Origin of the sequence: Paracoccus cavernae (assembly GCF_042430175.1) — a bacterium.
Classification (GTDB): Bacteria; Pseudomonadota; Alphaproteobacteria; order Rhodobacterales; family Rhodobacteraceae; genus Paracoccus; species Paracoccus cavernae.
In genome coordinates, this window is sequence record NZ_JBHMDZ010000003.1 from 1 (window position 1) to 56077 (window position 56077).

Genomic DNA, 56077 nt, shown 5'->3' on the forward strand with positions numbered 1-56077 from the left:
ATATCCATCAATGTCAAAAAGCACAGGTAACAAAACAACCTGAACCGCGCCAATCACTCAGCGCCGTCAAGCCGCATCGTCCCCAAAATTCCGTCCCGTTCAAGCCCGTCCGGACCATCCCGTCCCGTTCAGCGTCTCCCGCCGTTCGGTAGAGCGGTATTTACGGATAGCAGATCAGACCCGCAAGAGCCTATTTTCACAAAAAGTCAGAAAACCTTTCATAGCATTGTTTTCAAACGAAAACATTGCGAGGCTGGAATGCACAAGCACCGACCGAGATCCTGCCGCGCCATGCTTTCTCCCCATATTCGGCCGGAATCACGACAGAATCGCGACGACTCGGGAAGAAAATCGGCGAGTCGGGAAGAGGATCGGGTCAGATTCACCCGACTCGCGGCCCAGAGGCAGCCCCCGCAACGGCCCCTGCCCTGCTTTGTGCTTCAGGAAGGGAGCAATCCTGCTTTCGATTGAAGCAGGGGCGGCATTGGCGCCCTGTTGCTGAACCGAGATCCGGCGAAGGCATTCACGGATCAGGACACAAGGACGGGTTCGAGAAGTCTTGCCCGCAACCGGCCCTGGCTTGACCGCCACTCTAGCCTTTGCCCCCCTACAGCGAAGGCCACAGCTCGGGCGAATGACGACTTCGGATGCAGAGGATGCAGAGGATGCAGAGGATGCAGAGGATGCAGAGGATGCAGAGGATGCAGAGGATGCAGAGGATGCAGAGGATGCAGAGGATGCAGAGGATGCAGAGGATGCAGAGGATGCAGAGGATGCAGAGGCATCCGGTCGCGGCACCGCCACGTCAAGGCACGAGATCCGCAGCACGCGGGACACCAACCCAAGAAGCCCCCGGAGGAAGTCTGCACCCCCGCTCGCACCTGCCCCAAATGAAAAGCGCGCCCCGAGGGGCGCGCTTTCCGTAATTCCGGATCGAAACGATTAGCGCTTCGAGAACTGGAACGAACGGCGAGCTTTGGCTTTACCGTATTTCTTACGCTCGACGACGCGCGAGTCGCGGGTCAGGAAGCCTGCTGCTTTCAGAGCGGCGCGGAGGCCCGGCTCGTGCAGCTGCAGCGCTTTCGAGATGCCGTGCTTGACAGCACCGGCCTGGCCCGAGAGACCACCACCAGCAACGGTCGCATAGACATCGTACTGGCCGACAACGCCTGCAACTTCGAACGGCTGGCGCAGGATCATCTGCAAAACCGGACGTGCGAAATACTGTGCAATGTCTTTGCCGTTGACGACGACTTTGCCCGAGCCCGGTTTAACCCAGACGCGTGCAACCGCGTCTTTACGCTTGCCGGTTGCATAGCTGCGGCCAAGCGAGTCGCGCTGTGCTTCGCGCGGTGCGCTTGCAACAGCAGCCGGGGTCGCGGCGACGGCCGATTTCAGTTCGTCCAAGGACTTGAGTTCTTCAGCCATTCTTACGCGCTCCGGGTATTCTTGGCGTTCAGGACTTTGACGTCCAGAACTTCGGGCTGCTGAGCTTCATGCGGATGCTCGGCGCCGGCGTAGACGCGCAGATTGGTCATCTGCAGCTTGCCCAGCTTGTTGCGCGAGATCATGCGCTCGACCGCTTTGGTCACGACGCGCTCGGGGTGAGCACCTTCCAGCACCTGACGCGCGGTGCGGAACTTGATGCCGCCCGGGTGGCCGGTGTGCCAGTAGTAGCGCTTCTGGTCGCGCTTGTCGCCGGTCATCTGCACCTTGTCGGCGTTGATGATGATCACGTTGTCGCCCATATCCATGTGCGGCGTGAAGGTCGGCTTGTGCTTGCCGCGCAGGCGGCTGGCGACGATCGTAGCAAGACGGCCCAGAACAACGCCCTCGGCGTCGATCAGGATCCACTTCTTCTCGATCTCCGCCGGTTTTGCGGTATAGGTTTTCATAAGACTGCCCTTTGAGGCTGTGTGAATTCGAGATGACGGTATATCGACTGCCGCCGCTTTTCGGTCAAGGGGGCGATAGGCCAAATTCGTAAACAAATTCAATGCTTTACAAAATAGGTATATAGATACCGTATCTTTTACCCCGATTTGCCGCCGGAATCGCCGGTTTGGAGCCGCCGGCTCAGCGCCGGGCCGCTCCGGGCGGAATCGCATAGGTCATCGAGCAGCGCGCGACCGCATCATCGCTCCCCTCGCTATAGAGCAGCGCATCCGCAACCGCGAGCTGGCGCCCGAGTTTGAGCAGACGGCATCGCGCGATCATGTCGCGGCCGGCCTCGGGTTTGCGCATGAAATCAATCGAGGCATTGGTCGTCACCGCCAGTGCCACCGGCCCGATCCGCGACAGGATCGCCAGATAGATGCCGACATCCGCCAGTCCGAACATCGTCGGCCCCGAGACGGTGCCCCCCGGCCGCAAATGGCTTTCCTTGACCATCAGGCGCAGATCCACCCCCTCGGCATGGACCTGATCGACCCGCAGATCTTCGGCGACTTGCGGAAACTCCGCCTCGAGAAACGCGTTCAGCGCCGCCTGGTCCATTTCGATCTTCATCATCGCCGTCATCTTTACCCCCGCTCTGCTCGAGGCATAGACTGGCCGCAGTTGAGGCAGAGAGGCAAGGCAATGAATGTGATCTTACGCGACGACAGCGGCCATATCGCGCGGCTGGTGCTGAACAGCCCGACAAATTTCAACGCTCTGTCCTTCGAGGTCATTGCCGCCCTTTCCGCCGAATTGACCGCGATCGCGCAGGATGACGGGATCCGCGTCGTGGTGCTGGCCGCCGAGGGCAAAGCCTTTTGCGCCGGTCACGATATCCGCGAGATGCAAAGCGCTCGCAGCGACAGCGACGGCGGGCGCGGCGCTTACGAACGCCTCTTTGCCGCATGCAGCGCGATGATGCAGCAAATTGTCACCCTCCCCCAGCCGGTGATAGCCGAGGTGCAGGGGATCGCCACAGCCGCAGGCTGCCAGCTGGTCGCGAGCTGTGATCTCGCCCTTGCGGCCGAGGGCGTCAAATTCGGGGTGAACGGCGTGAATATCGGGCTCTACTGCTCGACGCCGATGGTCGCGCTGACGCGGGCGGTGCCGCCGAAAGTGGCCTTCGAGATGCTGACGACGGGCGAATTCATCGATGCCGCACGCGCGCGCGAGATCGGCCTGATCAACCATGTCACGACGCCCGATGCCCTGCGCGAAAGCACCATGGCGATGGCCGCGACGATTGCCGCCAAACTGCCCGCTGCCGTGCGTCTTGGCAAACGCGCCTTTCACGACCAGCAGGGCCTGCCGCTTACCACCGCCTATCCGCTGATGGGCAAGGTGATCTGCGACAACCTCATGCTGCCCGACACGGCAGAGGGTCTTCAGGCCTTTTTGGAAAAGCGCGCGCCCGATTGGGACTAGCCTGCTGCCTCGGGACGGCTCCGCCAATGAAAAAGGCAGGGGTTTCCCCCTGCCCGCCTCATCCGGTTTTTGCCGCGCGGCGCGGCTGATCAGCCGAGATTGGCCAAAGCGGGGAAGGTTTCCAGCAGCCAATAGGCGAAGGTCGTGAATGCGCCCGTCAGAAGCGCCAGACCGACCGCGACCAAAAGCACGCCCATGATGCGCTCGATCAGCTTCAGATGCGGCTTGATGCGGTTCATCAACCCGATCGCGCGGTTGATGAAGATCGCCGAGAGCAGGAAGGGAATGCCCAGCCCCAAAGCATAGATCGCCAAAAGCGAGACGCCGCGACCGGCCTCGGCACCCGAGGCGGCGAGCGACAGGATCATCCCGAGCTGCGGCCCGATGCAGGGCGTCCAGCCGAATGCAAAGGCCAGACCCAGCACATAGGCCCCGAAAGAGCTGCCGCCCTTGTCGCCCACATCCATCCGCGCATCGCTGTCGAGAATCGGAATGCGGATGATATGGAGGAAATGCAGGCCGAGGACGATGATCACCGCCCCCGAGGCGCGCGACAGGATGTCCTGATATTGCAGCAGCATCCGCCCGAAGGTCGAGGCCGCGATCCCCATCATGATGAAGACCGTCGAGAGGCCCATGACAAAGAAAAGCGCGGGCACGACCGCACTGCGTTCGCCCGATTTCAGGCCTCCGACCCCGATCCCCGTCATATAGGCCAGATAGGGCGGCACGATCGGCAGAACGCAGGGCGAAAGAAACGACAACACGCCCGCAAGCAGCGCGACGGCTGCGGCGGGCAGGAAAGCGGCATCAATGAGTTCAATTCCAAACATGGCCGCACCATGGCCCATGAAAAAGGCGCGGGGAAGCCCCGCGCCTCTCAATCTTCCGTGGGGTGGCCGATTAGGCCGACCACCACCCGCGACGTTTCGGCTGCGCAGGCGCGGCTTCGGCCTCGGCAACAGCAGGGGCGGTCACGGGAGCCGGAGTATTTGCGGCTTCGGTTGCGGCTTCGGCTACCGGCTCGGCCGCTGCTTCAGGCGCGGCCACCTCTTCAGGCGCGCCGGCCTCAGGGGCTGCATCGGCAACCGCTTCGGCAACAGGCTCTGCGGCAGCAGGTTCCGCGGCAGTTTCCGGCTCGGGCGCGCGTTCTGCTGCGACCTCGACCACCGCGACCGCAGGGGCCTCGGGTGCGGGAGCCTCGACAACAGCGGTCTCGGCAGGCGCAGTTCCGTCGGGTGCCGCCTCGGCGGCAGCCTCTTGCGGGGCGGCCTCGACAGCGACCGGCCCGCTCGCGGATTCGGTCACGGCAACGGTCTCTTCACCCGTCGCGGCACTTTCGCCATCGGCGGCCTCGTTGCCCTTCCGGCGCGAGCGCGAGCTGCGGCGCGAACGGCGGGCAGGCTTGTCCTCGGTGCTTTCGGGCGCTGCTGACGCTTCCGGGGCGGAACCGGCTTCCTCGGCGGAATCGGCTTCGGCGCAATCTTCGCCGGCATCATCGCTCGTGGCGCAGTCTTCCGAACCCTCGCCATTGCGGCCACCGCGACGGCGGCGACGGCGGCGGCGCTTGCCTTTGCCGTCGGCGTCATCGCCATTGGCCTCGGCTTCGCCCTCGATGCTTGCGGCGTCATCCTCGATCTCGTCCTCGGCGTCGAGGTCCTCTTCGCCGTCGATCTGCGCCATCAGGCGCGCATCGACCGAAACGACAGAGCTGACGACTTCGGGGACGAAGCGCGTGGCGGTCTTGAATTTCTCGAGCGTGAAATCGGGCGAGATCAGCGACGGATCGGCTTCGACGCGAACGGCCATGCCGTAACGTGCCTCGATTCCCGCGATATGTTCGCGTTTCGCGTTCATCAGGAAGTTCGCCACCGCGATCGGTGCCTTGACCAGAACCTCGCGCGAGCGTTTGCGCGTGCCCTCTTCCTCGATCGCGCGCAGGATCGTCAGCGCGAGGCTGTCGTCCGAGCGGATCAGGCCGGTGCCGTGGCAATGCGCGCAGGGCTGGGTCGTGGATTCGAGCATGCCGGGACGCAGACGCTGGCGCGACATCTCCAGCAGGCCGAAGCCCGAGATGCGGCCGACCTGAATGCGGGCACGGTCGGTTTTCAGACGATCCTTGAAGCGCTTCTCGACCGAGGCGTTGTTCTTGCGCTCTTCCATGTCGATGAAGTCGACGACGATCAGACCGGCAAGGTCGCGCAGACGCAGCTGGCGCGCGATCTCGTCGGCGGCCTCGCAGTTGGTCTTGTAGGCGGTATCCTCGATCGAGCCTTCTTTCGTCGCGCGACCCGAGTTCACGTCGATCGCGACAAGGGCTTCGGTCACACCGATGACGATATAGCCGCCCGATTTCAGCTGGACGACCGGATTGAACATGCCCGTCAGATAGCTTTCCACCTGGAAGCGCGCGTAAAGCGGCATCGCATCGGTGTAATGCTTCACGTTCTTGCTGTGGGTCGGCATGATCATGCGCATGAAGTCTTTGGCGGTGCGGTAGCCGCGCTCGCCTTCAACCAGCACTTCGTCGATCTCTTTGGAATAGATGTCGCGGATGGTGCGCTTGATCAGATCGCCTTCCTCATAGACCGGCGCGGGCGCACTGGAGCGGAAGGTCAATTCGCGGATCTGTTCCCACAAACGCATCAGATATTCGTAATCGCGGTGGATCTCGCTGCGGGTGCGCTGGCTGCCGGCGGTGCGGATGATGAGACCCGCGCCCTGCGGCACCGACAGTTCCGAGGCGATTTCCTTGAGTTTCTTGCGGTCGACCACATTGGTGATCTTGCGGCTGATGCCGCCGCCGCGTGCCGTGTTCGGCATCAGGACGCAGTAACGGCCTGCCAGCGACAGATAGGTGGTCAGCGCCGCGCCTTTGTTGCCGCGCTCTTCTTTCACGACCTGCACCAGAAGGATCTGGCGGACCTTGATCACTTCCTGGATCTTGTAGCGGCGCTGGCGCGGCTTTTTGTACTGGTGACGGATTTCTTCCGAGACATCCTCTTCGGCGATCGATTCAATCGCGTCGTCGTCGGAGCTCTCTTCGCCGTCATTGGCGTTTTGCGCATCGTCGCCGTCGCTGTCGACAGCCACATCCTGTGCCGCATCGGTTTCGGCGGAGGTTTCGACCGCCTCGCGCGCTGCCTGTTCGACGACATCGACGACATGGTTCGCGTCATCGGCGCTTTCGCCCACGACCTCCATGCCGGGGATGGCATCGGACACGACGATCTCGGATTTCACCACCTCGTCGCCCGCAGCCTTTTCGGCACGCGGCGAACGGCGGCGGCGCGAGCGGCGCTCGTTGTTTTCTTCGGCTTCGGCGGCTGCGGCGGCAGCGCGCTCTTCCTCGATCAGGGCCTGACGGTCCGCGACGGGAATCTGGTAGTAATCGGGGTGGATTTCCGCGAAGGCCAGAAAGCCGTGACGGTTTCCGCCGTAATCCACAAAGGCCGCCTGAAGGGAAGGCTCGACCCGCGTCACCTTCGCGAGATAAATGTTCCCGGCGAGTTGGCGCTTGTTTATCGTTTCGAAATCAAATTCTTCGACCCGTGTTCCGTCGACCACGACCACCCGAGTTTCCTCGGGATGCGTGGCGTCGATCAGCATTTTCTTTGACATGTATCCGGTTTCCGCGCAGTCCCACGCGCCGGCCCAAAGGCATGGCGGTCACGGGATTGCGGCATGATTGGAGCACGATTGGCGCGCGGCAAACGGCAAAAACAGGGGCCGCGCCATCGCGCGTCCTCTGGTTCGATGCTCGTTCCGATGCGCGATCCATCGCGGCTGTTACCTTTATAGGCCCGTATCGCACTGGCGATGCTGGGCTGCGAAGTCCAAGCTCAGAGGCCCGTTCCGGGCGTGAGCGCTTATTTTCCGCGCGACGCATCGTCTGTCCGCTTCGGCCAAGGGCCAATGCTCGCGCTGAGAAACTGTTGTGGGGCCGGCTATGCCTGAAAAGGGGCCCCCGCATTTCCAAATGTAACGGGGAAAGCACCACCGACACAATGGGTTTTTGACCGTAACGCCTTACCTTCACGCAACTTGGTCAAGGCTTGCGCCCCGCCCTGCTCCGATGCGCACATGCTGCTCGTTCCACATGATGGGCGGATTTTGCGCGAAACCAGCGGAGAATCTGCGGACCCGGCCGCCCTTTTCAGATGCCTCGCAAGATGAGGTTTGCGCCGGTTACCGCCAATCGAGCACGACCCGCGGCAAAGAAACCGCCTTGTGGAATTCGACGCGGCGCTGCGGATATGGCGCGATCCTTGCGGAAACCCGCCAGAACCCTGCAGGAACGCACCCCGCCCGAAGGGCGGAATGCGCAATGCAAATCAATCGCTTAGAGGTAATCGGCGCGGCTCAGGCCGTATTTAGCCATTTTTTCGTTGAGCGTACGGCGCGGCAGGCAAAGCTCGTCCATCACCGCCGAGATGCTGCCCTTGTGGCGGCGCATCGTATTGTCGATCAACATTTTTTCGAAGCTCTCGACATATTCCTTGAGCGGCTTGCCCTCGGTGGTCGTGGCTTCCTGGTTGTCGTCGCCATCCGCAAGCAGAAGCGAGGTGATCGAGCCGGTGCCGCGACGGTTTTGCAAGACCGCACGCTCGGCGACATTGATCAGCTGGCGGACGTTGCCCGGCCAGGGCGCCTGCAGAAGCTGGGCCGCTTCCTGCGCGGTAACCTGCGGCGGCTCGCAACCATATTCGTCCGAGAATTGCTCGGACATGCGGGCGAAAAGCGCGAGGATGTCCTCGCCGCGCGAGCGCAGCGGCGGCAGGGTGATTTTCAGTGCGGAGAGGCGATAGAACAGGTCGGGGCGCAAAGCCTCTTCCAGCTTGCGGCCCTCGGCGCGGGCGTTCGAGATCGCGATGATGCGGGTCTCTGCCGGAATGCCCTGTTCGGCGATGAAAGCCAGCAAGCGCGCCTGAAGCGGCTCGGACAGCATCTCGATATCTTCCAGGCAAAGCGTGCCGCCGCGGGCCTCCTCGACTGCCGGAAGACCGGCCTCGACAGGGCCGAAAAGCTTGGCCGACAGCAGTTCATCCGTATAGGCCGCGCAGGAGATCGGCACGAACTTCTTGGAGGCGCGCGGCCCCACGGCATGAAGCGCATGGGCGACCAGCGTCTTGCCGGTGCCGGTCTCGCCGTCGATCAGGACGTGACCGTCTGCTTGCCCGAGATCAAGAATATCCTCGCGCAGCCGCTCCATCACGGGGCTCACGCCGACGAGTTTCGACATGACCTGCTGGCCCTCGGACAGATCGCGGCGCAGGGCGCGGTTGTCCAAAGTCATGCGGCGGGCCTGCGTCGCGCGCTTGGCAAGCTCGGTCAGACGGTCGGGGTTGAAGGGCTTCTCCATGAAGTCCATCGCGCCAAGACGCATCGCCTCGACCGCCATCGGCACATCGCCGTGGCCGGTGATCATGATGACCGGCAGACCGGAATCGACCCCCATCAGCTTCTTCAGAAGCGTCATCCCGTCCATGCCGGGCATGCGCATATCCGAGATCACCGCGCCGGGCCAATCGGCCCCGATGGTCTTCAGCGCCTCTTCGGCACTCGCGAAAGTCTCGGTCTCGAAGCCGGACAGAACCAACCACTGACTGATCGATTCGCGCATATCCGGTTCGTCATCGACGACCGCTATTTTCATCGTGCGCCTCATCGTCGTCACCTCTCATCTCTCTTTCAAGCCGCAGCCTGCGGCTTGCGTGCTTCGTTTCCGGGCTGATGCAGCGGCAGTTCGACTTCGAACACGGCGCCGGTGCCATCATCTCCGGACAGGTTATGGGCAGTCAGCCTGCCGCCAAAATCCGATACGATCCCAGAAGAAATCGCCAAACCCAAACCGGTTCCCTCGCCCGGCTTCTTTGTCGTGAAGAAAGGCTCGAAAAGCTTCTCCATATCCGACACCCCCGGCCCGTTGTCGCGGACCGACAAATAGGCATGCGCACCCGCGCTGATCCTGATCTCGATCAACGGTTCCTTGACGGATTTGGTGGCGTCGATCGCATTGCGCAAGAGGTTGATGATGACCTGCTCGAGCCGGATGCGGTCGCAATAGACCATCACCGGATAGCGCGGCACGTTGCGGGTGAGCCGGATCGTGCGGTTGCGCAACTGCGGCTCCATCATGCCCAAGGCGCTCGAAAAGGCTGCGCGCAGGTCGACCGCCTCGAAGGCTTCGCCGCCCTTGCGGGCATAGGATTTCAACTGCCGCGTGATCACGCCCATGCGGTCGAGCAGGTCGTCAATGCGCTGGAACGAGGACAAAGCCTCTTCCGAGCGGCCGCGCTGCAAAAGCACACGCGCGCCCGCCAGATAGGTCTTCATCGCGGCAAGCGGCTGGTTCAACTCGTGGCTGACCCCCGCCGACATCTCGCCCAAAGCCGCCAGTTTGGAGCTTTGCTGCACCGATTGCTCGGCAACGCGCAGCTCTTTCTGCATACGCTCGCGCTCGGCGATTTCCATCGTCAGCCGCTGGTTGAGCGCGCGCAGATCCGCGGATTCGCGCATATAGGCGCGGCTTTCGACGCGGGCGCGGCGCGAGAGCAGAAAGAACAGCGCGGCCAAAAGGATCGCGAAGCCCATGATTTCCAGCGCAAGCACGGCATTCACCCGCTCGCGCACGGAATCATAGGTCGAGAAGGAAATCATCCGCCAGCCGCGGAAGGGGATGCGCGTCTCGGACTGCATCACCGCTTTGCCCTGCACATAGGCATCGGGCGGCACCGCCGTCCAATCGGCCGTGACCTGAAAGGCCCGCGCGATCGCCGAGGGAGCCGAGCGCACCGCCAAAGCCTCGGGCAGCGTCAACCCGCGCCAGCGCGGCTCGGTTGCAAGAATGATCGCGCCGCTGCTGTCGGTCACCGCGACCGCATCGGAAATCCCCGCCCAGGACCGCACGATCCGCGACAGATCCGCGCCGACGACGATCACGCCCACCGTGCGCCCGTCCGCGATCATCGCGCGGGAATAGGCGAATTCGTAGCCGCCGCGCTTGGAGGGAGAGACCGTAAAAACCGTATCGCGCGAGCGGAGCGGTTCGACATAGAACGGCTCCTGCACATAATTCGCGCCCAGAAGATTGCGGTCGGTCGCGCCGACCGTGCGCCCCGAGGCGTCCAGAAGCGTGATCGAGGCCGCGCCGATTTCCTTCTGCGCCGTGATCAGCCGCGCAGAGGTCGTGGAGAAATCACCGCTTTGCAGCGCCGAAATCAGCGCCGGATCGCGGGCGAGCAGCAAAGGCACGACTGCGGTGCGCTGCAGTTCCGACAGAAGGTTGCCGGTATAAAGCGCGGAACGCAGCTCGGTCCGGACCTTGGTATTTTCCGAGAAACGCGCGCTGAGCCAGGCATTGGTGAACCAGATGGTACCTGCCGCGACGATCAGCAAAAGGACGATCGCGCCGCGCAGGCTCCAACGGCTGGACAGCAAGGGGCCGGCCGTGCGCACGGAGCCATAGCCGGCCTGCCGCGCGCGCGCGCGGGCACGCGCACCCGACGCGGGGCGTTGGCCCGCCGCGCCCGATGCAGTCTGTGCCTTGTCAGGCAGCGACAAGCCCTCCGACCAGCGCGGCAAAGAGCGTCGCGCCATCGGTATTGCCGTGGACCGGCTCTGCGGCGCGTTCGGGGTGGGGCATCATGCCCAGAACGCGGCGATTCTCGGAGAGGACGCCGGCGATATCGGCGACAGAGCCGTTGATCGCGGGGGTATAGGTAAAGGCGATGCGGCCCTGATCCTTGATTGCGGCAAGGCCCTCGGCGTCGATCTGGTAATTGCCGTCGTGATGCGCGACCGGCAGGCGGATCGACTGGCCCGCGCTGTAACCGGCGGTGAAAGCGCTCTCGGTCGAGGCGACATTCAGCGCGACATCACGGCACAGAAACTTGAGGCCCGCATTGCGCATCAACGCGCCCGGCAGCAGGTTAAGCTCGGTCAAGACTTGGAAACCATTGCAAATTCCCAGAACATAACCGCCGCGGGCCGCATGTTCGCGCACTGCTTTGGCGATCGGCGAATGGGCGGCAATCGCGCCGCAGCGCAGATAGTCCCCGAAGCTGAAGCCGCCCGGCACGGCGACCAGATCGGTCCCTGCGGGCAGGCTGTCGTCCTTGTGCCAGATCTTGACCACGTCGGCTCCGGCCTGATCCAGAGCAACCGCAAGGTCGCGGTCGCAGTTCGAGCCTGGGAAGGTGATGACGGCAGCTTTCATGTCGGGACTCCGCTGAAGTTCGGCTTCGTTTAGCGCCGTTTGCCCTAAACTGCAAAGGTGAAAGCCGCGCGCAAGCCCAAGGCAGCCTTGCACGGGCGGAAGTCCACCGCTCCGCGTCGCGCCTATGATGCAAGGCGCACCAAAGGAAAACGGCCGGACAAGCGTCCGGCCGTTTCCTGTCGTCACAAGGCGGCTTGCGCCAAAAACGCTTAGCCGAGCGCCTTGCCGAGATATTCGTCGACCTTCTCGAGATAGCCCATCGTGCTGAGCCATTTCTGGTCGGGGCCGACCAGCAGCGCGAGGTCTTTGGTCATGAAACCGTCCTCGACCGCCTGCACGGTGACTTTTTCCAGCGTCTGGGCAAAGTTCAGCAGCGCCGCATTGTCGTCCAGTTTCGCGCGGTGCTTGAGGCCGCCGGTCCAGGCAAAGATCGACGCGATCGAGTTGGTCGAGGTCTGGTTGCCCTTCTGGTGCTCGCGGTAGTGGCGCGTCACGGTGCCGTGTGCGGCTTCCGCTTCGACGGTTTTCCCGTCGGGCGTCATCAGAACCGAGGTCATCAGACCCAGCGAGCCGAAGCCCTGCGCAACCGTATCCGACTGCACGTCGCCGTCATAGTTTTTGCACGCCCAGACATAGCCGCCCGACCATTTCAGGTTCGAGGCCACCATGTCGTCGATCAGACGGTGCTCGTAATGGATGCCGGCTTTCTTGAACTTGTCCTCGAACTCGGCCTCGTAGACCTCCTGGAACAGATCCTTGAAGCGGCCGTCATAGGCTTTCAGGATGGTGTTCTTGGTCGAGAGGTAAACCGGATAGCCGCGGTTCAGGCCATAGTTCATCGAAGCACGGGCGAAATCGCGGATCGAATCGTCGAGGTTGTACATCGCCATCGCCACGCCCGAGGACGGCGCGTCAAAGACTTCGTGCTCGATCGTCTCACCGTCTTCGCCGACGAATTTGATCGTCAGCTTGCCCTTGCCGGGGAAGCGGAAATCGGTGGCTTTGTACTGGTCGCCGAAGGCGTGACGGCCGACGATGACCGGCTGGGTCCAATGCGGGACCAGACGCGGCACGTTGCGCGCGATGATCGGCTCGCGGAAGATCACACCGCCAAGGATGTTGCGGATGGTGCCGTTGGGCGATTTCCACATCTTCTTGAGGCCGAATTCCTCGACGCGCTGCTCGTCGGGGGTGATGGTCGCACATTTGACGCCGACGCCGTATTGCTTGATCGCATTGGCCGCATCGATGGTGATCTGGTCGTTGGTGCGGTCACGCTCTTCGATGCCGAGATCGTAATATTTCAGGTCGACATCGAGATAGGGCAGGATCAGCTTTTGCTTGATGAAATCCCAGATGATCCGGGTCATTTCGTCGCCGTCGAGCTCGACGACGGGATTGGCTACCTTGATCTTCGACATCGGTGGTCCCTTCGGTTGGAATTCGCTGACCGCCTCATAAACTGGATCTGTTCAAAAGAAAAGGGTTGTATGCAATCGCATACCGAGGTTTGGCGGTTATTTTAACATTCGCCGCTTTCGGGCGCGGCGGCAAGCCGCCCTGCCCCACCGGCAATCCCCCTCAGCCCGCCAGAAGCGGACGGGCATTTTCGCTCAGATAGACCCAAAGCGCCGGTGCGCCTCGCGAGATCTTGACGCCGACGCGGGAGACGAGCTGGTCGTAGGTCACGCCATATTCCGCCCATGTCCCGCCACCGCAAGCGATATTGAGCGCGACAGGCTGGGCGCGGTCCAGCGCCTTGGCAAAGACCGCATCGGGGCTTTCCGCCGCCTCGAATTCGTCCCAAAGCGCGCGCAGGGTCGCGCCCTGCACCGCCGGAAGCAAACCGTAGATGCGGTCGGCCGCGGCGCGTTCTGCGGCAATCTGGGCCGCGGAATCATGGGCTTTGCCGCCCTGCGCGTGGATCGGAACATCGCCGGTATCGGTCTCGATGATGTCGTGGAGGATCAGCATCCTGATCACCCGCCCGATATCGACCCCTTCCGCCGCGATCCCCGCCTGCCCGAGAACCAACGCATAAAGCGCCAGATGCCAGCTGTGCTCGGCGGAATTCTCGCGACGCGAGCCGTCGCAGAGCAGGCTGGCACGCAGCACGCCCTTCAGGCGGTCGGCATTGGCGAGAAAGGCCAGACGTTTGGCGAAATCGCCCTCGAGCAAGGCCCCGCCCGCGAGAAGCGCTTGGGTCTGGGCGATGGCCTCGGGCCATTCCTGTGCGAAACGGGCAGCCCGGCCGGTGGTGATGTTGTCGCGCACGATTGCCACGTGATCGGGGCGCGGCCGGCCGGACAGCATGACCTGAAACAGCGGCTGGACGTGATCCATGCGCTTGGCGAAGCGCGCCTCGGGGGTCGCGGCCGCCTCGAATTCACGCCATAGCGCGAGGAAGGGCGCACCGTCGGGCAGCAGACCGAAGAGACGCAGGGCCGCAGCCTCTTCGGCGCGGGCCACCGCATCAAGATCGTGGTCAAGGTGGATCGGGTGGTCGCCGCTGTCGATCTCGACTAGATCATGCAGCAGGATCATCGCCAGAACGCGCCCGAGATCGAGCTCCTCCGGCGCGAAGACCAGCGCGAAAAGCGCGACATGCCAGCTGTGTTCGGCAGAGTTTTCCGCGCGGCTGTCATCCATCAACACGCTCGCCCTCTCCACCCTTTTCAGCCGGTCGGCTTCGTCGAGAAAGGCGAAATAAGGGCGGAAATCGGTCATTGTCGGGCGGTCCTTGCGCGTTTGCGCCGAATTTCATCGGTGGAATTGAGCCGCGAGACCACCATCGCCAACAAAAGCGCGGGCCAGATGTAAAAGAGCAAGGGCTCCTGGCTCGTCCCTTCTGCGGCGGGCGGACATGCGGCGGGGATCTGGAGGCCGAGGTGGAACAGCACGCCGCCGATCCACACAATCCCGAGCGCCATCGCCAGCCATTGCTTGCGCCCTGTCGTGATCAGCGCCAGCACCATCACCGGCAGAAAGATCGCGGCGCCGGTCAGATGGTCGGCCATCGACATGCCCGGCACCAGATGGCGGAACTGGTTGAGGTCGGCGGGAATGGCGGCACCGTCCGAAACCGAACAGAACAAAAGCCGCAGCCGTGCCATTTCATGGAGCACGGCTGCAACAAATCCCGGTACGAGCGCGCTGATCAGCCAGAGCGCCCGCGAAAGGGTCAGGATCACCGCGAGGTCTCGGTCAAACGGCGGCGGACATAGCCCTGAACGGTCGAGATCAGCGGCTTCATATGCTCTTCGTCATCACGGAAGAAGTGGTCTGCGCCCTCGACTTCCTCATGGGTGATGGTGATGCCCTTCTGCTCGCGCAGCTTGCCCACCAGCGTGCCGGTGTCTTTGGGCGGCGCGACGCGGTCGGCGGTGCCGTTGATGATCAGCCCCGAGGCCGGACACGGCGCGAGGAAGCTGAAGTCGTACATGTTCGCCGGCGGCGCGACCGAAACAAAGCCGGTGATTTCCGGACGGCGCATCAAAAGCTGCATACCGATCCAGGCGCCGAAGCTGAAGCCCGCGACCCAGCAATGTTTCGAGTTGGGGTTCATCGCCTGCAGGTAATCGAGCGCGGATGCCGCATCCGACAGCTCGCCGATGCCCTGATCGAACTCGCCCTGGCTGCGGCCGACGCCGCGGAAGTTAAAGCGCAGGACGGTGAAGCCCATCTTATGGAAGGCATAGTGCAGGTTGTAGACGACCCGGTTGTTCATCGTCCCGCCAAACTGCGGATGCGGATGAAGGACGATCGCGATCGGTGCGTCCCGCTGCGGCTGCGGATGGTAACGCGCCTCGAGACGACCTTCGGGACCGGGGAAAATGAGTTCAGGCATGGGCATCCTTCAAAATTCGGGTTTCTTGACGCTCTCGCGGCACGGCTTTAGACCTGTATGTGGAAAGCCTGCGCAGAAATGACAAGAATGAGCGAGGTCGGCATCGGTGGGATTAGCCCGAAGCCGGTCGTCGCGTCAATGCGCTCAGCCATCAGCAGTGAGGAAGCACGATGAAACTGTCTACGAAGGGGCGCTACGCGATGGTCGCGCTTGTCGATCTCGCCATTGCGAAGTCGGATGACCTGACCTCGCTGGCCGAGATCTCGGAGCGGCAGGACATCTCGCTTCCCTATCTCGAGCAATTGTTCGTGCGTCTTCGCCGTGCTGGTCTGGTCGAATCGGTGCGCGGTCCGGGCGGCGGCTACCGCCTCGCGCGCGCCCCCGAGACGATCCGCGTCGCCGAAGTCCTTGAAGCGGTGGATGAAACCGTAAGCGCGCTCCATGTCGGCGCGGGCGCGACCGGCGCGATTTCGGGATCGCGGGCGCAGACTTTGTCGAACCGGCTCTGGGAGAGCCTTTCTGCGCATGTCTATGTCTTCCTGCACAATGCCACTCTGGCCGATGTCGCCAAGAACGGCCTGCTGCCCTGCCCTGCCTTGCCCAAGCTTTTCTCGGTTGTGGACGAATAAGACGCGGCTTTCGGCCCGACAAAGGATGTGCGAGGCGGCCTCAAACCGCCTCGTTTCTTTTTTTCACGTGAATCTTCCGGATTCACGTGAAGCGTTCACGCCAGCTCCAAAGCCAGCCGCAAAGCGCCGTCCAGAGGGTTGCCGCGTGCGGGCCGCTGGCTCCAGCGGTCGAACAGGCGGTCGGCAAAGATCGGGCCGAGCCCGCCGGTGAAGGTCACGGGCAAAGGCTCTGCGGGCTGGAGCCGCGCGATCCCTGCCGCGATATGGCTGGTCGCTTGCGCCAGAACCGCCTCGGCCGCAGAGTCGGAGGCATGTTCCAGAAGCTGGCGCGCCTCGCGGGCGAAATCGGCGCCGGTCGCGGTGCGGGCGAAGGCCACGATCGCCTGCGGCCCCTCGAAACGGGCCAAGGTCAGATCGGTCAGCGCCGTTGCCGGTGCCAGCCCGTCGACCGAGCGCAGGACCTCGGACAAAAACAGCCGCCCCATCCAGGCCCCGCTGCCCTCGTCGCCCAGAATGGGCCCCCAACCGCCGATCGTTGCAACCTCCGCGCCGATCTGGCGTGAGAAAACCGAGCCGGTGCCGATGGCCGCAACGATCCCGTCGGCGGCCCCCAAGGCCCCCGCAACCGCCGTCACCGCATCATGCACGACCTTGACGCGCCCGAAGGGCAGCATCGGCCCCAGCCAGTTGCGCGCCCCCGAGATATTCGCCCCCGCCAGACCGAGGCAGGCCGCGACCTCTGCCGGAGCGCGGCCGTCAAGCGCCTGCCCCGCCGTATCCATGATCGCGGCCAAAGCCCCCTCGCGGTCGGACATGACATTGGCGGGACCGCCTTCGCCGCGGCCCAGCACGCGGCCGTCGGCATCGGTCAGAACCGCTCGGCATCCGGTGCCGCCGCCATCAAGTCCCAGAAAAAACTGCATTCTCTTCTCTCCCAAGGGGTCGATCCCCATGCCTTCCCCTCCGGCAGCAATCCGCAAGCGTGACGAAGGCAAACCGGTCGACATATTACCCTTTTAACCAGTGATCATTCTCTTGACGGCATGCCGAAGCGGCTGCAACCTGACATTCGCTAACAGAAGCGGCAGACAAGCCGCAACAGGGAGAGAGAATATGACAGTCCGCAACCTGACGGCTGCCCTTTTTGCGGTCAGCGCACTGACCGCCCCCGCATTTGCGCAAGATGTCACGCTCAACATCGAATCGTGGCGCAATGACGACCTGCCGATCTGGCAGGAGAAAATCATTCCGGCTTTCGAGGCCGCCAATCCCGGCATCAAGCTGAATTTCGCCCCCTCGGCTCCGGCCGAATACAACGCCGTCCTGAACTCGAAACTCGAGGGCGGCTCGGCCGGCGACATCATCACCTGTCGCCCCTTTGACGCCTCGCTGCAACTGTTCGAAAAGGGCCAGCTCGCCGATCTGACCGATCTGTCTGGTATGGCGAATTTCAGCGATGTCGCGAAATCGGGCTGGTCGACGGATGACGGGGCAAAGACCTTCTGCGTGCCGATGGCTTCGGTCATCCACGGCTTCATCTACAACAAAACCGCCTTTGAAGAGCTGGGCCTGACTCCGCCGAAAACCGAAGCGGAATTCTACGCCGCACTCGACAAGATCAAGGAAGGCGGCAACTACATCCCGATGGCGATGGGCACCGCCGACCAGTGGGAAGCCGCGACGATGGGCTACCAGAACATCGGCCCGAACTACTGGCAGGGCGAGGAAGGCCGCAAGGCGCTGATCGCGGGCACCGCCAAGCTGACCGATCCGCAATTCGTGGCCCCGCTGGAACAGCTCGCGAAATGGAAGCCCTATCTCGGCGACGGTTTCGAGGCGCAGACCTATCCCGACAGCCAGAACCTCTTCACGCTGGGTCGCGCGGCGGTCTATCCGGCCGGCTCGTGGGAAATCGGCCCCTTCACGCCCCAGATCGGCGGCGCTTTCGAGATGGGAGCCTTCCCGCCCCCCGTCGCGAAAGAGGGCGACAAATGCTATATCTCGGATCACACCGATATCGGCATCGGCATGAATGCCGCGACCAAGAACCCCGAGCAGGTGAAGGTCTTCCTCGACTGGGTGGCCTCGCCGGAATTCGCGACGCTTTACGCCAATGCCCTGCCGGGCTTCTTCCCGCTCTCGAACGGCGAAATCACGCTTGAGAACCCGCTGGCGCAGGAGTTCATCGGCTGGCGCAAGGATTGCGCTTCGACCATCCGCTCGTCCTACCAGATCCTCTCGCGCGGCACGCCCAACCTCGAAAACGAGATGTGGACGGTTTCGGCTGCGGTCGTGAACGGGACGCTTTCGCCTGCGGACGGCGCCAAACAGCTGCAGGATGGTCTGGACAGCTGGTACAAGCCCGCTAACTAATGACAAGGCCCCCGGGAAACCGGGGGCTGCCTTAACATGTTCAAACGCCCCCATATCCTCGTTTTCCTTGCCCCGGCGGTCATCGTCTATACGCTGATCATGATCCTGCCGCTGTTCGGAACCCTGCAATTGTCGCTGTTTCGCGGCGAAGCCTTCAGCGGCCTCGACAACTTCCGCACGCTTCTGGGAGACCCGCGCTGGAGCGCCTCTTTCTGGAACGCGCTCGGCAACAACCTGTGGTTCTTCATCGTCCATATGCTCGTGCAAAACCCCGTGGGCATCGCTTTGGCCGCGCTTTTGTCGTCGAACCGCCTGCGTGGCGCGGCCTTTTACCGGACGGCGATTTTCGTTCCCACCGTGCTGTCTTTCGTGATCGTGGGCTTCGTCTGGAAGCTGATCCTGTCGCCGCTTTGGGGGATCGCACCCAATATGCTCGATGCGGTCGGGCTGAAGGCTCTGTTCCAGCCCTGGCTCGGCAAAGAGGCCTATGCGCTCACCACTCTGGCGCTGGTCTCGGTCTGGCAATTCGTCGGCATTCCGATGATGCTGATCTATGCCGCGATGATTTCGATCCCCAACGAGGTGATCGAGGCCGCCGAAATGGACGGCATCACCGGCTGGTCGCAATTCTGGAAGGTGAAACTGCCGCTGATCCTTCCGGCGATCGGGATCATCTCGGTCCTGACATTCGTCGGCAACTTCAACGCGTTCGACCTGATCTACGTCAGTCAGGGCGCGCTGGCGGGGCCGAATTTCGCGACCGATATTCTGGGCACGTTCATGTTCCGCACCTTCTTCGGCTTCCAGCTTCAGCTGGGTGATCCCAATATGGGCGCGACCATCGCGAGCGTGATGTTCCTCATCATCCTGATCGGGGTGAGCGGCTATCTGTTCGTCGTCCACCGCCGTCTGCGGAGGTATCAGTTCTGATGCGCGCGAGAACCTTTGGCGCGCATCTCGCGCTGATCATCTATACGCTGATCGCCCTGTTTCCGGTCTGGGTGATCATCATCAACAGCTTCAAGAACCGGCAGGCGATCTTTCGCGACCCGCTGGCTCTGCCCGACAAGGAAAGCTTCAGCCTGATCGGCTATCAGACGGTGATGCAGCAGGGCGATTTCCTGCTCTATTTCCAGAACTCGCTGGTCGTGACGGTGGTCTCGCTCAGCTGCGTCCTGCTCTTCGGCGCCATGGCCGCCTTTGCTTTGTCCGAGTACAAATTCCGCGGCAATACGCTGATGGGGCTTTATCTCGCGCTGGGGATCATGATCCCGATCCGGCTGGGGACGGTCGCGATTTTGCAGGGCATGGTCGCGGCAGGGCTGAACAATACGCTGTTCGCGCTGATCCTCGTCTATACCGCGCAGGGCCTGCCGCTGGCGATCTTCATCCTGTCCGAATTCATGCAAGGGATCTCGGACGACCTGAAATCGGCCGGACGCATGGACGGGCTGTCGGAATATTCGATCTTCTTCCGCCTGATCCTGCCGCTGATCCGTCCGGCTTTGGCGACCGTCGCGGTCTTTACCATGATCCCGATCTGGAACGACCTGTGGTTCCCGCTGATCCTCGCACCGGCGGAATCGGTCAAAACCATCACTCTCGGCACGCAGGTCTTCCTTGGTCAATTCGTGACCAACTGGAACGCGGTGCTGGCGGCACTGACCATGGCGATCCTGCCGGTTCTGGTGCTTTACCTCATCTTCTCGCGGCAATTGATCCGCGGCATTACCTCTGGAGCAGTGAAATGAAGGTTCTGGTCGCAGGGCTCGGCAATATGGGGCGCAGCCATGCGCTTGCATGGGCCAAACAGGAGGGCGCGGAGATCGTGGCCCTCGTGAACCGCTCCGAAGTGCCGCTTCCCGCCGAATTGCAGGGAATCAAACGCTACAGCGATTACGCTCAGGCATTGGCCGAGACCAAGCCCGATCTCGTGGTGGTCGCGACCTATTCGGACAGCCATGCCGAATATGCGATCGCCGCGATGCGGGCGGGGGCGCATGTCTTTGTCGAAAAGCCGCTGGCCACCACGGTCGAGGATGCCGAGCGCGTCGTCGCGGTTTCCCGTGAAACCGGCCGCAAGCTGGTCGTGGGCTATATCCTGCGCCATCACCCCAGCTGGCAGCGCCTGATTAGCGAGGCGCGCGGTCTGGGCGGGCCTTACGTCTTCCGCCTCAACCTCAACCAGCAGTCGTCGGGCCCGACATGGGAGGTCCACAAGGCCCTCATGCAGACCATGTCCCCGATCGTCGATTGCGGCGTCCATTACGTCGATGTGATGTGCCAGATCACCGATGCCGCCCCCGTCGAGGTGCGCGGCATGGGGTTGCGCCTGTCGCAGGAGATCGCCCCCGACATGTATAACTACGGCCACTTCCAGGTCCTTTTCGAGGACGGCTCGGTCGGCTGGTACGAGGCTGGCTGGGGCCCGATGATGTCGGACACCGCCTTCTTCGTGAAGGATGTGGTCAGCCCCAATGGCGCGGTTTCGATCCGGATGCCCGACGACGCGCGTTCGGACGATATCGACACCCATACCCAGACCGCGAAGATCCGCCTGCACAAAGTCGGCCAGCCCGATCAGGACCTGTCGATGCAGGGAGAGCCCGACCATCAGGCGCTCTGCGATGCCGAGGCCGCCTTTATGGCGCTGGTCATTGCCGAGGATCACGACCTGACCCGTCACGGAGCCGATGCCGTCGCCTCGCTCGCGGTCTGCCTTGCGGCCGACCAATCCATCCGCACGGGCCAGCCCGTCCGTCTGAAAGACTAAGATGCACACGCTCGAACTGAAAAACCTGCGCAAGACTTTCGGCAATGTCGAGGTCATCCATGGCGCGAGCCTCTCGGTCGAACCGGGGGAGTTTTGTGTCTTCGTCGGCCCCTCGGGCTGCGGGAAATCCACGCTTTTGCGCATGATCGCGGGGCTGGAGAGTACCGATTCCGGCGATATCCTGATCGGCGACAAACGGGTCAACGATCTCGAACCCTCCAAGCGCGAGATCGCGATGGTCTTCCAAAGCTACGCGCTTTACCCGCATCTGACGGTGGCGGGGAATATGGGACTGGCGCTGAAACAGGCGGGTATGCCCAAGGCCGAGATCGAGGCCGCGGTCAATCGCGCCGCCGACATGCTCTCGCTCGGCCCGCTTTTGCAGCGCCGCCCGTCCGAGCTGTCGGGCGGCCAGCGCCAGCGCGTCGCGATCGGCCGCGCCATCGTGCGCACGCCGAAGCTGTTTTTGTTCGACGAGCCGCTCTCGAACCTCGATGCCGCCTTGCGCGGCCAGACGCGGATCGAACTGGCGAAACTGCACCGCGAATTGGGCGCGACCATGGTCTATGTCACCCATGATCAGGTCGAGGCGATGACTTTGGCCGACCGGATCGTCGTTTTGAACGCCGGCCGGATCGAACAGGTCGGCGCGCCCATGGATCTTTACAACCGTCCGGCCAACCGCTTCGTCGCGGGCTTCATCGGCTCGCCCAAGATGAACTTTCTCGCGGTGGACAAAATCGCCTGCAATGCCCCCGAAGGCGCGACCGAACTGGGCATCCGCCCCGAACATGTCGTGATTGCCGATGCCGGCATTCCCGCCAAGGTCAGCCATGTCGAGCGTCTGGGCCATGAAACCGTGGTCTATGCCGAAACCGCCGCCGGTCTGGTCTCGGTCCGCCTGAGCGGCGAGCATGATCTGCCGGTCGATCAGGCGATCCACCTGCAGCCGGATCCCGCGCGCAGCCATTGGTTCAATTCTGCGGGCGAGCGCCTGTAACACCCGTTCCGACGCGGATATTTCGACATGAAAGATGGGGCGGTGGCGCGACTGGGCGTCATCGCCCTGTCGCAGTTTCTTGCGATTTCCCTTTGCGGGCCCTATATGCGGCTTTTCCGTTCAGTTTCCAAAGGGTTCTCCAGATGTCGGCCTTGCAGACGCCCTACTACCTCATTGACCAGGCGCTTCTGCGCCGGAACATGGAGAAGATTGCCCAGCTTCGCGAGGCATCGGGGGCGAAATGCCTGCTGGCGCTGAAATGCTTTGCGACCTGGTCTGCCTTCGATTTCATGCGCCCCTTCATGGACGGCACGACCTCGTCCTCGCTCTACGAGCTGCGGCTGGGCCGCGAGGAATTCGGCAAGGAAACCCATGCCTATTCCGTGGGTTGGGCCGATCACGAGATCGACGAGGCGGTGTCTTACGCCGACAAGATCATCTTCAACTCGCTGGGTCAGCTTGACCGTTTCGGCGGGAAAGCCGCGGGAATCGCGACCGGTCTGCGCCTGAACCCGCGCTTCTCGACCAGCGGTTTCGATCTCGCCGATCCCGCCCGCCCCTTCTCGCGTCTGGGCGAATGGGATCCGGGCAAACTGAACGCCGCGCTCGACCGCATTTCGGGCGTGATGATCCATTACAACTGCGAGAATCGCGATTTCGCGCTCTTCGACCAGCAGCTGACGCGAATCGAGACGGAGTTCGGCTCCTTCCTCGAAAAGCTTGACTGGGTCAGCCTTGGCGGCGGCATCCATTTCACCGGCGAAGATTACCCGCTGGAAGAGCTGGCGGCGCGTTTGCGGGCCTTCCAGAACCGTTTCGGGGTGCAGGTCTTTCTGGAACCGGGCGAGGCGAGCATCACCGGTTCGACCACGCTCGAGGTCTCGGTTCTCGATATCATCAACAACGGCAAGGATGTCGCCATCGTCGACAGCTCGATCGAGGCCCATATGCTGGACCTGCTGATCTATCGCGAGACCGCGAAACTGCCGCAGGAAGGGGATCACCCCTATCAGATCGCTGGCAAAACCTGCCTTGCCGGTGATATTTTCGGTGATGCCAGCTTTACCAGCCCGCTTTCCATCGGCGACCGCATCAGCATCAAGGATGCGGCCGGTTACACGATGGTCAAGAAAAACTGGTTCAACGGCGTGGCAATGCCGTCCATCGCGATCAAGGAGGAAGACGGAACCATCCGTCTCGTCCGTGATTTTTCTTACGACGACTACAAGAGCAGCCTGTCCTGAGCTGCTTGAAAGGAGACTGAATTGGCCAAAAACGTTCTCATCATCGGCGCCGGCGGCGTCGCACAGGTGACAGCGCATAAGATCGCTCAAAACGCGTCCGAGTTTGGCGCTTTGCATATCGCCAGCCGGACCCAGTCCAAGGCGGATGATATTATCGCCAGCCTTCGGGCCAAGGGCCATCAGGCCGAATTTACGTCTCATCCGCTCGACGCGATGGATACGGCCGCCGTGGCCGCGCTCATCCGCAAGCTGGGCATCGATATCGTCATCAACGTGGGCTCCGCCTTCGTGAACATGACCGTTCTGGAGGGCTGTATCGAAACCGGTGCGGCCTATATCGACACGGCCATCCACGAGGATCCCGCCAAGGTTTGCGAGACCCCGCCGTGGTACGGCAACTATGAATGGAAGCGTCGCGAGGCCGCCGAAAAGGCCGGCGTCACCGCCATTCTGGGCGCGGGTTTCGATCCGGGCGTAGTGAACGCCTATGCGCGTCTGGCCGAGGACGAGTATTTCGATACCGTCGAATCGATCGATATCGTCGATATCAACGCAGGCTCGCATGGCCGCTATTTCGCGACCAACTTCGACCCCGAGATCAACTTCCGCGAATTCACCGGCACGGTCTATTCGTGGCAGAAAGGCGCCTGGCAAGAGAACAAGATGTTCGAGGTCGGCCGCGAATGGGATCTGCCGGTCGTCGGCAAACAGACCGCCTATCTCTCGGGCCATGACGAGGTTCACAGCCTTTCGGCGCGCTATCCGCAAGCCGATGTGCGCTTCTGGATGGGTTTTGGCGCGCATTACATCAACGTCTTCACGGTGCTGCAAAGCCTCGGGCTTTTGTCCGAGCAGCCGGTCAAAACCGCCGAGGGCCTCGAGGTCGTACCGCTGAAAGTCGTCAAGGCGGTGCTGCCCGATCCGGCAAGCCTTGCGCCCGATTACACCGGCAAGACCTGCATCGGCGATGTCGTGAAAGGGACCAAGGACGGCAAGCCCGGCGAGGTCTTCATCTATAACGTCGCCGACCACAAAGAGGCTTTCGAGGAAGTCGGAAGTCAGGGGATCAGCTATACGGCCGGCGTTCCTCCGGTTGCGGCGGCGATTTTGGTCGCGCGCGGGACGTGGGACGTCAAGAAAATGGCCAATGTCGAAGAGCTGCCCGCGCGGCCCTTCCTCGAGCTTCTGGGCGAGCTGGGCCTGCCGACCCGCGTCATCGACGCAACCGGCGACCACCCGATCTGAGGCCCCGCGCCTTTACAAAAGACCAAACCGGACGCCCACTCGGGTGTCCGGTTTTTTTTGCCCTGCCACCTTAGTCGCGCCGCAGCGGTGACGATGCGCAAAGTTCTGGAACAGGGCGAAAGTCATGGCATGATTGCGTCACCCTCGACCAGAGAATCGCGTCATGAACCTAGCGACCACCCCGCGCCTGCGTATCGGCTTCCTGCTGGCACCGCGCTTTACCCTTTCGGCCTTCGCGACTTTCGTCGACGTACTGCGTTTGGCCGCCGATGATGGCGACGGCTCGCGACCGATCCGTTGCCGCTGGACGGTTCTGTCGCGCGACATGACGCCGATCCAATCGTCCTGCGGCATCAAGATCCAGCCCGAGGAGCCCTTGGGCGATCCCTCGCGCTTCGACTATATCGTGACCGTGGGCGGGCTCATCGATCCCGCGACGACGCTCAGCCCCGAGGCCGCCGCCTTTCTCAAACGCGCGGCCGAGGCCCGTGTGTCGCTGGCGGGCATTTGCACGGGGGTTTTCGCTTTGGCCCGCTGCGGCCTGATGGACGGCTACCGCAGCTGTGTGAGCTGGTTTCACCACGAGGATTTTCTGTCGGAATTCGAGAAAATGCGTCCGGTCTCCGACCAGATTTTCGTCGTCGACCGCGACCGGCTGTCTTGCTCGGGCGGGGTCAGCGCGGCCCATCTCGCGGCCTTTCTCGTCGATCGCCATATCGGTCGCGCGGCGGCACGCAAAGCGCTGTCGATCCTGATGATCGACGAGGCTTTGACCGGCGACCGTCCGCAGCCGGGCCTGCCGCTGGAGCTGACGGCGCGCGATCCTTTGGTGCGCCGTGCGCTGCTCGCAATGCAGCAAAACCTCCATGCGCCGCTGTCCATTGCGCGAATTGCCCGCGATCTCGGCGTCGGACGGCGCAAACTGGAGCGGCATTTCAGCGCTGATCTCGGCGTACCGCCTGCCGATGCCTCGATCCGCATCCGGCTGGCGCAGGCGCGGCTTTTGCTGCGCCAAAGCAGCCATACGATCACCCGAATTGCCGAGGAAACCGGTTTTTGCGATGCCTCGCATCTCATCCGTGTCTTCCGCGAGGCGACGGGCGTCACCCCCGACCAATGGCGTCAAAGCGAGCAGGGAATGACCACAGAAGGGTGAGCAGGGCCAGACCGGCTAACCTCGTGTTAAGATCTTGCTGCTATGGAGGTCGCACCGCAGGCCCCCATAGCAGGAGATCTCCTTTGAAACATCTGTTCCCCGCCCTCGCCCTGATCCTCACCTTTGGAGCCGGTCAGGCCATGGCCGAGAACCGCGTCGTCACCTTCCAGAACCTCTCGGGACAGGCGATCGAGGCCCTTTTCGGCTCGAATACCGGCACAAATGACTGGGAAGAAGACCTCTTGGGCGACGGCACGCTTGGCATCGACGAGGAAATCGACGTGAACTTCGATGACGGCACCGGCTCTTGCGCCTTCGACTTCAAGGCGGTCTATGCCGACGGCTCCGAAGGAGTTCTCCCGAATGTCGATGTCTGCTCCATCGCAAGCGTGACCATAGAATAATGCGCCCGAAGGGCCGGAACTTGGAGCTGTGGGTACAAGCTCCGTGGTTCGGTCTGATATTTCGCACGGCACAGCAGATCCGCCATGCAATGCGTGAACTGCGCAAATTGGCGCCAAGCGCCTTTTCAGGGAAGGGCCGGATGTAACCTGCCCTGCCAATCCGAAAGGGCCCGAACACGGCAGAAACTCCGAAGCACTTTGGTGCGTCGGGGCTGTCGCTGATCTGAGGTATCAGGCCAAAGGCTCCCTTGGACTGCAGCCTTCGTGATGATCGAGGGCCGAGCAGCGCAATGCGCCGTTCAAAGCAGAAGATCGCTCTGCGGCGCGGCACCCCGCAGAGCGTGAACAGTTGGCAGACAAGTCGCCCCAGCAACAGGGCGGGCGTCGGGTCATGGGCCGGCGTCTGGCAAAACGAGCTGCGCAAAGGCAGCGCGATAATCGCACTATGAAAGAAATTCACCTGACATTGGCAATTTTTTATTCGTTTTTAACGCCTTACAGACCATTATTAACAGCAATCAACCTATCGATTTAGACAGGAAACCGGGGAGACAACTCGCGCGTTATTTCCCGTAACCAGTACGAAACATGTTCTTAATGGGTGCTGTGTTAGGTGACCGAGCAAACCATGCTTTGCCGGTCACTTGGCAGTTGAAAGCGTTACCACCACCAATCATGCCCCCCTCCCTGCGACGGGGGCATGATTGATTTTCGCGGTGGAGTTTGTTGCCGCCCGTGTTCTTCAGCGCAGACCGTATGTCGCGGGTACAAGCCGCGCGTTCAGGGCAAAAACGCCACCGCGCGGCGCTGATCACCCAATCGACACGCCAAAGCTCCGCTTGCCCTGAAGTCGGCCCTTCCTACCCTGGCGCAGTTTTGCTCGCAGGCCAAAGCTCCCCGTCAAGCCCCGTTCGGCCAAGCGTAACGCGCGTGCTATCCTCGCCGCCGCAATCGGGTTCGCGATAAATGAACAGACGGTGGATTTTGAAACCCCTGATCTCGATGAAATCGCACCAATAGCCCGCATGGGTAACGCCCGCACGCCATTCGCTGCCGCTTGTTTTTCTACCGTCGCTCGTGCGCTCCAGAACCATGTTATCGCCCTAGGTGCTCGCGTTGACATAGGCGTCGTCATGGCTGATCTGCGCAAAAATGCCGGTGTCGGCATCAAGGAGGCGCATATAGTCCGCCCGCCCCGCCCGATTCCCCATCTCGGGAAACAGGCCCGAGCATGATCGTCGAGGAGCGCAAGGAAATCGCCGCCGCGATCACGGCGCAACGGATATTCCGAGGCGACCGCCTTGCGTTGTTCGGATGTCATCGGGACCACCGGATAGCCGCCGTCTTCCGTGATCGTCATGCCTCTTTCGTCACTGGAGCCGTTGCCGCCTCACCCCTGCCGGGGGACTTGACCTTGGTTCGCGCCCGAGTCGAAAGATATTATCACATAAATAATATATTTTAATTGACACATCCCCGCCTTTCCCGCCAACCTGATTCCATGCGGCCCGACCGTATGGACGCCCGGCGAAGGAGGAGCTCACCGATGTCCGCAGATTACACGACCGATGTGCTGATTGTCGGCAGCGGCCCCGCCGGCTCGACCTGTGCGGCGCTGCTGGGTACCTACGGCATCGCGAACATGGTGGTGTCGCGCTTCGGCTGGCTGGCCGATACGCCGCGCGCCCATATCACCAACCAGCGCACGATGGAGGTCCTGCGCGATCTCGGCCTCGAGGAGGAAGCCGTCTCGGTCTCCTCGCATCAGGATCTCATGGCCAACAACGTCTTTTGCCATTCGCTCGCCGGCGAGGAGTTCGGGCGGCTTTTGTCCTGGGGCAACCATCCGGCGCGCAAGGCCGATTAAACGCTCGCGAGCCCGACCGAGATGTGCGACATTCCCCAGACCTATCTCGAGCCGATCCTGTACAAAGCGGCGGCCAAACGCGGTAGCAAGATCCGCATGAATGCCGAATTCGTCGGGCTGGAGCAGGACGACGACGGCGTCACCGCCACGATCCGCGACCGGCTGAACGACACCACCTTCACCGTGCGGGCGAAATATCTGGTCGGCGCGGATGGCGCGCGCTCGGTCGTGGCCGAGGCCGTCAAACTGCCGATGGAGGGCAAGACAGGACTGTCGGCATCGACCAATGTCATCTTCGAGGCAGATCTGTCGCGCTATGTCCTCCACCGCCCGAGCGTCCTCTACTGGGTGCTTCAGCCCGGCTCGAACATCGGCGGCATCGGCGCAGGCGTGATCCGCATGGTCCGGCCATGGACGGTTTGGCAGGCGATCTGGGGCGTCGACATGGAAAAGGCCGAAACCAATATCACCAAAGCCGAGGCCGAAATCGCCCTGCGCCAGATGATCGGCGACACCGAAATCCCGCTCGAGGTGAAATCGACCGCCGTCTGGACCGTCAACAACATGTATGCGGGGCGCTATTCGGCGGGGCGGGTTTTCTGCATGGGCGATGCGGTCCATCGCCATCCGCCGCTCAACGGGCTCGGCTCGAATACCTCGGTGCAGGATGCGTTCAATCTGGGCTGGAAGCTGGCCGCCGTCATCAAGGGTCAGGCCGCGCCCGCGCTGCTCGACAGCTATTCGGCCGAGCGTCAGCCGGTCGGCAAGCAGATCGTGACCCGCGCCAACAACAGCATCGCCGATTACCCGCCGATTTTCGAGGCGATCGGGCTGTTGTCCTCGCCCGATCCCGAGGAGGCCAACCGCCGGATCGCGGCGCGCAAGGAGGCGACTCCCGAAGGCGCGGCGCGGCGCAAGCGCATCAACGAGGCGATCCAGAAGAAGAATTACGAATTCAACACCCATGGCGTCGAGATGGGGCAGCGCTACCGCGACAGCACGGCCGTCGTGCCCGACGGCACGCCCGAGCCCGCCTATCTGCGCGACCCCGAGCTTTACTATCAGGCTACGACATGGCCCGGCGCGCGTCTGCCGCATGTCTGGCTCGAGCATCGGGGCGCGCGCAAATCGACGCTGGATCTATGCGGTCACGGCCGCTTCACCCTGCTGACCGGCATCGGCGGAGAGGCGTGGATCGAGGCCGCCCGCACCGTCGCGCAGCATTACGGCATCGCGCTTGAGGGGCTGAGCATCGGGCCGGACGGCTCGGATGCGATGGATATTTACGCCGATTGGTTCCGCATCAGCGAGATTGCCGAAGAGGGCTGCATTCTCGTGCGCCCCGACCACCATATCGCATGGCGCTCGGCGGGGATGGTGGGTGATGCCACGGCGGCGCTTTCGGGGGTGATGGGCAAGATCCTCGGGCGCGGCTGAGAATGGCGCGGGAGGGCGCGGTCAGGCCGCCTCGCCCTCGTGACGTTTGACCACGCCCGAGGCGATGATGATGCGCGTGGTATGGGCGAGATGCTCGCGCATCAGCGCCAAGGCGCGCGGATTGTCGCGGGCGATCACCGCATCGGCCAGCGCCTGATGTTCGCCGCAAAGATCGCGGTTCTTTTCGAGATCGAGAGGGACGGAAATGCGGCGGTAGCGCTCCGATTGCTGGTAAAGCGTCCCGCGCAGCTTCAAGAGCCAAGGGCTGGTGCAACTGGCGACCAGCGCCTCGTGAAAGCGCTTGTGGGTCTCGGCCCATGTGGGGTCGAGGCTGTCGGGATCGGCCGGATCGTGCAGCGGCAGGCGGTTCAGCTCGAACAGGGTCGCGACAATCGCCGCTTCCCATTTGAGATCGCCATGCGCCATCGCATCGGCAAGGCAGAGCCCCTCGATCGTGGCGCGCACGGCGGTGATGTCTTCAAGTTCGGCCTCGGCAATCGCGGCGACGCGAAAGCCTTTGCGCGGCTCGGCGGCGACCAGACCCTCGGCGGTCAGCCGCGACAGAGCCTCGCGCACCGCGCCGAGGCTGAAGCCGAAGCCCGCGCAAAGATCGGCGATGATCAGCTTTTGGCCCGGCAAAAGGCGGCAGGCCATGATCTCGGCCTGAATGCGGTGATAAGCTTCGGCGGTCAGGCTCCCGCTTTGGGGTTTGGGCATGCGTCGCTCCGAAGCATCTGGGGAATTGCAACCTTCAGGTTGAACGCTTTTTACCGCTCAATTCAAGGTTATCCGCATAATAAAGCACGAAACCATTAAAAATATATTATTTCTTGACAGGCCGGAGCAGCCGATTCTAGCCTTGAGCAACCAAGAGGGGGATCTGCGATGCGGTTTGTTTCCTACGAGGATGGCGGGCGGAACGGCATTGCCGTGGCCACGGACGGCGCGGCAAACGGCCCGTGGAAGGGCCTGCGCGAGGGCAATGTCGGCTGGCCCGGAACGCTGCAATCGCTGATCGAAACCGGCGGCGATGCCTTGGCGAAGGCCGGCAAGGCGCTCGCCTCCGCGCCCGAAATCGATCTGGCACGCATGCGGCTGTTGCCGCCGCTGTCCCATCCCGAAAAAATTATCTGCATCGGGCTGAACTATCACGACCACTCCGCCGAAAGCGGCTTTCAGCAGCCCGATTACCCGACCGTCTTCGGCCGCTTCAACTCGAGCCTGATCGCCCACGGCGCGCCGATCTTGCGACCCGCCTTCTCCGAGCAGCTCGATTACGAGGGCGAGTTGGCGGCCGTCATCGGCAAGCCCGCCTTCGAGGTGTCGGAAGCCGAGGCGCTCGAGCATGTCGCGGGCTATTCGATCTTCAACGATGCCTCGATCCGCGACTACCAGTTCAAATCGCCGCAATGGACGCCGGGCAAGAATTTCGATGATACCGGCGCTTTCGGGCCGCATTTCATCACCGCAGATGCCCTGCCCGCCGGCTGCGATGGGCTGATGCTGCGCACGCGGCTGAACGGGGCGGTCGTGCAGGAGGCCTCGATCAGCGACATGGTTTTTTCCGTCGCGCAGCTGGTCTCGATCCTGTCGTCCTTCATGACGCTCAAGCCCGGCGATGTTGTGGTGACTGGCACGCCGGCTGGCGTGGGTCTGGCCCGCAAGCCGCCGCTCTGGATGCGTGACGGCGATACGGTCGAGGTCGAAATCGACAAGATCGGCCTGTTGTCCAACCCCGTCCGCGACCGCTGACCAGCTCAATCAGCGAGGGGCGGCCCGCCCCCGTTTCGCCCCATGTCCGCAGGAGGAGCCCGACATGACCGCGATTACCGGCAAAGTCGAGATTGTGAAGCGCCCGGGCGAGCTCGGCATCCATTCGATGGATACGTTCAACATGGTGGTGCCGGACCTGCAGCAGGCCGAAACCTTCTACAAGACCTTCGGACTGGATGTGCGCGAAGAGGGCAACAACCTCGGCCTTTACACCTTCGGTAGCGGGCACCGCTGGGGCTCGATCGGCGAGGGGCTGCGCAAAAAGCTGAACTATCTGACATTCGCGGTTTTCGAGGAGGATTTCGAACCGATCAAGCGTCGCGTCGAAGCCGAGGGCATCCGTTTGCTCGATGCGCCGCGCGGATTGGAATCGGAGGGGATCTGGTTTTACGACCACAACGGCGTGCTGATCGAGCTGAAGATCTCCGAGAAAACCTCGCCCAATGTGAAATCCGCCTTCGACATGACAAGCGTGCCGGGCGGGGTGGCGGGCGCTCCGCAAAGATCGCAAGCCGGCAAGGTCCGGCCCCTGCGTCTGGCTCATGTGCTGGTCTTCACAGCCGATGTGCCGCAAGCGATCGCCTTTTACAGCCGCGTTCTGGGGCCGCGGCTGTCGGACCGTTCGGGTGACGGGATCTGCTTCATGCACGGCATCCACGGCTCGGACCACCATCTGATCGCATTTGCAAAATCATCGGCTCCGGGGCTGCATCATTGCAGCTGGGATGTCGGTTCGATCAACGAGATCGGCAAAGGCGCGATGCAAATGGCCGAAAAGGGCTTCCAGAAAGGCTGGGGGCTCGGACGCCATGTGCTCGGTTCGAACTACTTCCACTATGTGCGCGATCCCTGGGGCAGCTATTCGGAATACTCGGCCGATATCGACTACATCCCCGCGACCTGCGACTGGGAATCGGGCGATTACCCGCCCGAGGATTCGCTTTATCTCTGGGGACCCGATCTGCCCGAGGATTTCGTGGTCAATCACGAAGCCCAAAACTGAAGGCCGTTAGTCTTTCGGCAAGATCGCCTCTATACGGCGGGCAAGCAGGGCCGCAAGTTCCGACGCATTCGCACCCGCACCGAAGATCGGCGTGCCGATGCCGAAACAACGGCTGGCCCGCAAATCCCCCGCCACGACCGGATCGAAACCGATGCGCGAGACCAGCTCCGCCACGACCGCATTGGCTGCATCGTCATTGCCCGCCAAAGCCATCGCCCGACGCCCGACATCGCCTGCAGGGCGGGCGTCCTGTTCGAATTCGTGATAGCCCATATGGTTGAAGCCGCGCACGACGCGCGCCTGCGGCAGATAGGCCTGAATGATCTCGCTGCTCGATAGCGGGCTGTCGAATTCGGGCAGATTACCCTCGGTCTGGGGCCAGTAATTCATCGCATCGACGGTGATCTTGCCCGCGAATGCCGCTGGATCGAGCATGCGGTATTTGCCGAGCGGCAGCGCGAGGATCACCATGTCGCTGCCCGCCACGAGATCGGCTGCGGTTTCGGCCCGTGCGCCGGGGGCGGTGAATTCGAGCAGCAGCGCGATCTCGGCAGGCGGTTTGGCGGTCGCCACGCCGACATCATAGCCCGCCTTGACCGCGAGCCGCGCAAGAGCGGTTCCGATCCGCCCCGCGCCGAGAATGCCGATGACCGGATCAGCCATCGGTCGCCGCGGCCTTGCCGCCCTTCAGCGCCGCATCGACCAGCGGTTTGACCTTGGTGCCCAAAAGCTCGATCGAGCGCAGGAAGTCTTTGTGCGGCATCTGTCCGACATCCATCTGGATGAAATGGCGCATATGACCCAGCACCTTCTGCTGCATCACGATCCGCTCCGCGACCTCTTCGGGCGCACCGACCATCAGCGCGCCCATCCCCTCGGTCTCGCGGTCGAAATTCGAGCGCGGCGGCGGCGCGAAACCGCGGATCTTGCCCAACTGCTCCATCGTCGCATGCCAGTGCTTCCAGAAGAAATCTTTGGCCGTCTTGCTGTCCTCGCCGATATAACCCGGACAGGCGACCGAGACTTTGAGCACCTCGGCGGGAATGCCGCTATGCGCGCCCGCCTTGCGGTAGAGATCGGCCAGAGGCGCGAAACGGTCGGCCATACCGCCGATGATCGCATAGGAAATCGGCAGGGCCGACATGCCCGCGCGGATCGAGGATTGCGGATTGCCTCCGGTCGCCAGCCAGATCGTCAAGCGGCCGCTGTCGGGGCGCGGCACGACAAGAGCCTCGTTGAGCGCGGCGCGGAATTTGCCCTCCCAAGTGATGCGGGGCGCGTCGTTGATCTGCAGCAGCAAGTCGAGCTTTTCGGCATAAAGCTCGTCGTAATCGCGCAGGCTATGGCCGAAAAGCGGAAAAGATTCCGTCGAGGAGCCGCGCCCTGCCGTAATCTCGGCGCGCCCGTTGGACAGAGCATCGAGCGTGGCGAATTGCTGGTAGACGCGCACGGGATCATCGGTGCTCAGGACCGTCACCGCACTGCCGAGTTTGATCCGCTTGGTGGTCGAGGCCGCCGCCCCCAGAATGACCGTCGCGGCCGAGGCGGGCATCTCGTGGGTGTGGTGCTCTCCGATGCCGAAATAATCCAGACCCACCTCGTCGGCGAGCTGGATCGCCTCGAGCAGGTTGCGCGTCGCCTGCGCGGTCGAGCCAAGCCCGCCCGTCGCCGGATCGATTTGCACATCGCCAAAGCTGTAAACGCCGAGTTCCATCCTGATCTCCTTGATCAACCATCGACCGGAGATCCGGCAGGTCGTCTTTGTGTTTCGCAACCAACCCCCGCCCCTGCACGGGGTTCCTTGGGGAGTCGGGGCCCCGCGATCCTATTGCGCGGCCGCGGCACTGCTTTCTGCGGGATCCTTCATGCTGGGCGCGATCCCCAAAGTCGCCAACAGCTCGGCCGCCGCCGCCCGCCCTGCGCGATTGGCCCCGATGGTCGAGGCCGAGGGCCCGTAACCCACCAGATGCACGCGCGGCTCTTTTGCCACTTCGGTCGCGAGCCGCCCGCCCATGATGATGCCGCCGTTCGGCTCGCGCAGATCGAGCGGCGCAAGATGGTCGAGCGCGCTGCGAAACCCCGTCGCCCACAGAATGACGTCGACCGCCTGCTCGCGGCCATCCGCCCATTTGACGCCGGTCTCGGTGATTTCGTCGAACATCGGCAGCCGGTCCAGCACCCCCCGCCCTTCGGCTTCGCGCAGAGCAGGCGTCCAGGGCAGACCCGTCACCGAGACGACCGAACCGGGGACCAGCCCTTCCCGGACGCGCTTTTCCACCATGGCCACGGCCTCGCGGCCTGCATCGGCGGTGAATTTGTCCTCGCGGAACACCGGCGGACGGCGGGTGATCCAGAAAGTCTGGGCCAGCCGCGAGATCTCGGTGAGATGCTGCACCGCCGAGATACCCGCCCCGATGATCGCAACCCGCAGGCCCGCAAATTCCTCGGGGCCGCGATAGTCATGGCTGTGCATGATGCGCCCCCCAAAGCGGTCCGCACCGGGAATCTCGGGGATATTGGGGTTCTCCCATGTGCCGGTCGCATTGATGATGCCGCGCGCCGAAAAGGCCGGACCATCGGTCTCCACCCGAAAACGCTCGCCACGCGGACAGACCACGCGCACGCGCTGCGGGCGCAGCACCGGCAAGGCGTAAAGCGCCTCGTAGCGGGCGAAATAGCGCGGCACCGCTTCGGCGGCTTTGACCTCGCGCTGGCCCTGATCGACCACATCGGCAAAGGCCAGACCGGGCAGGTCGTGGACCGCATTCACGGTGCTGAGCGTGAGCGTCGGCCAGCGGTGCTGCCACGCGCCGCCCGCCTGGGGATTGGCATCGAGAACGGCGAAGCCCGTCCCCGCCTCCAGCCCCAGCCGCTTGAGCCAATAGGCCGAAGACAGCCCCGCCTGCCCCGCCCCGATCACGACGATCTCGGTCTTCCGAATGATCCTTGCCCGCGCCGGAGCGGCACTCTCGTTGGTCTGCATCGGTCTTGCTTTCTTCCCTCGCGGCCCGCGCGACAGGCCCCCCCGCGATGATATATGAGACATATGCCGAGGCAAACCCGAAGCCGCCGACGGGCAAAGCCGCCGCGCAGCAAATCAACCCTAACCCCGAAGATAATGCTGCATATTGATGATTTTATCACGCATCACGCCAATTTGTTTGCGGCATGCGAATTGGCACAAGTATAAGTTGATTAAAGAGCCAGGCTCGGTTTTATGCGCGCCAAGCTGATACATTCGTCAATTGCGCCGCCCGCCCTTTCGGGGCCGCGGCGCGCTTTGCGCGCTTGTGCGAAAACTCTGATGGAGACTCCCGATGCCCACCACCCCGACCTGGATTTACCTCGGAAACGACAGCACCCAGATCAATCCGAGCGGCGGGGTCACAGGTACGACATTGGCGCAAGCGCAAGGCGTCGTCGGTAAAAGTTTTTCGGGCAGTGATATGCAGGGCGTGATGGTCTCGGGCAATCCGACCAACAGCAATGAAACGAACTTCGCACGCGGCATTGATGAGCTCACCTATTCGCTGGCCGACGAAAACGGCACGGGCACGAGCAGCTATACCAGCGTCTATACCAGCCATGTCGTGGTCAATACCGCGGTCTCTGTCGCGCGTGCCGATGCAAACAACCCCGGGGCGGTCATCCGCGATACGATCAATCTGCGCGGCGTCATCATCCAGATGGAGAATGGCGATTTCTTCATGCGGCCCTTTTATACCGATACTGCGCAGTGGAACGACACTCTGCGCAATTGGGGCGTGACGGGGATCACAATCGGCGCAATCGACACAAGCAGCGGGTCGACTGCGACCGATGCCGCAACCGGCGGGTTGAACGCCGCGGCCAGTTTCAACCCGATTTTCTTCAATCAAGGCACCTTTGTTCCGTGTTTCGTGGCCGGCACGCTGATCGCGACCGAATTCGGTTCTCGTCCGGTCGAAACCCTGGTTGCGGGCGATTGCGTCTGGACGCGCGACAACGGATTGCAGCCCATCCGCTGGATCGGCGCGCGCCATCTTGACGCGATGGCCCTGAACCGCGCGGCCAAGCTCAAGCCGATCCGCATCCGCGCCCATGCCTTGGCGCCGCAAACGCCCTCGACCGACCTGTTGGTCTCGCCCCAGCACCGCGTCCTTTTGCACTCGCGCACCGCACAAAAGCTTTTCGGGACCGATCAGGTTCTTGTCGCCGCCAAGCAATTGCTGGCGCTGGACGGGGTCGAAATTGCCGAGGACCTCGCAGAGGTCACCTATGTCCACATCCTCTTCGACCAGCACGAGATCGTGCGGTCGAATGATGTCGAGACGGAATCGCTCTATACCGGCCCCGAGGCCTTGCGTTCGGTCGGCCCCGCCGCGCGCGAGGAGATCCTCACGCTCTTCCCCGAGCTCGAAGACCCCGCATTCCTGCCGCAACCGGCGCGGCGTCTTCTGACCGGTCGCGAGGCGCGCGCGCTGGTGCGTCGCCACATCAACAACAACCGCAATCTGGTCCCGAACGAGCCACGACCGTCCTGAGCGACGGGCAACTGCCGCGCCCACTTCATAACACCAGAGTTATGTTTTGACGACTCTAGGGGTGGAAAAAGGAAAGTTTCAGTTTCCACCACTAACCGCATGGATTCACGATAAAATCAGATCCGCATAGGACTATTCGGGACGGCTCCGGCCGAGTGGATAAGGCTCCAGCGCAACCAGATCATGGCCGGCATCCGCCCAGGCCTCGACCCCGCCGGAAAACCAGTAGATTTCGGAATATCCGGCCGCGTCGAGGCGTTTGACGGTGTTCCAGCTCAGCCAGCAATCCATCAAGCAAAAGACCACCACCGACTTCGACATGTCGGTGCCGGTCAGCTGCGCGAGGCTTTCGTCCAGATAATCCTGCTGCCACCCTTCGAGCTGGCCCCAGCCGACTACGGGCAGCCAGACCGCACCCGGAAGGCTCAGATGCGGCTCGGGGACAAGCCAGCCGCCGTCATCCGTGATCCGGAAATGGCGCAGCCCCACCACGTCAAGCAAAAGCGCCCCGCGTCCGTGCAGGGCCTCGACCTCCTCCGCACCGACGATCCTTCCCGCGGGCGCTTGGTCGGGAACCGGCGCGCGGTAATCCGCGATGCGGTAACCGGTGGTGTCGAACCGCAGGGCCTCGGCATGAGAAAGCGGGACGAAAAGCGGCGCACCGGCCAGAGCCAGCGCCGTGCAGATCGCCGGAATAGGACCTTTGGACAATTTATCACCTCGTCTTTTCCAAGAAACCTGAGCGCGGGGCCTTTCGTCGCATGGTCACGCTAACCGACCCGCGCCCGCCCGCCAATTCGACTGAAGTTCACCTACCGGGAAACGCCATGGCCGCCTTGATTGCCGATCTTCTGCCGGGCGGAGACGCCGCGCTCATCCGCCCGCGTCTGGGGCGCGACGCGGTGGGCGGCGACGATTTCGCGGAGGGAATGTGGCCGATCCATCTCGCCGAGATTCTGCGCGATCCGCTCGACTGGATCAACGATCCCGCGATGGTGGTGCTCGCGCCACGCGCGGCAGAGGATTCGGGCCATGTCCCCTTTGTGATCGATGCGACCGGCCTTGCCGCTCCGCCAGAGACCATCATCGTGACCATCGATTACAGCCCCTTTCCCCATGCCATGACCTTCCGTCCCGTCCGCGCCCTTCCCTTTCTGGGCTTCGGCGTGAAATACGAGGTCGCGGGAGCCTTGCGGGCCTCGGCGCGTGTCGGGCCGCGCTGGCATGTCGGCGCGGCATGGGTCAGCGCGCTTGGCGGCGGTTGCAGCGCGCCCGCGACCGTCCATGCCAAGCCCGACTGGCAGGCCGGTTTCGGCGAGATGCGCGCGCGGCTTTGGCCCCACAGCGGCAGGCTTCAGGTCAATATCCGCCACCCGCAGGATACCGGCCTCGCGCTGGACATTCCCGCCCATCACCTGACCGAGCTGGAGCTTTTCGACAGCGAAGGCGGGATGATCGCCGCGCTCGAGCTGTTCGAGCCGCTCGAGGAAAACCCGACCCTGACCTTCATCCTGCCGTCCGATCTCGCGGCGCGGCCGGTCACGATCCGCGCACGCGACAATCTCGCCGACCGCTTCACCGCCACCGTCCAGCCCGATCGCTGAAGGCGCAACGCTCAGGAGGCTCCGATGGAGAAAAGCCCCAAAATCACCCGCAGGGCAGCACTCGGCGGCGCGGCGGCGGCGGCGGGGCTTTTGCCGCTGGCGATGCGCCCGCGCCCCGCCCGCGCGCAATCGCGCAGCTATGCGCTCGATCCGCGCGAGGTCGCCTCGGGCGTCTGGATGATCGAAGGTCTGCGCGAGGTCTTTTCGCGCGAAAACGGCGGGGCAATCGTCAATATCGCGCTGCTCGAGACAGAGGCCGGAGCGGTGGTGATCGACACCGGTTCGACCGGCGCGATGGGGGCCGCGATCCGCAGCTTTGCCGACGATCGCCTTGGCGGCACGGCACTGGTGATCAACACCCACCACCACCCCGACCATTGGTTCGGCAATGCCGCATTCGCGGATATTCCCCAGATCGCCCCCGCCGCGACCATCGCCGCCTGCACGCAATTCGGCAGCGATTTCGCGGCGGCGCTTTACGCGATTCTCGGGCCGTGGATGTCGGGGACCAAGCCCCATCCGGCCGGTACGGCGACACAAAACGGCCCGCTCGAGATCGGAGGGCGGGAGCTCCACCTGACCGAACTCGCGGGCCATACCGCGGCCGATCTCGTGATTGCGGATAGCCGGACCGGCACGCTCATTGCGGGGGACATGCTTTTCCTCGAACGTGCGCCCAGCCTGCCGGATGCAGATTTTTCGCTTTGGCTCCAATCACTTGACCGGATAGCGGGCGCGGTCAGGCCCTCGGGCACCATCCCCGGTCACGGCCCCTATCACCGCGATGATGCCGCGCTGCTGATGACCCGCGCCTATCTGGAGAAAACCCGCGCCAGACTCGCGCTGGCAGCAGATCTTGGCCTGACGCGAATCGAGGCAATGTCCGCCGGACCCGTGCCCGAATTCGCCCGTCTCGGCGCCAATCCCGAGGAGTATATGCGCTCGGTCGTGCGCCGTTGGCCCGATCAGGAAGCTGCCGCCTTGCCGCTGGTTTCGCAGGGCTAAACGGCCCCGAAACCGGCAAAATCCCCCCTGCCCGAATCCCCCGCGTGTTTCCGCAGCGCGCCCTTCGCGGCGCGCCTTGCGACATGTCCGGCTGCCTTGCCCAGGGGATGGATTCAGGCGGGGAAATTTCCCCTGTCGGGCGCGGGAAAACATCCCGCCCGAAGACCTCACCTCCGATCATGCAGGGTGAAATCACGCTTTTCGCGAGCCTTCGGGACGTGCCGGTCCTCAACCCAACCACCTGTTTCAAAGAGATAATTTTTGGACATGCCGATTGCATGGCGATTGCCTATTCGACCAATGGACAATTTATCGCGAGAAACTTTGTGCCGAAATGAAGGCCAATTCCGCATCACTTCCAAAGCCCAGCAACCAAGGACGAAACAATGCTTCGCAAGCCCGCAGCGCTCGCCGCACCTGTGATTTTTGCCGCGGCCATGGCTTTTGCGCATGGCGATACCGCGCCCCGCTCGGTCGATACCACCGGCCTGCCCGATCTGCCCGACGAGGTCGGCACCGTGAACCCCTGGCGCGAGGCCGAGGGCGAGGTGCTGTTCAAAGCCGTCGATATCGGCGGCAAGGGCTTCAACAGCAACTGTGCCCGCTGCCACGGCCTGGAGGCCATCTCGGGCGGTCTGGCCCCAGATCTGCGCTATCTCGAGGCCAACGACTTCGGCGACGAATGGTATCTCGACCGTGTGATGCACGGTTACGAGCAGAACGGCGCGGTCAAGATGCCGCCCTTCGCCGACATCCTCACCCCCGAGGCGATCTGGGCGATCCGCACCTATATCGAGACCCGCCCCGACGCCGACGAGCTGACCGCGCGCGGCACCGACATCAGCGCTTTGCGCGACAAGGTGCAGGCTCTGCCCGCCACCGCCACGCCCGAAGAGGTCGAAACCATTGCCGCCGAGCTCGACGCGACCGGCGCGGAATTCGAGGCGCTCTCGGGTGCGCCGCGCTCGGTCAGCGCGCTGCAGCAGGCGGCTTTCCTTTTGCGTAGCGGCGCCAATCACGCGCCGATGGCAAGCGAACTGATCTCGGGTCTGCTGCGCCAGTAAACGGGTGCAGCCCCCGCGACCGTCGGCGGAGGAGCGGACGGTCGCGGGGCAAGGCCGCGCGATCCAACAAGGGCCCGTCCCGATACGGGGCAGGTCCACTACCGGTCAAAAGCATGGGCATGGCACAGCGCCGGCCGCAACGGAGGAGACTGCAAGATGAACGCCTTTCTCAAGCTGACGGCGGCAAGCGCCATCGCTTTTGCCTGTGCCGGCGCGTTGACCGCACCGGCGATGGCCAAAGATGTCACCTGGGAAGACATCATGGCCGACAGCGAGACGACCAATGACGTCTTGATGTACGGCATGGGCAACAACGCCCAGCGCTACTCGACCCTGACCCAGATCAACGCGCAAAACGTCGCCCATATGCGACCGGCATGGGCCTTTTCCTTCGGCGACGAAAAGCAGCGCGGTCAGGAAACACAGGCGCTGGTTCATGACGGCGTGATCTATGTCACCGGATCCTATTCGCGGATGTGGGCGCTCGATGCCAAGACCGGCAAGCGGTTGTGGAAATTCGAAGCCCGTCTGCCCGAAGACATCCGCCCCTGCTGCGACGTGGTGAACCGCGGCGCCGCAATCTACGGCAACAAGGTCTTCTTCGGCGCGCTGGATGCCTCGATCTATGCGCTCAACAAAGATACCGGCAAAGTCGAATGGCGCGTGAAGTTCGAGGATCACAAGATCGGCTATACGATGACCGGCGCGCCGACCATCGTGAAGGACAAGGACACCGGCCGCGTCATGCTGATCCACGGCAGCTCGGGTGACGAATTCGGCGTCGTCGGCAAGCTCTATGCCCGCGATGTGGAAACCGGAGAAGAGATCTGGATGCGCCCCTTCGTCGAAGGCCACAAAGGCAATCTCGCAGGTGCGGAAGGCACGATCACCGGCGATCCGGCCGCGCCGAGCTGGCCCAACAACGCGGACGGCACCAAGGTCGAAGCCTGGAGCCACGGCGGCGGTGCCCCTTGGCAATCGGCCAGCTATGATCCGCAAACCAACACGATTGTTGTCGGCACCGGCAACCCCGCGCCGTGGAACACCTGGGCACGCACGCCGGGCGACAGCCTTTACACCTCGGGTCAGGCCTATGTGAATCCGACGGATGGCGAGGTCGTGGGCTTCTACCAGCACACGCCGAACGATGCTTGGGACTTCTCGGGCAACAACGAGATCATCCTGTTCGACTACACCGACAAGGACGGAAACAAGCACCGCGCCGGTGCCCACGCCGACCGCAACGGCTTCTTCTATGTGACCGATACCGATGCGCTTTCGCAGCGCGGGACCGAAATCAACAAACCGACCGCGCTTCTGAACGCCTTCCCCTTCGTGGACGGCATCACTTGGGCCAAGGGCATTGATCTGGAAACGGGCCGCCCGATCGAGAACGAAGGCCAGCGCCCGCCGCTTCCGGCCGAGGGCGAGGACAAAGGACCGACCATTCAGGTCTCGCCCCCGTTCCTCGGCGGCAAGAACTGGAACCCGATGGCCTATAGCCAGAAGACCGGCCTGTTCTATGTCCCCGCCAACCACTGGAGCGAGGATTACTGGACCGAGAACGTCACCTATCAGGCAGGCGCCGCCTATCTGGGCCAAGGCTTCCGCATCAAGAAGCTGTTTGATGACCATATCGGCGTCCTGCGCGCCTTCGATCCGGCCACCGGCGAGAAGAAGTGGGAGCACAAGGAGGAATTCCCGCTGTGGGCAGGCGCGCTTGCCACTGCAGGCGATCTGGTCTTCACCGGCACTTCGGACGGTTTCGTGAAAGCCTTCCATGCCGAGACCGGCGAGCAGCTTTGGACCTTCAACACCGGCTCGGGCATCGTCTCGCAGCCCGTGACATGGGAGCTGGACGGCAAGCAATATCTCGGCATCGCCTCGGGCTACGGCGGCGCGGTTCCGCTTTGGGGCGGCGATATGGCGACGCTGACCACGCAGGTCAGCCAGGGCGGCTCCTTCTGGGTCTTCGAGATCCCCGACGAGCTCCTGACCGCCAGCAACTAAGCATCGCAGATGGCTGCGGGGCCGGTTTCCGGCCCCGCTTTTCCCAACGGAGCATATCATGATCAAATTCGTCTCTATCGTCGCCGCGCTGGTGGTGACGACAGGCTTGGCAGCCGCCAACGAGCCGCTGTCGCAGGCCGGCTTTCCGGTGATCGTGGACGAGCCCACTCCGCGAGAAGGGCCTCTGGTCATCGGCGGCTGCGAAATCGGCCCCGGCGCGGCCTGCCCCGGCGCGGATCTGCGCCATGCCGATCTGCGCGGCATGAAGCTGAACGGCATCGACCTCAAAGGGGCGAACCTGATGCGCGCCAATCTGTTCGGCGTCGACATGAAGGGCGCGGATCTGAGCGGCGCCAACCTGACCGGCGCCATTCTCGAGGTCGGCCAGCTGCAGGGCGCGAGCTTTCGCGACGCAGATCTGACCGGCGCAAATCTCGATTACACGCGCCTATCGGGTGCGGATTTCTCGGGGGCCAATCTGACCGCGGCCTCGCTTGAGGCCGCAATGGCACCCAAGTCGAAATTCGTGGGCGCGACGCTGGTCGCGACCAATCTGATGGAAACCAAGTTCTACAATGCCGATTTCGCCAATGCGAAGATGGAGGGCAACCGCATCCCCTATGCGATCTGGGAGGGCGTCCACATGGAGAACTGCACCGGATGCCCCGTCGACTGGTAAATCCCCTTGCGGCGGACGGTCCGAGCCCGCCCGCCGCTTTCCCTTCCGTGCGGCATTGGCGCGCCACGCTGGCCCTTTCGGTACTGCTGCTGGCCACCCTGCCCGCCACCGCCCGCGATCTTGCCGAAGGCATGGCCCTTTGTCAGGCTATCGCGCAAGATCAGGTCCGGCTTGCCTGCTTTGACAGCCTCGCCGCTCCCGATGCGATAGCGCGCTTTTCCGGCAAAGGCGGCAGCATTACCCCGCGCTTCGAGATCGCCGCCCCGAGCAGGCTGAATTTCACCAGCAAAGATGTCGTCATGGTGATCTATCTGCTCGACGAAGCAGGCTCGGTCGTCCAGAATCTCCACCGCGCCGGAGCCGGAGACGGCACCTTCCTGATCGAGCGCGCCGGCACCTATAGCGTGCAGGTCAATGCGACAGGCGCATGGGAGATCGAAATCCTTCCCGAAGCGGGCGGCTAGTCTCCGGCCCGACCACGGCACTCCGCACGACCTGCCGCGCGCCGCTTTATGGCCAAGGCTGGCGTAACGACGGAGGAAGTGGCGCAGTATTTCAGTCACTGCAATTCGAAGGTTTCCCGCTCGACTTATGCCCGATTCTCCCCCGATCACCTGAAGAGGGTCGCGGGCGCGCTGGAGTTCCGTCGTCTCGCTCCGGTTCAACGAAACAAAGTGAAAACCCCTAAATGAGACGCAAATGCTTGATTTCATGGTGATCCCGACAGAACGGGCCTTTAAGATTTAAAACAACAACTTGCCCGCACAACCGACAGGGAAGGCATGCATGAAAAAACAAAGGCTTACAGGATGACCTAGAAACCCTCCCTGCCCCTGCCCACAGGAGAGCACCAACTCTTCCGCAACCTTAGCCAGCCACGGGGCTGCAATCCTGGCAAACGCATTCGGTCGTAACCAAGGTGCTGGGGCCGCCCCCCAACACCCATTCGCCAACGGCTCGTGAAAACGTGATAGTCGACGAATTACGGCACGGCCTCGAACCGGAAAGGCTCTGACTTAACAAATTCGGCCGAGACCTCCCCCGAATGCAGGTTAACCATGTCCTCGCCGAGATCGAGCTTGCGCACACCGCTCGCCTCGGAGAAATCCAGCTTTTCAAGATCAATCCAAAACACGTTTGGCGAGATCGCGGATTCCACGTAGAAGATGCGGTCCTTCTGATCGGCCACTGTGCGCCAACGCGTGGTGGAAAGGTTAGGCGCATCCTCAGTACTGATGCCATAAGGAACAGAGGCATTGCGGATCACGCTAAAGGCTGCGGCGGCCGCAATGCGGCGGTCGTCCGATTGCACCACCATATCGATATAAGTCTTAGCCCGCACGAAACGGTCGGCCGCTCGTGTCGTGCCGGGCAGCATCTCGCGCGGATTGACCCCGCTCCAATAGGACGAGAGCGCCAGCATGTCGGGATAGGGCGGGTCATTGGTCATGACGTTGTATTCGGCACCGTGGTGGACCTGCAACTCGCCATCGATCCATTCAAGGATCGCGCTATCGCCGCTGGCATCGGACAACGACAGATGAACGGTCGTCAGCCTTCCGGGCTGCATCGGCACATCGGCACTGACGACATTGAAGGGATTTGTCTTCATATCGGCAACCGCCTCGGCGACGCTGGCGTAGTTGTCCATGAAATACTGCGCCCAGAGCGACAGCGAGAGCTGCGGCGTCTTGTCCTCAGGCTCGGGGTAAACCGAACTGGTCAGCCAGAGCATATTCGCGACTAGACCTTTCTCGTTCATGCCGTCCACTGTCGCGATATCATAGCCCGAGACGATGAGGCTGCCGTATTTCGACGTCCATTCGAGCGAACCCTCGCCGGCCTCGCCGCTTCGGGCCATACCGCGCGGAAAGACCCAAAGGTTGGAAACCATCGGCAGGCTCCAATCCATCGAGCGCGCGGTCAAATTGCGGCCGTCGGGGCCGTGATAAATGACGCGGGTGCAGGCTTCGGCAACAGGGGCTGCTGCCGTCAGGGCCACGGAAAACGCGAAAGCGAGCTTACGGATCATGTCTCTATCCTCAAAAGCGCCAGGTCGCACCCAGCAACGGGCCAGCCATGCTCACGTCGAACTTGGTACCGCCGCTGCGGTAATCGACATTGAGCTGGCGATAGCCAGCCGAAAGCCAAAGGTTGTCGTTCGCCTGATAATTCACCGTAGCGAGGATCTGGCTAGTGCTGTCCGAACCCGAACCGAACCCGCCATAGTCGACATAGAAAATCGACGACCATTTATCAGCCAATTTAAAATTTGCCCGAATTGCGACGAGAGGATCGACGAAATCCTTGTTGGGCGAGGCCGAAAGCATGCCTCCGGCGATATCGACACTGCCCTTGATCTTCCACGCCCGAAGACCGGCCAGAAGGTCAAGCGACATCTCTTCATTGGTGACCGCGCGCCAACCGGCAAGCAAGGTCAGCGACCGCTGCTTTAGCTTGGCCTCGGCGGGCAAACCGGGCGGGATCGCTCCGGCTTTCGAGCTGGATGACCAGCTCAGATCCCCCATCAGAACCAGGCGGTCGCGGCGCGCATATCCCGACAGGAAAAACGCACCGTCCACGTCCTCGAGAATCTCGCTTGCAGATTTATCGAAGGACAGACTGGGCGCGCCGGTGAAGGGAGTGATGTCACCCCCGACGCCGGCAGCCCAGACATACGGGGTGACCTGCCCCGTCCACTCTCCGGCGCTGACCGCAAGCCCCGAGGCCACAAACAGGGCCGCGCCCGCAAAAAGTTTACGCATCATGGCTGTTCCTCACAGGTTGTTCTTGAAGATGCGGCCGCCCTTCATGATGAGCCGCAGGTTGCCGGTGTCCGAAAGCCAATCGAGACTAGTCTCGGGGTCGCCATCGATCACCAGAAGATCAGCCAAGGCCCCCTCAGCAATGACACCAAGGCGCCCTTCGTAGGGCGCACGCCCGCCCGATAGTGCCAGTAGATCCCCCGCCGCACCGGTTGAGCGATGAAGTGCAGCCAGAGGTGACATGAAATGCGCAAGCTTGACTAATTGGCGCCCCTGACTTTCACCGCCGCCATAAAGAATATCCGTACCGAACGCCCAGTTCACCTGATGCTTATCGGCCCAGTCAAATGCGCGTTTGGTGCCCTCCGCGACTTCCTTTTGTGCTGCAATCGCCTTGGGGTCGCTATAGCGGTTGGCATCTTCGTCAGCGAGGAAGGGCTGGATCGACCACCAGGTCCCCGTGTCGGCCATCATCCGCACGGTATCCTCGTCAGCCAGTTGCCCATGCTCGATCGACTTCACGCCTGCCGCAATGCAACGGCGAATACCGGGCGAGGTATAGACGTGGGCGCAAACGTAAGTTCCCCAATCACTCGCCGCATCGACCGCAGCACGCATCTCGTCTTCGGTGAACTGCAGCGATTCCAGCGGGTCATATTGAGAGGCGACCCCGCCCCCCGCCGTTATCTTGATCTGGCTTGCCCCCTTCATCAGCTGCTCACGCGTGCGGCGCAACACATCAGGCACGCCATCGGCAATCGTCGAGACACCCGCCTTGGTGGCATAGTCAGCTTGATCGACCGGCATCATAGGAAGGCTGTTCTGCAGGCGGAAATCGCCGTGACCCGAGGTCTGCGAGATGATTGCGCCTGCCGGAAAAATACGCGGCCCGACAGTAACGCCGCGATCGATAGCAGCTTGCAAACCGAAGGCGGGGCCACCGACATCGCGTACCGTGGTAAAACCGCGCATCAACGTCGCACCCGCCTCTTTGCCAGCCATGAGATGGACGAAGCCAATATCCTGCGTCATTGCCGCAATCTGGCTGATTGCCGCCAAAGTCGTGTGCCAATGGGTGTCGATCAGACCCGGAATGACGGTGCGCCCGCCACAATCAATATGCTCGACATCTTCAGGACCCTGCCCCGTCGAGAGAAAAGCGGAAATGCGCCCATCTTCTATCAAGATGTCTGCGCCCCGATGAAGGCTAAGCGTGTGGCCGTCAAAGTAGTTGAGATTGGTTAGCAGGATCGGTCGGTCGGCACCTTGTGCCCGCGCCTCATTCGGAGCCAGCCCAAACCCTGCGAACATGCCGACCACCGCCGACATCCCTCCCAACATTTGCCGCCGGGAAATATCCGCCTCGATCCGACGCATCGCAGCTAGCGTCATGGGACTGCTGCAGTGACAAAAGTACTGTCGCCCGCCCTCGGTGATCGTCTCAAAACAGGTCTGGCACATGCCCGCCCCTTTCAAAAAATCATGCTAAACGTCTTAATATTCAATCAAATCAATATCGCAGGTTTACGAAAATGGAATGGAAAAACAAACAAAACGACATTTATCCTTGAGGCCAGCCCCCAAAAGGAAACGAACGCAGGCCGCAACCCGAGCCCCGTGTTGGCGGCAGTCCAACAGGCTCTCGACCAAGCCGTATCGCAGTCGTGAGTTGCGCGCAGCATCGCTTTACTGCTTGGCCGCATAGCGCTTTTAAGTGAAGGATTGTTAGGCTCGCCCACTTAGGTGTAAAACTTTCGGTCGACCAGCTTACCGCTTTTCTTGGGAGATATGGCGATAATACATTAGGCGGGCCCCTAACCTTCAAGGAACCCGCCCGAACGCGATTCAGCTCTGTCTTCTAAATCAACGGCCGTCCGTCACGGCGAGCTTCACGCCATTCCTTGAAGAAGGCACTGACCAACACCCATAAGACAATCGCGACAATTGCCGGCCAGATCAGGACATAGATCGTTAAAAGGGTCGTGCTCATGCGATTGCCTCCTTGGTGACAGGCATTGGGTCGACATCATCGAAATGGCGGGTTTTCTCGGCGATTGTTGAGAAGTCAAAATCTTCGTCACTGTTCCACGACAATGCCACGCACAGAATCGTACTGACAGCATAAGCCAGCAGCGATGCGGTAAGCACGGGATACTGTGACAAGAACCCTATGCCGAAGGGCAAGGAGGCCAAGACAGCCGCGATGCCAACTAAGATCCCAGTTCTGCGACCGAAGAAGCCGAAAGCCATCAGACCGGCGATAACTCCGATTCCGATACAGGCCATGGCGTCGGTGACGAGGCCTATCACGCCATCCAGTGCGATCCAGCCGAAGCGGACCGGAAAGAACACGATCAGCGCCCCGAGAACGCCAGCAGAGAAGGCCCGGTTCGTGACCTTGCTCCAATAAAAACTAGCAATGACAGGAAACACCAATGCGCCCCAGATTGCTCCGACAAGAACCAGCAACTCCAGGATGTTGAACTGCTTTCCCGCCAGATAAAGCCCGATAATGGTCGCGGCGATCATGGTCAGGCGACCCACAAGCAGCATGAGATGCGGCTTGACCTCACCCGGTTTCGCAAGATTTCGGCCGTAGATATCCGTCATGACGATCGAAGACAGCGCCGCCAGATCGGAATCCGCTGTCGAAGCGAGCGAGCCGATGATCAGAATGAAGAACAGGCACAGCATTGCCGGACCAAGATAGGTCGCGGCCATCTGCGGCACGAGATTGTTCGCATTGCCGTCAAGCGGCGTGACGCCTGCATAAAGGGCCAGAACGCCCAGCATGCCGATGCCGATCACTGTGGCACCATAGCCGAAAGTGGCCGTGACGAAGGTTGCGCGGATCTTGTCTTCGCGCACCGCGAACAGGCGCTGTGCGATTGTCTGGTTGCCGATCGCATAGGCCAGAACTGCGGCGATATAGGGGGCACCTTGATTGAAGAAGGCGTCGCTCGAGAAAAAGCTCTGTTGCTGTGCAGTCAGATTGACCGCTCCTTCGGTGAACATCGCGGGCCCGCCCGCAGCAAAGAAAATCGCGGGCACGATGATGATGACAGCGGCCAACATGGCGCAGACCTGAATAAAGTCCGTCAAGATCGAGGTGCGGATGCCCGACCAGAGAGAATAGAGCAGGATGCCGCCGCCGATTATCAGGATGCCCGTACTGAAACTGAGCGGGGTCAGCATCGTGATCAGCGCACCGCCCGCAATGAAGTTCGAGGTGATGCTGAGCAGGCTGCCCAGAATGTTCGATCCTGCCAACAAGAGCTGGCTGGAACTGCCGTGGCGGGCTTGCAGGATCTCGGCCAGCGAATGTGCCTCGGGGGCCAAAGAACGGATGCGTTTTCCGAACGGATAGATGAAAAGGATCATCAAGGCGCCCCAAAGCCCGTAATGGATCGGACCAGATACGCCATATGTGTAACCCGAGGTTGCCGCCGCATAGAGCGAGGCCGCCCAGATCCAGGTCGCGGTCATGGATCCAGCCGATATCCCGAAGCCCACCTGATTGCCGGCCGTCATATAGGCATCGGCGTTCTCCTGTTTCCGCCCAATCGATAGCGAGACAAGAAACGTCAAACCGAAAAACAGAAACAAAAGCGTCAAAGTAACCGTCGTACTCAGCTGGGTAAGCTGCATCCTCGTGTCCCTCCCTTTGTCACATACCTTTCTGGGGACGCCATGGCGATCGGCGCGCAGGCACTGACCGCTCAAGTCGCCCTGTTCCCTTCACTTCCTCCCAGCAATGAAGGGCCCTCCAAGGATAGGGACATCTTTCCTCTCCGCGCAACCTTTGTAAAAAAAAATTCCCATCAAGAAACCATCCAATGCTCGGAGGGGACTATCCAGGGAGGCAATGCGAGACCTAGCTGCAGTTTGCATGCGCAGCAGGGTCGGCTTCCGGGTCATTGGCCCAGCCCGCATGCAGGGCGGATAAATGACACGTGGCGATGATCAAAGGCTTGGGCGACAAGCTCGAGCGCTAAGGCCACGGCCCTGATCTGGTGGAGGTTTAGGCATGAGCGATATGGGAAACCCATATCGCCCACCCGCTACGGCAACCGGCGCGTCACGAAAAGGCACGCCGAGACCAACGCCCTTTGCCGCGCCAGCGTGGCCGAGGGCACGCCCGCGATCCAAGACGCATGGGATCGCGTCGAGGGGCATATAGACTTCGTCTACGGGCAGGTGGCGGAGCGGGAGCGCGGCCCCAGCCATATAGGCAAAACTACCTAGGTAGAAACGCACTTAACCATTTCGACAGATGACAAAACCTATCCTTGTGCAGTAGAGAAAAGGCGTAGTGCTAAGTTTGTGTTTTTGCCGAGTTTTTGAGTAACGATCAACCAATCTGACCGGCCCGCGCATAGTTGACGCGGGCTGGTCAGCCAAAGCCTTTTCATCCCCGAACCTGTCCTGCATAAGCGCCGCAGCTCGCAAGTTCCCTACACTTCGAGCGTGGCCAGCCGTTTCAAGGTATGTGCGCCAATTGTGGCGGCTGGCCAATTCTCGGTCGAGATCCGCGTCACGGTTACTTCAGGGTCGATGAGCGCGGATCAGTTCGGGCAACGCGATCAGCAAGAGCAGTGCGGCGGTTATCAGAAACAGTCCGTGACCAATCAGCCCAAATAGCACGGCACCGAGAATTCCACCTCCCGCGAAGCAAAACAGTGTCAGGCTGTGAAGTTTGAGTTTGGGTCGAGCCTCTTGCTGAATTTCAGGACCACCGATCAAGGCGGCAAGTTCGATCCCGATATCCGTTGCCATCCCCGAGACATGGGTGGTGCGCACACGTGCCCGCGAGATCAATGTGGTGGTCGCATTCTGCAAGCCCATAATGAAGCTCAGGCCAAAGACGAGTGCGACCTCCTGCTCGGAATATGGGCGGGGCGGGATGGTGAGGGAAATTGCCATTAGCAGCACTGCCTCGACGGCGACGAGAAGGCCGTAAATGGACCGCAAGCGGCGTTTTTCTGCATGCTGAACCGCCAGGCCTGCCAGAAATGCACCCGAGACGAACGCGCCGAGCAGTCCCAAAAACGAGAGGGCCAAGGTCAGCTGGCCATTGGCGAGATGGTCGGCAAATGCCGAGACATTTCCAGTCATGTTAGCTGTGAAGGATCCAGCGGCAAGAAAGCCCACCGCATTCAGCGCCCCGGCAACTGATGACATGATACCCGCTAACGCCAGATCAATCGACTTGGTGCGTTCGTCGCCCACCCGGATCAGCATCGCGCCGCCTTCCTGATCGTTTCGCAGTCATGCTAAGTCACGTCCGAGAGGAACGTAAAGACAGGTGAGGCGAAACTAGCTAAGCGTGGCACGAAATTAGAGCAGTCCTCGCAGGTTCAGTTGTGCGCCGTTGACACCCCACAACAGATCTTGCATTGTTGCCAGAAGGATTATTGCGCCCGGACGAGAGATCGTCGCGGGCGCTTTGAGTTTCAGGGGGGTCACACAACGGCCACCACAGCATGCCCGTCATTGTTCACATCCCAGTCATAGAGATGTGCTGTCAGGTCTCTGCCCACTCTCTTGGGCCGCAGGGTGATTGAGTAGCAATCCCGCAGCCGATCAATGTGCCTTCCTGGAAGCTTTGCCACAATTTGACCGTCGTATGTGGGGAAGAACGTGATCATCAGTTCGGCAATGTGTCTGTCGTCAACTATTACCCCGTAGACACCATCCGTTGGTTGCTCTGACACTTCCTGCCCCTATCGATAATTCATCTCAGAATGAGGTCGTGCGCTCTCAGCGTCAAACCCGCAGCCCATCCGCTCGCCTCCCGAGCGGGGAGGGCGTGGCCCCGCTCCAATCGGCGCGGCCCCCTCCGAAATCACCAGAGCAGTATAAGGTTTCTTCATATTGCCCCCCCGCCGAGGCCCCGACATGGCGATCTGCAAGAAATGCGACGGGAAGGGTGCCGTGAAATCCGTTTCCCCGTCCAAGAAGGACCGCCCGTGCTTCCGGTTCGCCAGCGACGCGCGCACCTGTCCGCAGTGCTACTGGACCGGCGAGGATAGCTGAGGCCGATATGGCAAAGAAACCAACCGCCCCGCGCGGGTTGATCACCGCAAGCATCTGGATTGGCCCCGTCCGCAGCAATGCAGGCGGGGCCTTTAATTATGGGCGACCAAGCATAAGCAAGATGCGATCCACTTTCGCCTCCAGTCGGTCCAGTCGCTCGATCACTTCATCAGGCACACTTTGCTCGGTTGCTGTGCTGGCTTTGCTGCCCGCCTCATCCTGAGCTTTCGCCCTCATCCAGTCTCTGAGATCTGTCACGGGCAATTCCTTTTTAGATCCGGAATGCCAGAGCATGTGCCTTGATCGGACATGAGTCAAATGCCCGCCTCATCAATGATGCGCGGCCAAGCTGGTCACTGACGCCCCGCCGGTTCACGCCGCGCGGAGCTTTCTCTTAGGCAGCTCCCACCAGCTCCCGACGAGCCGACGACGCCAAGAAGGACGAACGGGTCATGCCGCGCGCCCTAGCGGTTTCGTCGCTCGCGCGCAGCAAGCCGCGCTCGAGCGCCAGACGCGCGCCGTTGAGCAGTGCCGATTGCAGCGCCTCTCGGCTTGGGAAGCAACTTAGACGATAAGAACGGGCGGAAAGGGTGGTGAAGTGGATCAGGTAAGGCGGGGGAAGGGTTATCCACAACTACCAGAAATCAGCTTGCAGTCACCCGAACATAAAGCGAACATCTTAGGGTTGCATGGGGGGGCCGGTAGGATGATCGAGAAGCTTTTACGCAAAGGCTATGGCGTCGAAGATATAGCTTTGGAAACGGGGCGCTCAGTGAAGCTGGTCCGAGACGTGGTCGCGATCCTACGCGAGATTGGTGAGCTCGAAGAGCTCTATCGTAGGAAATAGCCTGATCCACCCCGTCCCCGAAACGCAAAAAACCGCCCCCAGCGTGAGCCGAGGGCGGTTCTGATTATCGGCGGGGAGCGTTCAGCTTGCTACCTTGGCTCATTGTGACCTGAGCGGCAGCAGGAAGCGCTTTAGCAACCTCGGCCTGTACCATTGCGGAAATCGCCGCACCAGCTCCCTGCACTGCGCTGGCGGCCTCTTTGGTGACTTTGGAAAGGGATGCCTGCGCAAGGTTGGTTAGAACCTCTTGGTCCGCCTTGAGGCCGATCACCGCGTCAGGGACGCTCAATTGAACGTGGCCCATGATCACCGCGAGCGCGGCCTTGCCGTCCAGATTGCGGTCGAGCGCGAGGCGGGCGCCGGTCATGAGGGCAGATTGCAAAGCGGAGAGGTGCTTGGCCTCGATATCGATGCCCCATTTGCGGCGGGCGGTATTCGCGGCCCAGCCTATCAACGAGGCCAGCAGGATCCCGATGATTTCCTGAAGATGCGGCAGAAGCGCCGCTTTGATGATGTCCATGATCACTGTCCCTTGTTGAGTTTTGCCCAGGTCTGCGCACCGACGATCCCGTCGGGCTTCAGCTGCTCGAGCTTTTGAAAGATCCGCACCGCGGCATCGGTGCGCTCGCCGAAATCACCGTCGACCTTGCCGAGAACATGCCCCTGCCCCGTCAGAAGCTCTTGCAGGCGGCGGACGGCATCGCCCTTGGATCCGCGCCGCAGCACCGGCGTAAAGGCGACCGGCTCGATCGCGGGCTGGCCCATGGCCGCGAGGATCCGCGCGCGGAGCTGGTCGCCCACCGCGACCGGATCGCCGGGGGCGGCCATGCCGGGCAACCAGCTGATGTCCCATTTCCCGTTCTGCCGGATCCCGAGCGTCGGCTGGACCTCGGCATGGCTCAGCACCGTGCGCCGCGTCACGGGGATGCGGTATTTCAGGCAGAGATCGGCAACAAAGGTCACCAGCACATCCAGCTGCAGTTCGGTGATCGGGAAGCGGCCGGCGCGGAACGGGCGCTCGTTGGCATCGCCCATGGCATCGAGGGCGACGCCAATGCGGTTGCCGTTGGCGTTCAGGGTATGGGCGGCATAGGATCCCTTCCTAAGCGGCGGGATCTGCGCTTCGGGTGCATGCTTCCCCGGAGTGATGGTCCCGTCGCGGCCAATCAGGAAGTTGTAGCTGTCCGCCTCATGATGCGTCACACCGTCGGCGCCCGCCGTCCAGTGCAGGATGATTCCGTCCATGATGTCTCCGGATATGAAAAGGCCGCCGAAAGGCGGCGAGTCGTGCTAAAGTGCTTGCGGGACACCTGATGATACCCAGATGGTTCCCACCGGCCCCCAGACTCCTGTTGCGCAAATTGATTGGGGGCCGGCCCTTACGCCCGAGCCCATCGCCCCTAGGCGAAGATTTAGCTCGGGGTTCCGGCAGAACGCGTAAATGCGGCCCCCTTAGGAAGAAGTTATGCTAAGATCAGTTCAGGCTCTCGCGAATCCGAACAGATTCGCTTGATTGAGCCCCGGCTCCGGATCGGCTCGTCATTGCCAGGTTCGGGGCCGGTTACTGCTTCACCCGGACAAAATTCGTCCATTTGCCTGGAGTTGTGATAAAGTTCGCATGACTGGCCTTTCCTGGAAGTTTGGCCGAGTCACGGCCCTCACTCCACGGCGCGGGGTGAGGGCCGACTAAGCCTCCAGAAAATTCGAGAAGCAGCGCGGCGACTGGTCCGATAGGAGCCGCACTCCGCTTCCGGCGAACGATGATTCCATTGGTGATATCTCCGGATATGAAAAGCCCGCCAAAAGGCGGCAGGACGTGCTAGGGTCCTTTCGGGACGCTTTCGGAACGGAGAGCCGCGAGCGAACTCTGGCCCCCACATCCTGGTGCGCAAACCTGTGGGGGCCGGTTACCGCAAAGCTGCGACGGCAATCACGACACAACTTCCCAGAGCGCGGTTGCCAGAACATAGGCTGTTTGGGGCGTTGAGAGGCCCGCGGCCCGCGCAGCCTGAATGATCCGCTGGGTGTGCCCCAGCGTGAGATTGACGGCCATGGTTTCTCCATGAAAAAACCCCGCGCGATGGCGGGGCGTTGTGGTATGGTTGATCTGCTCGTTCTGATGACAGTCTCAGCGAGCAGACTGGCCCTGCCGACGCTGCCACACCTAGCCCGGCAGGGCCGGTCACCTCTGGCAGAGATTTCAGCGCCGCCAGTGCTTCCAGAGATCGAGATCGCATTCTTCGGGTTATCGACCGCCATCAGCAGCCAGCGCATCGCGCCCTCTGCCGTCAGCGTGACGATTGCGGCCGCGACCGGCTCGGGCACACCCAGAACCTCGGCCGTGTAATCGGTCGCGACCCAAGCCGCACCAACGGCGACGACGATCGTGGTGATCACCTTGACCGGCCCGAGCTGCGCGGTGGTCTTAATTTTTCACGATCAGCGCGATTGCGACCGCCACCCAGAACTCGGGCGAACGGAAAGAGGGTGGATCTGTCATTGCCCGTCATGCGCACATCTTCGCGCCGGCTGCTTTGAGCCAACTTTCGCCGCATCCAAATTTCGTGATGCAACTGAACCGAGCCTTCAGGGTATGACCGAATGCGAAGTATCTCAGGAGAACTCGAGATGAACCGGACAGCCAGCTTGATCCTAGCCGCAGCTTTGGGGGCAGTATCCTCCGCACCTTCCTTTGCCGACCCGGGCAATGGTCGTGGAAACGGCAAAGGAAACGGTGCGCGTCATAGCCACGACAGGGGCCCGGAACGCGATCACCGCAACCGCGCGCGCTATGTTGCTGATTGCCCACCTGGGCTGGCCAAGAAGGACCCGCCCTGCATTCCTCCCGGTCAGGTCGGAAAGCGTTATGGCACCAGAATCGGCGACACCTTGCGTATTGGCGACTATCGACTGATCCGCGACCGTGATCGCTACGATCTCGATTATCGCCGCGGGTGGGATTATTACCGCGATGACGAAAGGGTTTACCGGATCGACCGCGATACACGTAAGATTCTCGCAGTCATCAATCTGATCGACGCTTTCTTTTAAACGCCCGATCTACTGTTGGCCAGTTAGTGAAACGTGTTCGCAGCAACCACGACACAGCCGACGACAACCATCGGAAGGTAATAAGTCGTGCATTCAGCTGTCCCCGTGACGTTCACAGGGCGGCGTGATATGATGGTATTGCTCGCGTTTCTTTGTGGAAC

The 56077-nt window shown here is 62.1% G+C and carries 54 protein-coding genes and 1 pseudogene; 27 read left to right on the forward strand and 28 right to left on the reverse strand.

Annotated elements, in window-relative coordinates; translation table 11 throughout:
• The first annotated feature begins 634 nt into the window (after positions 1–634).
• Positions 635–946 (forward strand): hypothetical protein, encoded by a 312-nt coding sequence (locus ACFFUC_RS05120; protein WP_377684172.1) that lies wholly within the window; start codon positions 635–637, stop codon positions 944–946.
• Here ACFFUC_RS05120 and rpsI read toward each other — a convergent pair.
• The 3 genes from rpsI to ACFFUC_RS05135 all read right to left on the reverse strand — a co-directional run bounded on the left by rpsI (position 943) and on the right by ACFFUC_RS05135 (position 2508).
• Entirely contained in the window at positions 943–1428 is a 486-nt protein-coding gene (gene rpsI / locus ACFFUC_RS05125; RefSeq protein WP_377684174.1) for a 30S ribosomal protein S9, read from the reverse strand. The genes ACFFUC_RS05120 and rpsI overlap by 4 nt on opposite strands.
• Positions 1429–1430: 2 nt before the next feature.
• Positions 1431–1895 carry a 50S ribosomal protein L13 gene (gene rplM / locus ACFFUC_RS05130; protein WP_377684176.1) on the reverse strand — a complete coding sequence of 155 codons (465 nt, stop codon included), beginning with the start codon at positions 1893–1895 and terminating at the stop codon, positions 1431–1433.
• Between the two features lie 181 nt (positions 1896–2076).
• Entirely contained in the window at positions 2077–2508 is a 432-nt protein-coding gene (locus ACFFUC_RS05135; protein WP_377684285.1) for a PaaI family thioesterase, read from the reverse strand.
• A 72-nt stretch (positions 2509–2580) separates the two neighbouring features.
• Here ACFFUC_RS05135 and ACFFUC_RS05140 point away from each other — a divergent pair, with 72 nt between their 5' ends.
• Positions 2581–3363, forward strand: a complete 783-nt coding sequence (locus ACFFUC_RS05140; RefSeq protein WP_377684177.1) for an enoyl-CoA hydratase — start codon at positions 2581–2583, stop codon at positions 3361–3363.
• Between the two features lie 89 nt (positions 3364–3452).
• Here ACFFUC_RS05140 and ACFFUC_RS05145 read toward each other — a convergent pair whose 3' ends face one another.
• The 9 genes from ACFFUC_RS05145 to ACFFUC_RS05185 all read right to left on the reverse strand — a co-directional run bounded on the left by ACFFUC_RS05145 (position 3453) and on the right by ACFFUC_RS05185 (position 15428).
• Positions 3453–4196 (reverse strand): cytochrome c biogenesis CcdA family protein, encoded by a 744-nt coding sequence (locus tag ACFFUC_RS05145; protein ID WP_377684179.1) that lies wholly within the window; start codon positions 4194–4196, stop codon positions 3453–3455.
• Positions 4197–4266: 70 nt separating this feature from the next.
• Positions 4267–6984, reverse strand: coding sequence for an Rne/Rng family ribonuclease (locus ACFFUC_RS05150; RefSeq protein WP_377684181.1), 2718 nt, complete (start codon positions 6982–6984; stop codon positions 4267–4269).
• A 721-nt stretch (positions 6985–7705) separates the two neighbouring features.
• Positions 7706–9031, reverse strand: coding sequence for a sigma-54-dependent transcriptional regulator (locus tag ACFFUC_RS05155; RefSeq protein WP_377684287.1), 1326 nt, complete (start codon positions 9029–9031; stop codon positions 7706–7708).
• Positions 9032–9054: 23 nt separating this feature from the next.
• Positions 9055–10962: a sensor histidine kinase gene (locus ACFFUC_RS05160; protein ID WP_377684183.1), complete on the reverse strand. Its 1908-nt coding sequence runs from the start codon at positions 10960–10962 to the stop codon at positions 9055–9057.
• The gene (purQ, locus tag ACFFUC_RS05165; RefSeq protein WP_377684185.1) at positions 10913–11581 is read right to left on the reverse strand and encodes a phosphoribosylformylglycinamidine synthase subunit PurQ; all 669 of its coding nucleotides are present in this window, start codon (positions 11579–11581) and stop codon (positions 10913–10915) included. Before purQ ends, ACFFUC_RS05160 begins: the two co-directional genes overlap by 50 nt.
• 209 nt (positions 11582–11790) lie before the next feature.
• Complete coding sequence (locus ACFFUC_RS05170) at positions 11791–13002, reverse strand: NADP-dependent isocitrate dehydrogenase (protein ID WP_377684187.1); 1212 nt, start codon at positions 13000–13002, stop codon at positions 11791–11793.
• Between the two features lie 160 nt (positions 13003–13162).
• The gene (locus ACFFUC_RS05175) at positions 13163–14308 is read right to left on the reverse strand and encodes an HD domain-containing protein (RefSeq protein WP_377684189.1); all 1146 of its coding nucleotides are present in this window, start codon (positions 14306–14308) and stop codon (positions 13163–13165) included.
• Positions 14305–14772: a hypothetical protein gene (locus ACFFUC_RS05180; RefSeq protein WP_377684191.1), complete on the reverse strand. Its 468-nt coding sequence runs from the start codon at positions 14770–14772 to the stop codon at positions 14305–14307. Before ACFFUC_RS05180 ends, ACFFUC_RS05175 begins: the two co-directional genes overlap by 4 nt.
• Positions 14769–15428 (reverse strand): alpha/beta hydrolase, encoded by a 660-nt coding sequence (locus tag ACFFUC_RS05185; RefSeq protein WP_377684192.1) that lies wholly within the window; start codon positions 15426–15428, stop codon positions 14769–14771. Before ACFFUC_RS05185 ends, ACFFUC_RS05180 begins: the two co-directional genes overlap by 4 nt.
• Before the next feature lie 170 nt (positions 15429–15598).
• On the opposite strand from ACFFUC_RS05185, the gene iscR reads away from it, so the two are divergent.
• Positions 15599–16057, forward strand: coding sequence for a Fe-S cluster assembly transcriptional regulator IscR (iscR, locus tag ACFFUC_RS05190; protein WP_377684194.1), 459 nt, complete (start codon positions 15599–15601; stop codon positions 16055–16057).
• A 95-nt stretch (positions 16058–16152) separates the two neighbouring features.
• Here the strand turns inward: iscR and ACFFUC_RS05195 are convergent, their stop codons facing one another.
• Positions 16153–16980 (reverse strand): glucosamine kinase nucleotide-binding domain-containing protein, encoded by an 828-nt coding sequence (locus tag ACFFUC_RS05195; protein ID WP_377684196.1) that lies wholly within the window; start codon positions 16978–16980, stop codon positions 16153–16155.
• Positions 16981–17170: 190 nt separating this feature from the next.
• On the opposite strand from ACFFUC_RS05195, the gene ACFFUC_RS05200 reads away from it, so the two are divergent.
• The 11 genes and pseudogenes from ACFFUC_RS05200 to ACFFUC_RS20040 all read left to right on the forward strand — a co-directional run bounded on the left by ACFFUC_RS05200 (position 17171) and on the right by ACFFUC_RS20040 (position 29556).
• Complete coding sequence (locus tag ACFFUC_RS05200) at positions 17171–18430, forward strand: ABC transporter substrate-binding protein (RefSeq protein WP_377684198.1); 1260 nt, start codon at positions 17171–17173, stop codon at positions 18428–18430.
• A 36-nt stretch (positions 18431–18466) separates the two neighbouring features.
• On the forward strand, positions 18467–19360 hold the full coding sequence (locus tag ACFFUC_RS05205) for a carbohydrate ABC transporter permease (protein ID WP_377684200.1): 894 nt from the start codon (positions 18467–18469) through the stop codon (positions 19358–19360).
• Positions 19360–20181 carry a carbohydrate ABC transporter permease gene (locus ACFFUC_RS05210; protein ID WP_377684202.1) on the forward strand — a complete coding sequence of 274 codons (822 nt, stop codon included), beginning with the start codon at positions 19360–19362 and terminating at the stop codon, positions 20179–20181. Before ACFFUC_RS05205 ends, ACFFUC_RS05210 begins: the two co-directional genes overlap by 1 nt.
• Complete coding sequence (locus tag ACFFUC_RS05215) at positions 20178–21203, forward strand: Gfo/Idh/MocA family protein (protein ID WP_377684204.1); 1026 nt, start codon at positions 20178–20180, stop codon at positions 21201–21203. Before ACFFUC_RS05210 ends, ACFFUC_RS05215 begins: the two co-directional genes overlap by 4 nt.
• Before the next feature lies 1 nt (position 21204).
• Entirely contained in the window at positions 21205–22203 is a 999-nt protein-coding gene (locus ACFFUC_RS05220) for an ABC transporter ATP-binding protein (RefSeq protein ID WP_377684205.1), read from the forward strand.
• Positions 22204–22346: 143 nt separating this feature from the next.
• Positions 22347–23447: a carboxynorspermidine decarboxylase gene (gene nspC, locus ACFFUC_RS05225; RefSeq protein ID WP_377684207.1), complete on the forward strand. Its 1101-nt coding sequence runs from the start codon at positions 22347–22349 to the stop codon at positions 23445–23447.
• A gap of 21 nt (positions 23448–23468) precedes the next feature.
• The gene (locus tag ACFFUC_RS05230) at positions 23469–24692 is read left to right on the forward strand and encodes a saccharopine dehydrogenase family protein (RefSeq protein ID WP_377684208.1); all 1224 of its coding nucleotides are present in this window, start codon (positions 23469–23471) and stop codon (positions 24690–24692) included.
• 163 nt (positions 24693–24855) lie between these two features.
• Positions 24856–25848, forward strand: coding sequence for a GlxA family transcriptional regulator (locus tag ACFFUC_RS05235; RefSeq protein WP_377684210.1), 993 nt, complete (start codon positions 24856–24858; stop codon positions 25846–25848).
• 83 nt (positions 25849–25931) lie between these two features.
• The gene (locus ACFFUC_RS05240) at positions 25932–26252 is read left to right on the forward strand and encodes a hypothetical protein (protein ID WP_377684213.1); all 321 of its coding nucleotides are present in this window, start codon (positions 25932–25934) and stop codon (positions 26250–26252) included.
• A 977-nt stretch (positions 26253–27229) separates the two neighbouring features.
• On the forward strand, positions 27230–27487 hold the full coding sequence (locus ACFFUC_RS05245) for a hypothetical protein (protein ID WP_377684215.1): 258 nt from the start codon (positions 27230–27232) through the stop codon (positions 27485–27487).
• Between the two features lie 311 nt (positions 27488–27798).
• A pseudogene (locus tag ACFFUC_RS20040) lies at positions 27799–29556 on the forward strand (FAD-dependent monooxygenase).
• A gap of 21 nt (positions 29557–29577) precedes the next feature.
• Here ACFFUC_RS20040 and ACFFUC_RS05260 read toward each other — a convergent pair.
• Complete coding sequence (locus ACFFUC_RS05260) at positions 29578–30273, reverse strand: GntR family transcriptional regulator (RefSeq protein ID WP_377684217.1); 696 nt, start codon at positions 30271–30273, stop codon at positions 29578–29580.
• A gap of 168 nt (positions 30274–30441) precedes the next feature.
• On the opposite strand from ACFFUC_RS05260, the gene ACFFUC_RS05265 reads away from it, so the two are divergent.
• Both ACFFUC_RS05265 and ACFFUC_RS05270 read left to right on the forward strand, forming a co-directional pair.
• A complete protein-coding gene (locus ACFFUC_RS05265) occupies positions 30442–31308 on the forward strand; it encodes a fumarylacetoacetate hydrolase family protein (RefSeq protein ID WP_377684219.1) in 867 nt (288 codons plus the stop codon).
• A gap of 64 nt (positions 31309–31372) precedes the next feature.
• A complete protein-coding gene (locus ACFFUC_RS05270; protein ID WP_377684220.1) occupies positions 31373–32332 on the forward strand; it encodes a VOC family protein in 960 nt (319 codons plus the stop codon).
• A gap of 6 nt (positions 32333–32338) precedes the next feature.
• Here the strand turns inward: ACFFUC_RS05270 and ACFFUC_RS05275 are convergent, their stop codons facing one another.
• The 3 genes from ACFFUC_RS05275 to ACFFUC_RS05285 all read right to left on the reverse strand — a co-directional run bounded on the left by ACFFUC_RS05275 (position 32339) and on the right by ACFFUC_RS05285 (position 35315).
• Positions 32339–32995 (reverse strand): NADPH-dependent F420 reductase, encoded by a 657-nt coding sequence (locus ACFFUC_RS05275; RefSeq protein ID WP_377684222.1) that lies wholly within the window; start codon positions 32993–32995, stop codon positions 32339–32341.
• Entirely contained in the window at positions 32988–34046 is a 1059-nt protein-coding gene (locus tag ACFFUC_RS05280) for an LLM class flavin-dependent oxidoreductase (protein WP_377684224.1), read from the reverse strand. The genes ACFFUC_RS05275 and ACFFUC_RS05280 overlap by 8 nt, the downstream gene beginning before the upstream one ends.
• A 111-nt stretch (positions 34047–34157) precedes the next feature.
• Positions 34158–35315, reverse strand: coding sequence for a flavin-containing monooxygenase (locus ACFFUC_RS05285; RefSeq protein WP_377684226.1), 1158 nt, complete (start codon positions 35313–35315; stop codon positions 34158–34160).
• A 334-nt stretch (positions 35316–35649) separates the two neighbouring features.
• Between ACFFUC_RS05285 and ACFFUC_RS05290 the strand changes: the two genes are divergently transcribed.
• A complete protein-coding gene (locus ACFFUC_RS05290; protein ID WP_377684229.1) occupies positions 35650–36855 on the forward strand; it encodes a Hint domain-containing protein in 1206 nt (401 codons plus the stop codon).
• A 132-nt stretch (positions 36856–36987) separates the two neighbouring features.
• On the opposite strand, the gene ACFFUC_RS05295 is transcribed toward ACFFUC_RS05290, so the two are convergent.
• Positions 36988–37566, reverse strand: a complete 579-nt coding sequence (locus tag ACFFUC_RS05295; RefSeq protein WP_377684231.1) for a rhodanese-like domain-containing protein — start codon at positions 37564–37566, stop codon at positions 36988–36990.
• Positions 37567–37682: 116 nt separating this feature from the next.
• Here ACFFUC_RS05295 and ACFFUC_RS05300 point away from each other — a divergent pair, with 116 nt between their 5' ends.
• The 7 genes from ACFFUC_RS05300 to ACFFUC_RS05330 all read left to right on the forward strand — a co-directional run bounded on the left by ACFFUC_RS05300 (position 37683) and on the right by ACFFUC_RS05330 (position 43681).
• Positions 37683–38459, forward strand: a complete 777-nt coding sequence (locus ACFFUC_RS05300; protein WP_377684233.1) for a thiosulfate oxidation carrier protein SoxY — start codon at positions 37683–37685, stop codon at positions 38457–38459.
• Between the two features lie 24 nt (positions 38460–38483).
• Complete coding sequence (locus ACFFUC_RS05305) at positions 38484–39464, forward strand: quinoprotein relay system zinc metallohydrolase 1 (protein ID WP_377684235.1); 981 nt, start codon at positions 38484–38486, stop codon at positions 39462–39464.
• Between the two features lie 44 nt (positions 39465–39508).
• Positions 39509–39802, forward strand: coding sequence for a hypothetical protein (locus ACFFUC_RS05310; protein ID WP_377684237.1), 294 nt, complete (start codon positions 39509–39511; stop codon positions 39800–39802).
• Positions 39803–39850: 48 nt separating this feature from the next.
• Positions 39851–40528: a cytochrome c-550 PedF gene (pedF, locus tag ACFFUC_RS05315; protein WP_377684239.1), complete on the forward strand. Its 678-nt coding sequence runs from the start codon at positions 39851–39853 to the stop codon at positions 40526–40528.
• A 156-nt stretch (positions 40529–40684) separates the two neighbouring features.
• Positions 40685–42538: a PQQ-dependent methanol/ethanol family dehydrogenase gene (locus ACFFUC_RS05320; protein WP_377684241.1), complete on the forward strand. Its 1854-nt coding sequence runs from the start codon at positions 40685–40687 to the stop codon at positions 42536–42538.
• A gap of 58 nt (positions 42539–42596) precedes the next feature.
• Positions 42597–43217 (forward strand): pentapeptide repeat-containing protein, encoded by a 621-nt coding sequence (locus tag ACFFUC_RS05325; RefSeq protein WP_377684243.1) that lies wholly within the window; start codon positions 42597–42599, stop codon positions 43215–43217.
• Positions 43199–43681, forward strand: coding sequence for a hypothetical protein (locus ACFFUC_RS05330; RefSeq protein ID WP_377684245.1), 483 nt, complete (start codon positions 43199–43201; stop codon positions 43679–43681). The genes ACFFUC_RS05325 and ACFFUC_RS05330 overlap by 19 nt, the downstream gene beginning before the upstream one ends.
• 518 nt (positions 43682–44199) lie before the next feature.
• On the opposite strand, the gene ACFFUC_RS05335 is transcribed toward ACFFUC_RS05330, so the two are convergent.
• From ACFFUC_RS05335 to ACFFUC_RS05345, 3 genes are read right to left on the reverse strand one after another with little or no spacing between them, the layout of a single operon-like run.
• Positions 44200–45249 carry a linear amide C-N hydrolase gene (locus ACFFUC_RS05335; protein ID WP_377684247.1) on the reverse strand — a complete coding sequence of 350 codons (1050 nt, stop codon included), beginning with the start codon at positions 45247–45249 and terminating at the stop codon, positions 44200–44202.
• A gap of 10 nt (positions 45250–45259) precedes the next feature.
• The gene (locus tag ACFFUC_RS05340) at positions 45260–45985 is read right to left on the reverse strand and encodes a hypothetical protein (RefSeq protein WP_377684249.1); all 726 of its coding nucleotides are present in this window, start codon (positions 45983–45985) and stop codon (positions 45260–45262) included.
• 9 nt (positions 45986–45994) lie between these two features.
• On the reverse strand, positions 45995–47374 hold the full coding sequence (locus tag ACFFUC_RS05345; RefSeq protein ID WP_377684251.1) for a metal-dependent hydrolase family protein: 1380 nt from the start codon (positions 47372–47374) through the stop codon (positions 45995–45997).
• A 12-nt stretch (positions 47375–47386) separates the two neighbouring features.
• Here ACFFUC_RS05345 and ACFFUC_RS05350 point away from each other — a divergent pair, with 12 nt between their 5' ends.
• Entirely contained in the window at positions 47387–47650 is a 264-nt protein-coding gene (locus ACFFUC_RS05350) for a hypothetical protein (protein ID WP_377684253.1), read from the forward strand.
• A 190-nt stretch (positions 47651–47840) separates the two neighbouring features.
• Here the strand turns inward: ACFFUC_RS05350 and ACFFUC_RS05355 are convergent, their stop codons facing one another.
• The 7 genes from ACFFUC_RS05355 to ACFFUC_RS05385 all read right to left on the reverse strand — a co-directional run bounded on the left by ACFFUC_RS05355 (position 47841) and on the right by ACFFUC_RS05385 (position 54918).
• Positions 47841–47972: a putative transporter small subunit gene (locus tag ACFFUC_RS05355; protein ID WP_377684255.1), complete on the reverse strand. Its 132-nt coding sequence runs from the start codon at positions 47970–47972 to the stop codon at positions 47841–47843.
• On the reverse strand, positions 47969–49630 hold the full coding sequence (locus ACFFUC_RS05360; RefSeq protein WP_377684257.1) for a sodium:solute symporter family transporter: 1662 nt from the start codon (positions 49628–49630) through the stop codon (positions 47969–47971). Before ACFFUC_RS05360 ends, ACFFUC_RS05355 begins: the two co-directional genes overlap by 4 nt.
• An 897-nt stretch (positions 49631–50527) precedes the next feature.
• Positions 50528–51223: a YoaK family protein gene (locus tag ACFFUC_RS05365; protein WP_377684259.1), complete on the reverse strand. Its 696-nt coding sequence runs from the start codon at positions 51221–51223 to the stop codon at positions 50528–50530.
• Positions 51224–52114: 891 nt separating this feature from the next.
• Positions 52115–52276 (reverse strand): hypothetical protein, encoded by a 162-nt coding sequence (locus ACFFUC_RS05370; RefSeq protein ID WP_377684261.1) that lies wholly within the window; start codon positions 52274–52276, stop codon positions 52115–52117.
• Positions 52277–52929: 653 nt separating this feature from the next.
• Positions 52930–53385: a hypothetical protein gene (locus ACFFUC_RS05375; protein ID WP_377684263.1), complete on the reverse strand. Its 456-nt coding sequence runs from the start codon at positions 53383–53385 to the stop codon at positions 52930–52932.
• A 2-nt stretch (positions 53386–53387) separates the two neighbouring features.
• Positions 53388–54110 carry a peptidoglycan recognition protein family protein gene (locus ACFFUC_RS05380; protein ID WP_377684265.1) on the reverse strand — a complete coding sequence of 241 codons (723 nt, stop codon included), beginning with the start codon at positions 54108–54110 and terminating at the stop codon, positions 53388–53390.
• Positions 54111–54795: 685 nt separating this feature from the next.
• Positions 54796–54918, reverse strand: coding sequence for a hypothetical protein (locus ACFFUC_RS05385; RefSeq protein ID WP_377684267.1), 123 nt, complete (start codon positions 54916–54918; stop codon positions 54796–54798).
• A 159-nt stretch (positions 54919–55077) separates the two neighbouring features.
• On the opposite strand from ACFFUC_RS05385, the gene ACFFUC_RS05390 reads away from it, so the two are divergent.
• Together ACFFUC_RS05390 and ACFFUC_RS05395 are read left to right on the forward strand one after the other, a co-directional pair.
• Positions 55078–55212 carry a hypothetical protein gene (locus ACFFUC_RS05390; protein WP_377684268.1) on the forward strand — a complete coding sequence of 45 codons (135 nt, stop codon included), beginning with the start codon at positions 55078–55080 and terminating at the stop codon, positions 55210–55212.
• 281 nt (positions 55213–55493) lie between these two features.
• Positions 55494–55916, forward strand: coding sequence for a hypothetical protein (locus ACFFUC_RS05395; protein WP_377684270.1), 423 nt, complete (start codon positions 55494–55496; stop codon positions 55914–55916).
• Positions 55917–56077 lie beyond the last annotated feature (161 nt).

Bases quoted from the DNA above. Each gene is read 5' to 3' on its own strand.
- ACFFUC_RS05120 (WP_377684172.1), top strand. From the start codon at position 635: ATGACGACTTCGGATGCAGAGGATGCAGAGGATGCAGAGGATGCAGAG.
- rpsI (WP_377684174.1), bottom strand. From the start codon at position 1,428: ATGGCTGAAGAACTCAAGTCCTTGGACGAACTGAAATCGGCCGTCGCC.
- rplM (WP_377684176.1), bottom strand. From the start codon at position 1,895: ATGAAAACCTATACCGCAAAACCGGCGGAGATCGAGAAGAAGTGGATC.
- ACFFUC_RS05135 (WP_377684285.1), bottom strand. From the start codon at position 2,508: ATGAAGATCGAAATGGACCAGGCGGCGCTGAACGCGTTTCTCGAGGCG.
- ACFFUC_RS05140 (WP_377684177.1), top strand. From the start codon at position 2,581: ATGAATGTGATCTTACGCGACGACAGCGGCCATATCGCGCGGCTGGTG.
- ACFFUC_RS05145 (WP_377684179.1), bottom strand. From the start codon at position 4,196: ATGTTTGGAATTGAACTCATTGATGCCGCTTTCCTGCCCGCCGCAGCC.
- ACFFUC_RS05150 (WP_377684181.1), bottom strand. From the start codon at position 6,984: ATGTCAAAGAAAATGCTGATCGACGCCACGCATCCCGAGGAAACTCGG.
- ACFFUC_RS05155 (WP_377684287.1), bottom strand. From the start codon at position 9,031: ATGAGGCGCACGATGAAAATAGCGGTCGTCGATGACGAACCGGATATG.
- ACFFUC_RS05160 (WP_377684183.1), bottom strand. From the start codon at position 10,962: ATGGCGCGACGCTCTTTGCCGCGCTGGTCGGAGGGCTTGTCGCTGCCT.
- purQ (WP_377684185.1), bottom strand. From the start codon at position 11,581: ATGAAAGCTGCCGTCATCACCTTCCCAGGCTCGAACTGCGACCGCGAC.
- ACFFUC_RS05170 (WP_377684187.1), bottom strand. From the start codon at position 13,002: ATGTCGAAGATCAAGGTAGCCAATCCCGTCGTCGAGCTCGACGGCGAC.
- ACFFUC_RS05175 (WP_377684189.1), bottom strand. From the start codon at position 14,308: ATGACCGATTTCCGCCCTTATTTCGCCTTTCTCGACGAAGCCGACCGG.
- ACFFUC_RS05185 (WP_377684192.1), bottom strand. From the start codon at position 15,428: ATGCCTGAACTCATTTTCCCCGGTCCCGAAGGTCGTCTCGAGGCGCGT.
- iscR (WP_377684194.1), top strand. From the start codon at position 15,599: ATGAAACTGTCTACGAAGGGGCGCTACGCGATGGTCGCGCTTGTCGAT.
- ACFFUC_RS05195 (WP_377684196.1), bottom strand. From the start codon at position 16,980: ATGCAGTTTTTTCTGGGACTTGATGGCGGCGGCACCGGATGCCGAGCG.
- ACFFUC_RS05200 (WP_377684198.1), top strand. From the start codon at position 17,171: ATGACAGTCCGCAACCTGACGGCTGCCCTTTTTGCGGTCAGCGCACTG.
- ACFFUC_RS05205 (WP_377684200.1), top strand. From the start codon at position 18,467: ATGTTCAAACGCCCCCATATCCTCGTTTTCCTTGCCCCGGCGGTCATC.
- ACFFUC_RS05210 (WP_377684202.1), top strand. From the start codon at position 19,360: ATGCGCGCGAGAACCTTTGGCGCGCATCTCGCGCTGATCATCTATACG.
- ACFFUC_RS05215 (WP_377684204.1), top strand. From the start codon at position 20,178: ATGAAGGTTCTGGTCGCAGGGCTCGGCAATATGGGGCGCAGCCATGCG.
- ACFFUC_RS05220 (WP_377684205.1), top strand. From the start codon at position 21,205: ATGCACACGCTCGAACTGAAAAACCTGCGCAAGACTTTCGGCAATGTC.
- nspC (WP_377684207.1), top strand. From the start codon at position 22,347: ATGTCGGCCTTGCAGACGCCCTACTACCTCATTGACCAGGCGCTTCTG.
- ACFFUC_RS05235 (WP_377684210.1), top strand. From the start codon at position 24,856: ATGAACCTAGCGACCACCCCGCGCCTGCGTATCGGCTTCCTGCTGGCA.
- ACFFUC_RS05260 (WP_377684217.1), bottom strand. From the start codon at position 30,273: ATGCCCAAACCCCAAAGCGGGAGCCTGACCGCCGAAGCTTATCACCGC.
- ACFFUC_RS05265 (WP_377684219.1), top strand. From the start codon at position 30,442: ATGCGGTTTGTTTCCTACGAGGATGGCGGGCGGAACGGCATTGCCGTG.
- ACFFUC_RS05270 (WP_377684220.1), top strand. From the start codon at position 31,373: ATGACCGCGATTACCGGCAAAGTCGAGATTGTGAAGCGCCCGGGCGAG.
- ACFFUC_RS05275 (WP_377684222.1), bottom strand. From the start codon at position 32,995: ATGGCTGATCCGGTCATCGGCATTCTCGGCGCGGGGCGGATCGGAACC.
- ACFFUC_RS05280 (WP_377684224.1), bottom strand. From the start codon at position 34,046: ATGGAACTCGGCGTTTACAGCTTTGGCGATGTGCAAATCGATCCGGCG.
- ACFFUC_RS05285 (WP_377684226.1), bottom strand. From the start codon at position 35,315: ATGCAGACCAACGAGAGTGCCGCTCCGGCGCGGGCAAGGATCATTCGG.
- ACFFUC_RS05290 (WP_377684229.1), top strand. From the start codon at position 35,650: ATGCCCACCACCCCGACCTGGATTTACCTCGGAAACGACAGCACCCAG.
- ACFFUC_RS05300 (WP_377684233.1), top strand. From the start codon at position 37,683: ATGGCCGCCTTGATTGCCGATCTTCTGCCGGGCGGAGACGCCGCGCTC.
- ACFFUC_RS05305 (WP_377684235.1), top strand. From the start codon at position 38,484: ATGGAGAAAAGCCCCAAAATCACCCGCAGGGCAGCACTCGGCGGCGCG.
- pedF (WP_377684239.1), top strand. From the start codon at position 39,851: ATGCTTCGCAAGCCCGCAGCGCTCGCCGCACCTGTGATTTTTGCCGCG.
- ACFFUC_RS05320 (WP_377684241.1), top strand. From the start codon at position 40,685: ATGAACGCCTTTCTCAAGCTGACGGCGGCAAGCGCCATCGCTTTTGCC.
- ACFFUC_RS05325 (WP_377684243.1), top strand. From the start codon at position 42,597: ATGATCAAATTCGTCTCTATCGTCGCCGCGCTGGTGGTGACGACAGGC.
- ACFFUC_RS05330 (WP_377684245.1), top strand. From the start codon at position 43,199: ATGCCCCGTCGACTGGTAAATCCCCTTGCGGCGGACGGTCCGAGCCCG.
- ACFFUC_RS05335 (WP_377684247.1), bottom strand. From the start codon at position 45,249: ATGATCCGTAAGCTCGCTTTCGCGTTTTCCGTGGCCCTGACGGCAGCA.
- ACFFUC_RS05340 (WP_377684249.1), bottom strand. From the start codon at position 45,985: ATGATGCGTAAACTTTTTGCGGGCGCGGCCCTGTTTGTGGCCTCGGGG.
- ACFFUC_RS05345 (WP_377684251.1), bottom strand. From the start codon at position 47,374: ATGACGCTAGCTGCGATGCGTCGGATCGAGGCGGATATTTCCCGGCGG.
- ACFFUC_RS05355 (WP_377684255.1), bottom strand. From the start codon at position 47,972: ATGAGCACGACCCTTTTAACGATCTATGTCCTGATCTGGCCGGCAATT.
- ACFFUC_RS05360 (WP_377684257.1), bottom strand. From the start codon at position 49,630: ATGCAGCTTACCCAGCTGAGTACGACGGTTACTTTGACGCTTTTGTTT.
- ACFFUC_RS05365 (WP_377684259.1), bottom strand. From the start codon at position 51,223: ATGCTGATCCGGGTGGGCGACGAACGCACCAAGTCGATTGATCTGGCG.
- ACFFUC_RS05375 (WP_377684263.1), bottom strand. From the start codon at position 53,385: ATGGACATCATCAAAGCGGCGCTTCTGCCGCATCTTCAGGAAATCATC.
- ACFFUC_RS05380 (WP_377684265.1), bottom strand. From the start codon at position 54,110: ATGGACGGAATCATCCTGCACTGGACGGCGGGCGCCGACGGTGTGACG.
- ACFFUC_RS05385 (WP_377684267.1), bottom strand. From the start codon at position 54,918: ATGGCCGTCAATCTCACGCTGGGGCACACCCAGCGGATCATTCAGGCT.
- ACFFUC_RS05395 (WP_377684270.1), top strand. From the start codon at position 55,494: ATGAACCGGACAGCCAGCTTGATCCTAGCCGCAGCTTTGGGGGCAGTA.